Origin of the sequence: Mycobacterium persicum, from assembly GCF_002086675.1 — a bacterium.
In the GTDB taxonomy this organism is placed as follows: Bacteria; Actinomycetota; Actinomycetes; order Mycobacteriales; family Mycobacteriaceae; genus Mycobacterium; species Mycobacterium persicum.
In genome coordinates, this window is sequence record NZ_MVIF01000047.1 from 1 (window position 1) to 41,028 (window position 41,028).

At 66.2% G+C, this 41,028-nt stretch carries 38 protein-coding genes and 1 pseudogene; 18 read left to right on the top strand and 21 right to left on the bottom strand.

What is annotated here, in order from left to right; all coding sequences use genetic code 11:
- Positions 1 to 219 precede the first annotated feature (219 nt).
- The gene (fadD1, locus tag BST40_RS15380) at positions 220 to 1,812 is read right to left on the bottom strand and encodes a fatty-acid--CoA ligase FadD1 (protein ID WP_075547494.1); all 1,593 of its coding nucleotides are present in this window, start codon (positions 1,810 to 1,812) and stop codon (positions 220 to 222) included.
- A 1,227-nt stretch (positions 1,813 to 3,039) separates the two neighbouring features.
- Here fadD1 and BST40_RS15385 point away from each other — a divergent pair.
- Positions 3,040 to 4,275, top strand: coding sequence for an FAD-dependent oxidoreductase (locus BST40_RS15385; protein ID WP_082275449.1), 1,236 nt, complete (start codon positions 3,040 to 3,042; stop codon positions 4,273 to 4,275).
- 148 nt (positions 4,276 to 4,423) lie between these two features.
- Positions 4,424 to 4,666 carry a hypothetical protein gene (locus BST40_RS15390; protein ID WP_083154646.1) on the top strand — a complete coding sequence of 81 codons (243 nt, stop codon included), beginning with the start codon at positions 4,424 to 4,426 and terminating at the stop codon, positions 4,664 to 4,666.
- Between the two features lie 2 nt (positions 4,667 to 4,668).
- Here BST40_RS15390 and BST40_RS15395 read toward each other — a convergent pair whose 3' ends face one another.
- The gene (locus BST40_RS15395; protein ID WP_075547498.1) at positions 4,669 to 5,853 is read right to left on the bottom strand and encodes a glycosyltransferase; all 1,185 of its coding nucleotides are present in this window, start codon (positions 5,851 to 5,853) and stop codon (positions 4,669 to 4,671) included.
- A gap of 112 nt (positions 5,854 to 5,965) precedes the next feature.
- The gene (locus BST40_RS15400) at positions 5,966 to 6,832 is read right to left on the bottom strand and encodes a DUF4344 domain-containing metallopeptidase (protein ID WP_083154650.1); all 867 of its coding nucleotides are present in this window, start codon (positions 6,830 to 6,832) and stop codon (positions 5,966 to 5,968) included.
- 261 nt (positions 6,833 to 7,093) lie between these two features.
- Between BST40_RS15400 and BST40_RS15405 the strand changes: the two genes are divergently transcribed.
- Positions 7,094 to 8,200 (top strand): sulfite oxidase, encoded by a 1,107-nt coding sequence (locus BST40_RS15405; RefSeq protein ID WP_083154652.1) that lies wholly within the window; start codon positions 7,094 to 7,096, stop codon positions 8,198 to 8,200.
- A 45-nt stretch (positions 8,201 to 8,245) separates the two neighbouring features.
- Here BST40_RS15405 and BST40_RS30125 read toward each other — a convergent pair whose 3' ends face one another.
- From BST40_RS30125 to BST40_RS15435, 7 genes are all read right to left on the bottom strand, one after another.
- Positions 8,246 to 8,407, bottom strand: a complete 162-nt coding sequence (locus tag BST40_RS30125) for a hypothetical protein (protein ID WP_158006348.1) — start codon at positions 8,405 to 8,407, stop codon at positions 8,246 to 8,248.
- Positions 8,408 to 8,424: 17 nt separating this feature from the next.
- The gene (locus BST40_RS15410) at positions 8,425 to 9,501 is read right to left on the bottom strand and encodes a hypothetical protein (protein WP_075547501.1); all 1,077 of its coding nucleotides are present in this window, start codon (positions 9,499 to 9,501) and stop codon (positions 8,425 to 8,427) included.
- Positions 9,502 to 9,557: 56 nt separating this feature from the next.
- The gene (locus BST40_RS15415) at positions 9,558 to 9,941 is read right to left on the bottom strand and encodes a DUF5073 family protein (protein ID WP_083154654.1); all 384 of its coding nucleotides are present in this window, start codon (positions 9,939 to 9,941) and stop codon (positions 9,558 to 9,560) included.
- Positions 9,941 to 10,729 (bottom strand): heavy metal-binding domain-containing protein, encoded by a 789-nt coding sequence (locus BST40_RS15420; protein WP_075547503.1) that lies wholly within the window; start codon positions 10,727 to 10,729, stop codon positions 9,941 to 9,943. Before BST40_RS15420 ends, BST40_RS15415 begins: the two co-directional genes overlap by 1 nt.
- A 162-nt stretch (positions 10,730 to 10,891) precedes the next feature.
- Entirely contained in the window at positions 10,892 to 11,086 is a 195-nt protein-coding gene (locus BST40_RS15425) for a ferredoxin (protein ID WP_075547504.1), read from the bottom strand.
- Complete coding sequence (locus BST40_RS15430) at positions 11,083 to 12,273, bottom strand: cytochrome P450 (RefSeq protein WP_083154656.1); 1,191 nt, start codon at positions 12,271 to 12,273, stop codon at positions 11,083 to 11,085. Before BST40_RS15430 ends, BST40_RS15425 begins: the two co-directional genes overlap by 4 nt.
- Positions 12,274 to 12,378: 105 nt before the next feature.
- On the bottom strand, positions 12,379 to 12,801 hold the full coding sequence (locus BST40_RS15435) for a hypothetical protein (RefSeq protein ID WP_176357717.1): 423 nt from the start codon (positions 12,799 to 12,801) through the stop codon (positions 12,379 to 12,381).
- Between the two features lie 245 nt (positions 12,802 to 13,046).
- Between BST40_RS15435 and BST40_RS30130 the strand changes: the two genes are divergently transcribed.
- From BST40_RS30130 to BST40_RS15455, 5 genes are all read left to right on the top strand, one after another.
- Positions 13,047 to 13,217 carry a hypothetical protein gene (locus BST40_RS30130; RefSeq protein WP_158006349.1) on the top strand — a complete coding sequence of 57 codons (171 nt, stop codon included), beginning with the start codon at positions 13,047 to 13,049 and terminating at the stop codon, positions 13,215 to 13,217.
- A 47-nt stretch (positions 13,218 to 13,264) separates the two neighbouring features.
- Positions 13,265 to 13,894, top strand: a complete 630-nt coding sequence (locus tag BST40_RS15440) for a TetR/AcrR family transcriptional regulator (protein ID WP_183154999.1) — start codon at positions 13,265 to 13,267, stop codon at positions 13,892 to 13,894.
- 122 nt (positions 13,895 to 14,016) lie between these two features.
- Positions 14,017 to 14,562, top strand: a complete 546-nt coding sequence (locus BST40_RS15445) for a class I SAM-dependent methyltransferase (protein ID WP_083154658.1) — start codon at positions 14,017 to 14,019, stop codon at positions 14,560 to 14,562.
- Positions 14,563 to 14,816: 254 nt separating this feature from the next.
- Entirely contained in the window at positions 14,817 to 15,980 is a 1,164-nt protein-coding gene (locus tag BST40_RS15450) for an acyl-CoA dehydrogenase family protein (protein ID WP_075547542.1), read from the top strand.
- A gap of 31 nt (positions 15,981 to 16,011) precedes the next feature.
- A complete protein-coding gene (locus tag BST40_RS15455) occupies positions 16,012 to 16,854 on the top strand; it encodes an enoyl-CoA hydratase-related protein (RefSeq protein ID WP_083154659.1) in 843 nt (280 codons plus the stop codon).
- 38 nt (positions 16,855 to 16,892) lie between these two features.
- On the opposite strand, the gene BST40_RS15460 is transcribed toward BST40_RS15455, so the two are convergent.
- The 8 genes and pseudogenes from BST40_RS15460 to BST40_RS15495 all read right to left on the bottom strand — a co-directional run bounded on the left by BST40_RS15460 (position 16,893) and on the right by BST40_RS15495 (position 25,277).
- Positions 16,893 to 18,563, bottom strand: a complete 1,671-nt coding sequence (locus tag BST40_RS15460; RefSeq protein ID WP_083154661.1) for an FAD-binding protein — start codon at positions 18,561 to 18,563, stop codon at positions 16,893 to 16,895.
- The gene (locus BST40_RS15465; protein WP_371687229.1) at positions 18,560 to 19,912 is read right to left on the bottom strand and encodes an aromatic ring-hydroxylating oxygenase subunit alpha; all 1,353 of its coding nucleotides are present in this window, start codon (positions 19,910 to 19,912) and stop codon (positions 18,560 to 18,562) included. Before BST40_RS15465 ends, BST40_RS15460 begins: the two co-directional genes overlap by 4 nt.
- 28 nt (positions 19,913 to 19,940) lie before the next feature.
- Positions 19,941 to 21,210: pseudogene (locus tag BST40_RS15470) on the bottom strand (AMP-binding protein).
- A gap of 28 nt (positions 21,211 to 21,238) precedes the next feature.
- A complete protein-coding gene (locus BST40_RS15475) occupies positions 21,239 to 22,111 on the bottom strand; it encodes an enoyl-CoA hydratase-related protein (RefSeq protein ID WP_075547511.1) in 873 nt (290 codons plus the stop codon).
- Positions 22,112 to 22,124: 13 nt separating this feature from the next.
- Positions 22,125 to 22,361 carry a lipoyl domain-containing protein gene (locus BST40_RS15480; protein ID WP_083154663.1) on the bottom strand — a complete coding sequence of 79 codons (237 nt, stop codon included), beginning with the start codon at positions 22,359 to 22,361 and terminating at the stop codon, positions 22,125 to 22,127.
- Positions 22,354 to 23,352 (bottom strand): alpha-ketoacid dehydrogenase subunit beta, encoded by a 999-nt coding sequence (locus BST40_RS15485; RefSeq protein WP_083154665.1) that lies wholly within the window; start codon positions 23,350 to 23,352, stop codon positions 22,354 to 22,356. The genes BST40_RS15480 and BST40_RS15485 overlap by 8 nt, the downstream gene beginning before the upstream one ends.
- The gene (locus BST40_RS15490) at positions 23,349 to 24,302 is read right to left on the bottom strand and encodes a thiamine pyrophosphate-dependent dehydrogenase E1 component subunit alpha (RefSeq protein WP_082275450.1); all 954 of its coding nucleotides are present in this window, start codon (positions 24,300 to 24,302) and stop codon (positions 23,349 to 23,351) included. The genes BST40_RS15485 and BST40_RS15490 overlap by 4 nt, the downstream gene beginning before the upstream one ends.
- Before the next feature lie 99 nt (positions 24,303 to 24,401).
- Positions 24,402 to 25,277: a mycofactocin-coupled SDR family oxidoreductase gene (locus tag BST40_RS15495; RefSeq protein ID WP_083154667.1), complete on the bottom strand. Its 876-nt coding sequence runs from the start codon at positions 25,275 to 25,277 to the stop codon at positions 24,402 to 24,404.
- A 256-nt stretch (positions 25,278 to 25,533) separates the two neighbouring features.
- On the opposite strand from BST40_RS15495, the gene BST40_RS15500 reads away from it, so the two are divergent.
- The gene (locus BST40_RS15500; protein WP_075547516.1) at positions 25,534 to 26,754 is read left to right on the top strand and encodes a CaiB/BaiF CoA transferase family protein; all 1,221 of its coding nucleotides are present in this window, start codon (positions 25,534 to 25,536) and stop codon (positions 26,752 to 26,754) included.
- 9 nt (positions 26,755 to 26,763) lie between these two features.
- Here the strand turns inward: BST40_RS15500 and BST40_RS15505 are convergent, their stop codons facing one another.
- Positions 26,764 to 27,138 carry a thioredoxin family protein gene (locus BST40_RS15505; protein WP_083154669.1) on the bottom strand — a complete coding sequence of 125 codons (375 nt, stop codon included), beginning with the start codon at positions 27,136 to 27,138 and terminating at the stop codon, positions 26,764 to 26,766.
- 137 nt (positions 27,139 to 27,275) lie between these two features.
- Here BST40_RS15505 and BST40_RS15510 point away from each other — a divergent pair, with 137 nt between their 5' ends.
- The 8 genes from BST40_RS15510 to BST40_RS15545 all read left to right on the top strand — a co-directional run bounded on the left by BST40_RS15510 (position 27,276) and on the right by BST40_RS15545 (position 35,896).
- Complete coding sequence (locus BST40_RS15510) at positions 27,276 to 27,545, top strand: metal-sensitive transcriptional regulator (RefSeq protein WP_075547543.1); 270 nt, start codon at positions 27,276 to 27,278, stop codon at positions 27,543 to 27,545.
- A gap of 60 nt (positions 27,546 to 27,605) precedes the next feature.
- On the top strand, positions 27,606 to 28,034 hold the full coding sequence (locus BST40_RS15515; RefSeq protein ID WP_083154671.1) for a DUF302 domain-containing protein: 429 nt from the start codon (positions 27,606 to 27,608) through the stop codon (positions 28,032 to 28,034).
- A 55-nt stretch (positions 28,035 to 28,089) separates the two neighbouring features.
- On the top strand, positions 28,090 to 28,446 hold the full coding sequence (locus BST40_RS15520; RefSeq protein WP_075547519.1) for a carboxymuconolactone decarboxylase family protein: 357 nt from the start codon (positions 28,090 to 28,092) through the stop codon (positions 28,444 to 28,446).
- A gap of 198 nt (positions 28,447 to 28,644) precedes the next feature.
- On the top strand, positions 28,645 to 30,531 hold the full coding sequence (locus BST40_RS15525; protein WP_083154673.1) for a PE family protein: 1,887 nt from the start codon (positions 28,645 to 28,647) through the stop codon (positions 30,529 to 30,531).
- Between the two features lie 125 nt (positions 30,532 to 30,656).
- On the top strand, positions 30,657 to 31,898 hold the full coding sequence (locus BST40_RS15530; RefSeq protein WP_083154674.1) for an amino acid deaminase/aldolase: 1,242 nt from the start codon (positions 30,657 to 30,659) through the stop codon (positions 31,896 to 31,898).
- A 43-nt stretch (positions 31,899 to 31,941) separates the two neighbouring features.
- A complete protein-coding gene (locus BST40_RS15535; RefSeq protein WP_083154676.1) occupies positions 31,942 to 33,147 on the top strand; it encodes a M28 family metallopeptidase in 1,206 nt (401 codons plus the stop codon).
- On the top strand, positions 33,144 to 34,430 hold the full coding sequence (locus BST40_RS15540; protein ID WP_083154678.1) for a D-arabinono-1,4-lactone oxidase: 1,287 nt from the start codon (positions 33,144 to 33,146) through the stop codon (positions 34,428 to 34,430). The genes BST40_RS15535 and BST40_RS15540 overlap by 4 nt, the downstream gene beginning before the upstream one ends.
- A gap of 101 nt (positions 34,431 to 34,531) precedes the next feature.
- Positions 34,532 to 35,896, top strand: coding sequence for a wax ester/triacylglycerol synthase domain-containing protein (locus BST40_RS15545; protein WP_075547524.1), 1,365 nt, complete (start codon positions 34,532 to 34,534; stop codon positions 35,894 to 35,896).
- Here BST40_RS15545 and BST40_RS15550 read toward each other — a convergent pair.
- Positions 35,893 to 37,008: a patatin-like phospholipase family protein gene (locus tag BST40_RS15550; protein ID WP_083154680.1), complete on the bottom strand. Its 1,116-nt coding sequence runs from the start codon at positions 37,006 to 37,008 to the stop codon at positions 35,893 to 35,895. The two genes, BST40_RS15545 and BST40_RS15550, sit on opposite strands and share 4 nt — an antisense overlap.
- Before the next feature lie 281 nt (positions 37,009 to 37,289).
- Here BST40_RS15550 and BST40_RS15555 point away from each other — a divergent pair, with 281 nt between their 5' ends.
- Complete coding sequence (locus BST40_RS15555) at positions 37,290 to 37,592, top strand: ANTAR domain-containing protein (protein WP_075547526.1); 303 nt, start codon at positions 37,290 to 37,292, stop codon at positions 37,590 to 37,592.
- A 10-nt stretch (positions 37,593 to 37,602) separates the two neighbouring features.
- Here the strand turns inward: BST40_RS15555 and BST40_RS15560 are convergent.
- Positions 37,603 to 41,028: PPE family protein (locus BST40_RS15560; RefSeq protein ID WP_083154682.1), on the bottom strand; the 3,426-nt coding region annotated here is incomplete at its 5' end.

The window sequence follows — 41,028 nt, forward strand, 5'->3', positions numbered from 1 at the left end:
AACCGCCACGCCCGCTCATCGAGATGCGGGCGGATCAACGACAAACGGGCGGCGACCCGATCGGAGTCCACAGCAAGTAGCGTCATACCACAAGTGTGAACAAACCAAACAGAAAAACCTAAGCAATTACTGCGCGAGCCCTGACGGCAGCTTCATTCCCCTGCCGATTGCGTGCCCGTAGCCTCGATCCGCGGATGGGATGGTGCGGCGTGTGACTGTCTAGGCGTCGCCGTGAGACGCGATCCGGTATGCGGTGCCGCGTGGCTCGCGCACCCACAATGTCTCGCCCGCGCCGACGGTTGTTCCGTCGCGGATCAGCTGGCGCTTGAGCACCTTGTGCGTGGCGGTGCTGGGCAGGTCGGCGGCGATGCGGACGTACCGTGGGCGGGCCTTGGGGGACAGGTCGGGCTGTGCGTCGAGGAATGCTTCGAACGAGTCGGTCTCGAAGGCGCGGCCCCGCTGCAGCACGACCGCGGCCATCACCTGGTCACCGACCTGCTCGTCCGGCACCGCATAGACCGCTACGCGGTTGATAGCGTTGTGGCGCAACAGGATTCGTTCGATCGGCGCGGCCGCCAGATTTTCGCCGTCCACCCTCATCCAGTCGCCGGTGCGGCCGGCCAGATAGATCCAGCCTTGAGCGTCGCGGTAGCCGAGGTCACCGGACCAATACATGCCGTGGCGCATCCGTTCGGCGTTGGCGTCGGGGTCGTTGTAATAGCCGCTGAAGAAACCCGATCCGGTGGTGTTGACCAATTCGCCCACGGCCTCATCGGCGTTGAGCAGCGCACCGTGCTCGTCGAAGTGCGCGACGGGGCACTCGGTGACGGTCTGGCTGTTGTACACCGCGACTCCGGGGGCACCTTTGCCGATCGAGCCGGGCGGAGTTCCGGGTTCGCGAATTACGATGACCGCGTTTTCGGTCGAGCCGAAGCCGTCTTCGACCTGCACCGCGAAGCGGCGCGCGAACTCCTCGATGTCCTTCTCGTTGGCCTCGTTGCCGAACGCCACCCGCAGCGGATTGTCGGCGTCGTCCTCACGCTGCGGCGTGGCCAGGATGTACGCCAGCGGCTTGCCGACATAGTTCATGTACGTGGCGTGGTAGCGGCGGACGTCGGCCAGAAAGTTAGTGGCCGAGAACTTTGCCGGCGCAATGGCCGCGCCGGACACCACCGCGGGCGCCCATCCGGCGACCACCGCATTGGAGTGAAACAGCGGCATGGACACGTAGCAGGTGTCCTGCTCGGTGAGCGCGAAGCGCTCGGTGAGGCTGCGCCCGGCGAATATCGGCATCGGCTGCGACACCTGCACCGCCTTGGGGCTTCCGCTGGTGCCGGAGGTGAAGATCATCATGAACGGGTCCGTCATGTCGACCTTGCGATGCGGGACCAACGGATCGGCGGCGGCGACCAATTCGGCCCACTGCGGTGTCGCGGTGTCGAGAATCCGGGTGCCGGCCAGGTCCAAACCGTGCAGCAGGTCGCGGTGTTCGGCATCGGTCACCACGATCTGACAGTCCGCCTTTCTGATGTCGGCGGCCAGCGCCTCGCCCCGGCGGGTGGTGTTCAGACCGCACAGCACGTAGCCACCCAGTCCGGCCGCCGCCATCTGGGCCAGCATCTCGGGTGTGTTGCCCAGCAGAGCACCGATGTGCATCGGCCGGTCCGGGTCGGCGGCGGCGATCAAAACCGCTGCGCGCGCCGCTGACTCCGCGAGATACTGTTGCCAAGTCCATTGCAGATCATGGTATTTCACCGCGACCGAGGAATCGGATGCGCGCTGTTGCAGGAGCGTCTGGATGGTGTCGGTCATGGCCTGTGGTCCATCTGCTCCTCGGATTGCCCTGGCGCATCACGAGTTGGTTGGCGGTCTAGCCTTGCAACGTTGTTCGATGGCGGTGCTTCGTATCGCCTCAAGCTCCGGGTCGATCGGCGCGCCCAGCGCGCTGAACATCTTACCCACCGGTCACCAGATGCCGATATGTCGTGGCAGGGGTACTGCGCGAGGTCACGCGTAAGGTTTCCGGCAGCCGCAGACTTTCCAACAGACGCCGACAGAATAGGCGCGCTTATTCACAAGCCGAGTCAATTTCCGTCCAGTGAGTGCAGCTCCGATCGGCGTGTCAGAAAACGCATTGGCGCGCGGCCGATCCGCAAATACGGAACCCCTTCTTCGGGCCGCGCGAAAATTGGAAACTTAGTACCAGCCAGGTGGTAGACCGCCCGGGAAGCATTCACCGCCCGTTCCGCACGGCGGCCATGCAGGCGGTGCGGGAGGCGGCGATGGATAAGGTTCTCCTGGTGGTGGCGGCGGCGGCGCGGGGCACGGCTCGAACCTGGTGCCGCCCAATCCGAACGGCGGCCATGGGTTGGGGAAGGTAGGCGTCGGTTCCCCCGGCGCCGGCGGCGGTTCCCATGGCGGCCAACATCTCGGAGAGCATTGACCACCCATTCCGCACGGAGGCCACGAGTGCGGTTGCGGTGGCGGTGGCGAATCCGATGGGGACGGAGGCGCCGGTGTCTCGGAATCTGCTGGTGGGTTCGGGGGCGGCGAGGTTGGGTCCGCTTGTGCCGAACCCGACCCAATACCCAGCGCGGCCAAGCCGAGCGCACCGGCGAGCAGGAATCTGGCCAATGTGTGCTTGGTGCTCATCTCGCTGTCCTTTTTGCGATGATGCCATCGCAAGTGCAATATCGGTGAATTCTCCCGATGGGCAGGCCATTACGAGCTGGCTCCGTCTGCGCGCTTTCTGTTAGCCAGATTCCTGGTTCGCCGGTAAGGCGCTCAGGGCGCAGAATATCGTCATTGAATATCTACCAAAGGGATGACGTGAAGCCACCATACAACAGTATGGTCAGCGCGTCAATAATTGTTCTGATAAATTGCAATTATGACACCATAGACAATATCGATAAATTCTCATTGCCGCGTTGATCGGCCACCGTCAGTTCGGGGTTGGTCAGCGCGGCCGGCGTTGACCGTACGGCGGGCCCCTGCGGCATACTTCGCGCAGACGGTGCGCGCCCTATGCTTGCGCTGATGTCTGAGACAACCACATGCGCGATTATCGGCGGCGGCCCTGCCGGCATGGTCCTCGGGCTGCTGCTGGCCCGGGCGGGTGTCGAGGTCACCCTGCTGGAGAAGCACGGTGACTTCCTACGGGATTTCCGCGGTGACACCGTGCATCCGACTACCCTGCGGCTGCTCGACGAGCTGGGACTTTGGGAGCGTTTTGCGGCGCTGCCCTTCAGCGAGGTCCGCAAGGCGACCTTCGATACCGCCGGGCGGTCGGTGACCTACCTCGACTTCGAGCGGCTGCGACTACCCCGCCCCTACATTGCGATGGTGCCGCAATGGGATCTGCTGAACCTGCTCGCGGAGGCGGCCCAGGCCGAGCCGACCTTCACGTTGCGCATGAAGACCGAAGCCACTGGGCTGCTGCGCGACGGCGATCGGGTGGTCGGAGTGCGCTACCAGGGACCCGACGGCCCCGGTGAGCTGAGGGCGGAGCTGACCGTTGCGTGCGACGGGCGCTGGTCGATGGCACGTCAGGAGGCCGGGCTGAGAGCACACGACTACCCGGTCAAGTTCGATGTGTGGTGGTTCAAACTGCCGTACGAGAACAGCACGGAGTTCTCGTTGCTGCCGCGATTCGGACCGGGTAAGGCCCTGGTGGTAATTCCCCGCCAAGGGTATTTCCAGATCGCCTACCTCGGACCCAAGGGCGCCGACGCCGCGTTGCGGGAGCGCGGCATCGAGGCGTTCGGCCGCGACGTCGCCGCGCTGGTTCCCGAGGCGGCCGAGTCGGCGGCAGCGCTGACGTCCATGGACGATGTCAAGCATCTCGACGTGAAGGTGAACCGGCTGCGGCGCTGGCACACCGATGGACTGCTGTGCATCGGTGACGCCGCACACGCGATGTCGCCGCTGGGCGGTGTCGGGATCAACCTGGCCGTGCAGGATGCCGTCGCGGCGGCGACCATCTTGGCCGAACCCCTGCTGCGACACCGGATCACCGATCGCGACCTGGCCGCCGTGCGCCGTCGCCGCCTCCTTCCCACCGTGGTGACTCAAACGGTGCAACGGGTACTGCACCGGATGCTGGTCGGCCCACTGCTTGGCGGCAAGGACCCGACCCCGCCGGCGGCCTTACTCGCGGTGGTGGACAAATTGCCGTGGCTGTCGATGCTGCCCGCCTACTTTGTCGGCGTTGGGGTGCGGCCCGAGCATGCCCCCGCATTCGCCCGCCGCGGACCCGGCAACACCAGCGGTTGACCCTGGATCATGGCCGCAGACCGTGAGGTTGGCGAAGCGCCCGCATGCGGGGGTGAGGTTTGACAACGCCGTCTCTGGGATACTTGTTGGATAGACGTCACCGTAGTGGCTGACGCAGTGCCCACGGCGGCTGAAGGAGGGCGACACGATGATCGCGAAGAAGTTCGCCGGCAAAGCCGTCATCGCTGCGGCGTTGGGAGCATCCGCGCTCGGATTCGCCGGCGCTGTCGCACAGGCCGACCCGGGGCAGCCGCGGATTCCGCCAGGGCCCCATCTCAACGATCGGGGCATTGCGAACCCGTTCCCGCCGGGGCAGGTTCAGCAAGTCTGCCCCTGGCAGGCGCCGCCCGGCCATTGGATCGGGGGCCCGCACGGGTTACAGTGCACCTGATTTCATGCGGTGAAGGGGGAGCCTGCGTCCGTCAGCCGGCTCGCCTCGTCCACACAACGGGCACCATCGTCTCGTTGACCGTCGCGAGCACTGAGTGCAATCAACATGCCGGTCGCGGCTTGCTGCCAGGTGAAGGCTTCGGCGCGCCGTCTTGCGCAGGCACGGCGGTCGTCCTCGGGACGGCTGACGACGCTGCGGACCGCCGCTGCGATGGCGACCGGGCTGTTATCGGCCGATGAGCCGCTGTCTGTGGTGATGATCTCGGCCAGCGCCGACGTGCGCGATACCACGACCGGTGTCCCGCACGCCAGTGATTCCAGTGCGGCCAGTCCGAAGGTCTCGTGCGGTCCGGGCGCCAGGGTCACGTCGGCGCAGGCCAGGATGGTGGCGACGGCGCGCCGATCGGAGATGAAACCGGTGAACTCAACCGGTAGACCCGCGGCCTGACGTTGCAGTCTGGAGCGCATCGGGCCCTCGCCGACGACGACCAGGCGGGCGTCGACACCGGCGTCACACAATGCGGCGACCGCATCGATGCTGCGATCGGCACGCTTCTCGACCGACAGCCGGCCGCAGTGGACCAGCAGGATCTGTGTGGATGCGGCGAAACGTCGGCGCACCAGAGAACTGCGCCGGCGTGGGTGGAAGGTCTGCAGATCGACACCCAGTGGGACCGTGGCGATATTGGTCGCTCCGATACGGTCGAATTCCGCGCGCGCGAACGCGGTGGTGCACACCACGGTGTCGTAGTCGGCGGCGGTTCGCCGGTTCGCCACGTCTGCGAATGCCCGGGCGGCGCGCCGCGGAAGCAGCTGGCCGGCGAAGCGATCGAGGCGTTCGTGGGAGATCATCACCGTTGTCACGCCGCGGTCGCGCCCCCAGCGGCCCAGTGATCGCAGGGTGAGCCGGTCGGAGACCTCGAGGGCGTCGGGCCGTAGCGTTTCCAGCAACGTCCGCACGGGCCCGGGCAGCACCGCGCGGTAGCCTCCGGTGAAGGGAATCAGCTTGGCCGGCAGGGTGATTCGCACGACACCGGTGCCCAACCGAGTATGTGTGGCCCGGGCGCCGGGAACGATCAGATATACCTGATGGCCGCGTGCGCAGTATTCCGATCCCAACCGGTCGACGGCGGTCCGGAGCCCGCCGGAACGAGGTCCGTAGAAGTTGGCGACCTGAACGACACGCATACCGTGAGACAAACGGTCTCTCGTGTGCGGTCCATGAGGTCTGCTCGACCGATGCCTGAACGGTCCATGAACTCCATGAACCCCTGCTCGCGGCGGGCTGTTCGGATCAGGATCAGCTGGGCTTCTTGAGATGCGGCCCCAGCATCTGCTGCCATGCCTTGGACATGTTCTGGAACTCCTCCTCGCAATTGCCGGCCCGGTCCTCCGGGAGATCGCCGGAGGCGACCATGTTGGCGTTGGCCGCCGGGTCGGACCCGTAGATCCAGCACTCCCAGTTGTACATGCGGGTGATGTCCATGGAGTGCCCGTCCCAGAACGGCAGATCGTTGGCGTCGCCGGACTCCTTGGCGCTCAGCTTCCAGTCCTGGGCGGTGTTGGTCGCAATCCGGACACCGTTGGGATAGGGCTTTCCGTCGGCGCCAGGAGCCAGCAGCATGAACGCCGAGAGCTGGTCGGCCACATCCTCTTCGCGCCCGGTGAAAGCGAGCTCGTAGATGGACAGGGTGGCGTGACCGAGCTCGTGATAGAACCCCGAGGTCGTTGCGTCAACCGCGGTGACCACCGGATCGGGGTTGCCGCTGTCGGCGAACCGGTGCTCGCTTTGCTGGATGTCCTCGTAGCACAGTGTTATCTCGTTGGTGTTGGGGTCCCAGTAGTCGTTGGGCTCGCCACATTGTTTGCCCAGAACCGCCACGTCGTGCGGCAGATTCAGGGTGTCGTTGACCTGCTGAGCCAGCGCCTCCAGCAGTTTCGCGTCCGTCATGAGCTGGCGGCCTTGTTGGGCCTCCGGTGTTTCGGCGTCTTCGTAGCGGGGGTTCATCCGTCCCGAGGAGGCGGGCTCGGTGGTGGTGGCGGTATTCGAGCTCGATGGGTTTCCCGACGGCGAATTTTCGGCGGCCTGGCTGTTGGTGGACCGGCCACACCCGGCAGTCACGAGGAGCACGGCAAGTGTCGCCAATGCGGTCGTCGGTTTATTCATCGTGTTGAACCCCTTCCCTCGGTGCTGCGTTCGGCTCACGGTGCGTGACCTCATATCCGGCTTTTCGCTGAACCGCGTGAGACCTGTGTGAACGGTACGACACCGCCGGCGTCCCGATGCGGATTTGCGATGCTGATCCGAAACGCCGGGACGAGCGTTGGCAGTCAACCGAAGTGCCCATGGCGCCGCCCCGATAACCGTCTTGTGCCAGCCGAGCACCGCCGCTAGACCCGTGTCCGGTGATGGCGGACGATCTCTACTATGGCCGCCGACGCCACAGCGACATGGGGCAAGCGAGACGACATGATCGTGCATGCGGAGCTGCCCTACAACGCTGAGCCGCCGGTCGCGGCGCTGGCCGGCAGCGACATCACCCCGATCATTGCGTTCTATGCGCGCAATCACGGCCCCATTCCCGCTATTGCGCCCCCTCAGTGGCGTCTGACGGTTAGCGGCTGCGTGGACAAACCGCTGACGCTGACCTATGACCGGCTGGTCAACGATTTCCCGCGCCACAGTGTGGTGGCGACGTTGGCCTGTGCGGGTAACCGTCGCGCCGAGTTGCTCCGTGTGCGAGCGATCCCGGGTAAGGAGCCCTGGCAGCACGGTGCGATCTCGACGGCACAGTGGTGTGGCGCGCGTCTGGCCGACGTCCTCGGCGCGGCCCAGACCCACGTCGAAGACGGGCTGCATGTCGCCTTCGATGCTCCCGACGTGGCCCCGGAGGCCCGGCCCGTACAGACCTACGGCGGTTCCATCCCGTTGCGCAAGGCGATGTCGCAGGAAGTGCTGCTGGCGTGGCAGATGAACTCCGAACCGCTGCCACCTGCCCACGGCGGCCCGGTCCGGGTGGTGGTGCCGGGGTACATCGGCGCCCGCAGTGTCAAATGGGTCAGTGCGATCACCGTGCAACCCGGTCCGTCGGAGAACTACTTCCAGGCGCATGACTACCGGATCCTGCCCCCCGACGCCGATCCCGCCACAGCTGCTGCGGGAGAAGGCATTTCGCTTTCGACGCTGGCGCTCAACTGCGACATTCTGCACCCCGTCGACGGTGCCGTCGTCGCCGCCGGCGCACTGACAATCCGCGGCTACGGCATTGCCGGCGACGGTCACCGCGTCGCCCGCATCGACATATCGCTCGACCACGGGCGCACCTGGCGGCAAGCCGAGTTGCACCCGTCGCCCGGCACATGGTCCTGGCAGCCGTGGTCATCGACCGTCGACGTCGAGCCCGGCAGGCTGCACATCACCGCCCGCGCGTGGGACGACACCGGGACTCTGCAGCCGCAATCGCCGGCGTCCCTGTGGAATCCGGGCGGCTACGGCAACAACGCCTGGGCCAGCTTCGCATGCGCGGTGCGGTAACCCCGCGCCGGCGCGGCAACTCGGCACTGGCGTGCCCTCGGCGACTCAGCCGGCGCCCCTTCTTGATGGCCGCGTCTTGTCTACGCCCGACGTCGACGCCGAACTGCGGCCGACGGTGCTCGACGTGGCGTCGGCCGACTTCGAATGGCCGCCACAACCGGCCAGCGCCACCAGCCCCAGCGCGGCCGCTGCCCTGACGATTCTCATTCCAAGCCTCCTTCGGCTCAGGGCTCCGACAACAGCAACATGACCCGCCCGCCGGCCGACGGTGCGGGAAAGGCGTTTTCGTTGAATCCGTAGTACTTCCGCTGGGTCGCGGTCACGGCGTCGATCACCTTGCCGGTTGCGCTGACTTCGCCGTGGTGGACGTGGGCCATCATGCCCTTGAAATCCGGCACCGCCATCGAGTCGGCGAGCAGCAGCGCCTCACCGCCGGTCGGCAGCGTCACCAGGATTCCCGCTCCCGCGTAGTTGTTGCCGCCGCGGCCGGTCCCTTGCGGCGCCCAGTAGACGGGCTCCGACGCCACTTTGCCTGTCACGCGCCGATATTGGCCGGGATACTGCGTGTCGGCAACGGTGACGACGGGCAAGGCCGCGATGGTGCGCTGCTCCTTCAGCCACATGGCACCGAGCGGGATGCACACGATCGCATACATCAGCACCACCAGAACCAGCACGGGTTTCCAGGCGATTTCCCAGCCGAGGCGACGTTGGGAGATCGGCAGGCCCCGCAGTTGCTCGTCGAGCCGGCGGCGGCCGATGCGGAATACGTACCAGGCCAACGTGCGTGCCACCGCCATGCAGGCCAGGATGATCAGCCCGACGATCCCGCAGACCCGGAAGTAGAAGGTGCTGTCGCCCTGGTTGACGGTCGCCGCGACCATCATGGCGGGAATGGGTGCGGTCAGCAGCAGCAGCAGTGCATAAGACGGGTGGCTGGTCAGGTAGGGATAGGTCACCGTCCAGGCCCGGTTTCCGCGGTAGACGGTAAATCCTCCGACGTCGGCGTGCACCGTGGGCGTCCACGAACCCTGGGCGATGCGCGGCTTCACCAGGGAGCGTACGAACAAGAACCCGAAGACGAGCGCGACGACGAGGGCTCCCCAGAATGTGGCGTCGAGGCGCTCGCCGGTGCCGGGCACGCCGAAGGCGCCATGGATGTCGATGACCTTGCCGATGAAGAAGGCCAACGGCATGGCGAAGAACAGTTCCAGCAGCCAGACCTGGATCAGCTGCGGAATGCGGGAGCCGATTCGGTCGAAGGCCAGCACGCGTTGCCAAAGGAACCGCACGACGCCCATGACGGGGCACCCTATCCACTCCGCGATACGGCTGAGCGGGATTTGGCTGAGAGGGCTCAGTACCGATAGCCGGTACTGGTGCCCAGAATCTCCACCGCCGCGTTGATGTTCGGGATGATCGTGGGCCCGTACCGGCTGACGATTTGTCCCAGAGCACGGGCGACGTGCGGACCGACGGCGCCGGCGGCCAGGAGGTCCTCGGCGATGACGATGCCGTTCACCAGGTGTGCGGCGACCAGCCGACCGTCGTGGGCAACTTCATAGCGCCAATCACCGATCTGGATCCGCTCCGGGTTCGACCGGAACAGGCCGCGTCGTGCGGGTGTGTGAATCACTCCCGGAAGATTGGCGAAAACGTTGACCACCAAGGCGACTCCGCCGGGGCCGGCGAGCGCGGCCCCGATGGTCCGGCTCACCTGCTCGGCGTCGAAATGGGTCATCAGTTATCCATGGGCAAGACGAACGACGGCGTGATGGTTTCCCCGCTGCCGGTGCGGCGTACCGCGGTTCCGGCCGTGTAGTACTCCACCGTGTGCAGGCCCCACGCGTAGTTGGAGATGGCGAAATGCACGCCCACCACGCCGGTGGCACCGTCGCGCTCCGCCTCGCTCTGCATGCGCGACATCGCCAGTTCCCGCGCCTGGTAGTTGCCCTGAGTCCACTGCGGCATCTCCATATTGCGGCCGATCTGCTTCAGCGTCTGCATGAACCCCTGCACGGCGATGTGGAACACGCAATTGCCCATCACGAAGGCCACCGGCGCGTACCCCGATCGCAGCAGCGTCACCATGTCCTGCCCGGACAGGTGGCTGGAGAAGGCTTGCCCGTTGGGACGCCGAAATGCCCCGGGCTTGGCGGTGTAGCGCACCGCCGTGCCGACCGCCATGAACTCCAGATGCTCGCCGCCTTCACCGTGATGACGCCAGTTGAGCCGGACCCCGACGATCCCGTCCGCCTTGAGCGCATCGGCTTCGGCCTGCATGCGCGCCATCGCATTCCAGCGTGCCCGATAGGTCGCCTCGGTCAGCACGCCCAGTTCCTGTTGCTGCCGCATGCCGCTGAACTGGAAGCCGACGTGATAGACCGAGACACCCATGACCAGCTCGATCGGTTCGAACCCGGCCCCGTGCAGCAGCGCGAACTCGTTGATCGACAAGTCGGAGGTGAATGACTTTTCGGCGTGCGACAAACGATCGCTGGCCACCGGATCGAGCGAACCTGGTTGCATGTGCAGGCGTTCCCTTCTGTGGTTTGCGTCAGCGTACGACGAGTCCAGCGCCGGCGTCGGTGATATCCCGCCTCCGGCGCTTCCGCGTCGGTTACCGACGTCCTCAGGTGTCGCGGCGTCGCGCCACGAGGGCGTTGTGCGGCAAGCGATCTGGCCGGCCGCTCACCGGGACAGGGTGATCGCCTGCTCCGGGCAGTTTTCCGCTCCCGTCACGGCCTGCCGCTCCAGCTCGCCCGAGACGTCCGCGACCCGCACGACGGAGTGTCCGACTTCGTCGGCGTCGAAGACGTCCGGCGCCAGGGTGTAGCAGCGGCCATGCCCGACGCAGCGATCGGCGTCGACCCAGACGTGCGTCATCGCGCGACCGGGAACGTCAGCGGCAACGATTCCACCGACCGCAGGGCGGCGGTGTAAACCAGCTGGGTGCCGGGTTTGATGTCGTAAGCCGGGATGCGGCGGTGGAATTCGCGCAACGCCACCCGCAGCTCCATGCGCGCCAGGTGGGAACCGAGGCACCGATGCGGACCGCCACCGAACGCGCGGTGCCGGTTCGGGTTGCGGGTGAAGTCCACTCGTTCCGGATCGGGGAACTCCGCCGGGTCGGTGTTGGCCGCGCCGAGTAGCGGGCTGACGCGTTCACCCTTGCGGATCGGGCATCCCCCCACTTCGACGTCTTGCATGGCCACCCGGGCAACGCCGGGCACCGGCGTCTCCCAGCGCAATAGCTCCTCAACCGCATGCGGCAGGACGTCGGGCTGCTCGATGAGTTGTCGACGATGGTCGGGGTGTCGCGCCAGGTAGACGAAGAAGCAGTCGAGCGAGTCGGTGACCGTGTCCAGGCCCGCGATCAGGAACAGGAAGCAGATGTCGAGCAGCTCCTCGCGGGATAGCGGTTGGCCGGCCGGCCCCTCTAGTCCTTTGACGTTGGCCGCGATCATCGCTGACAGCACGTCGTCTCGCGGGTTGGCGATGTGGTCGTCGATCGCGCGGTCGAAGTAGTCGTAGATCTGTTGCGCCACGGCTGCCGACGCCTCGTGGCGGTCGTCGTAGCCGGTGGAGCCCGCGGGACGGATGACGCCGTCCTTCCACTCCAGGAATCTGTCGAGGTCGTCCAGGGGAAGGCCCAGCAGTTGCAGGAAGACGGTGCACGGCAGCGGCACCGCGAACTCGGCATGGAAGTCGCATTCACCGCGGCCGGCGAACCGGTCGATCATCTCGTTCACCAGCGCGGTGACGTGGGGTTCGCGCCGAGCCATCTCCCGCGGGGTGAACAGCGGATCGAGGATACGGCGGTACTTGGCGTGTTCGGGCGGGTCGATTTGGAGCGGGATCAGCGGCCGCAGGTTACCGAGATCGACGGCATCCATGTTGGAGGAGAACAGGTCAGTGCGTTTGAGCGCCATCTCGATGTCGGCAAGCCGGCTCAGAACCACCGCCTGCGGCGCCCGGAACACCGGCGTCGACTCCCGCAGCGCCTTGTACATCGGTTGTGGTTCGGCGATGCCGGTGACCGCCTGATCGACATACCCCTCGGTTTCTGTCATGCAGATAGCGTGGCACCGGCGCGCGGAGGGGGGCAATGCCTGCGGGGTCCTTTATATTGCAAAAATACGTAACTTACCGACGTTGAGGTATCGTCGCTGCCGCGCTCACCCGGAAGTCGGTTCGTGTCGCTGGCCGCCGCGCCGTTTGCGGGCCAGGGAGGTGACGCTGCGCAGCGCGCCGCGAAGCGCGTAACCGGCTGCCACCACCGACAACACGATCAGCACGATGAACGTCGGCAGCCAGTTGCTGCGGCTGTGGTTGACCTCCCACCAGATGACGGTGAACAGCACCGCGCACAGCAACAGCACGATGTCGCGCCAGTTGCCCTGGTAGGACATTGCGGCTTTGCGCAGTGCGCGACTTCGGTCGGCGGCGTCCACCAGGTCGCCGATGCGCTCGTTGATCGTGCGCTCCAGATCGGCGCGTTGCGGGGCGTCGGCGGGAAGCCGGTCGAGCAGGTCCATGTCCTGCTTGAGCTGGCCGCGAAAGTCGGTGCCCTTGAATTGCCCGGCCGCGACGGCCAGCATGACACCACCGAAGACGGGCGCACTGCCCAATGCGAGCTCTCGCAGACCCGACACCTGTTTCCTCCTCCGGACCCAGACCGCCACCGTCGGCCGAATGCGGATTGCCGAGCCCGAAGAGGTGCGGCAACCGTGGCACTGTTGACCGGTCGAGAGCCCTTTACGTGATCCGAGCAGGACTATAGGCGCTGAGCGGTCGGTTCACTGGTCTCGGGTGGTGGCCGATAACCCGGGCCCCGGCATCGCCGGTGGCGTCGACGACGGAGGTCGCGGATCCCGGTGCACGACCCAACTTTCCGCGGCCCGGTGGCTTGGAGCCGTCTAAAGTCCAAATCGCGCTGTCGGCAATGGGTTTGAATTACCGCGGCGCCGAAGCCCGGATCGCCACCGTGGCGGTCGAGGTGGGCGGACTTCGCTGACATGCGGTGCTAGCCGCGCGACGAGCGTTGCCACTAACATCGCATGAATGGCTGAGGCGGGCATAGCGGGGCGGCGTGCCAACAAGCGCGGCCTCGCAACGCGCGAAAGCATGCTCGAGGCTGCGATACGGTCGTTGGCCACCGGCGAACCCGGGGCCGCGTCGGCCAATCGCATCGCCAAGGACAGCGGCGCCACCTGGGGCGCGGTCAAGTACCAATTCGGCGACATCGACGGGTTGTGGGCCGCAGTTCTGCACCGCACGGCGGCGCGGCGGGGCACGTTTGGGTCGAATGCAGTCTCCAGCGGTCCGCTTCACGAACGGGTTTCGGGCATTATCAACACTTTGTACGAGGGGCTGACCTCGACCGATTCCCGTGCGATCGAGACGCTTCGTCGCGCCCTGCCCAACAACCGTGCCGAACTCGAGCGGCACTATCCCCGAACCGCTGCCGAGCTGGCGTCGTGGCAGCGGAGCTGGGCCACGACCTGCCAGAAAGCATTCGCGGATATGGATGTCGATCCCGGCCGGGTACGCGAGGTCGCCGCGTTCATCCCGGGAGCGATGCGCGGCATCACCTCCGAAAGACAGTTGGGTACCTACTCCGACCTCGATCAGGCCCGCCGCGGGTTGACCAACGCGATCGTCGCCTATCTGCAAAACTCTGGGGCACAGTGACTTTCGCGAGAGAGCCCGGAATCGTGCGCTCGGCGTGCTGCCGACGGTCAGAACCGACGGCCGGACGAGTGGGCTCGGCTGGTACACCAGGCTATCTGCATACCGGTCCGGCGTAACAGGTTGTGGCCGAGCAGGATCGCCGCAGCTGGGACGAGCGGTACAGCAGTCAGGGACCGCCGGCACTCGACGCTGTCGGTCCGCCCAGCGCCTTTGGATGTCACGCGGACGTATTCCCAACCGCGGGAAAGGCTCTCGATCTGGCCTGCGGTCCGGGGCTGGGCGCGGTCTGGTTAGCACGCCGAGGCTTGCAGGTGTGGGGAGTGGACATCTCTACGGTGGCGATTGGCCAGGCACGGGATTTGGCCGAGCGTTGCGGGCTTGCCGATCGCTGTCGATTCGACGTGGTCGACCTGGACGCAGGTTTGCCGCCCGGGCCACCCGTCGACGTGGTCGTGTGCCATAAGTTCCTCGATCCTCGCCTGGACCGGCCGATAGTCGCGCGATTGGCACCGGGCGGGTTGCTGGCCATCGCCGTGCTCAGTGAGGTCGGCGCAGCCGCGGGGCCCTTCCGCGCCGGGCGAGGCCAGCTCCGGGCGTCGTTTGCCGGACTGGATGTGATTGCCGCCGGGGAAGGCCGGGGGCAGGCCTGGCTGTTGGCGCGGGCCTAGCTGTCAGCCTCGGTGCGCCGGGACTGTGAAAACCCTTGTGTACTGCAATGATAGTCCGCGCCATCGTGGTAACTGTGGACGCCAGGTGGTGCGGTGCCGACGGTATCGGCAGCGCCGGTCGGGATGTCGTCGGCGACACCGGTGCCGCGGCGCGTTCGGGGAGCATGCCGGGCTTTTTGCCGAATCCACCGCCAACGATCGGAAACTATGCGAACCTGAACCGATATTGCGCGGAGCAACATCAGGGGGCAGTCATGTCCGAGCTTTTCCCGGCCTACCGGGCCAGCTGGGAAACCGATCAACATCGCGAGCTGCGTAAGTATGCTGCCGAGTTCCTGCTGAAGGAGTCCACTCCCAACCAAGAACGCTGGGCCCGCGACCATCAGGTCGATCGTGAGTATTGGAACAAGCTGGGCGACGCGGGGTTGCTCGGGCTGGATCTGCCCGAGCAGTTCGGCGGCGCCGGTGGCGATTTCGGTTATTCCGCGGTCTTCGCCGAAGAGCAGGCACTGGCGCACGACACCTCCTCGGGGTGGGCGGTGCACTCACCGATCGCCGCGCACTACCTCAACGCCTACGGCAACGAGGAACAGAAGCAACGCTGGTTGCCCAGGGTAATCAGCGGCGACGCCGTGCTGGCGATCGCGATGACCGAACCCGGTGCCGGCTCCGACCTGCAGGGGATCCGTACCACCGCCGTCCGCGACGGCTCACACTATGTGATCAACGGTTCGAAGACCTTCATTTCCAACGGAACTCACTGTGATCTGCTGATCATTGTCACCAAGACGGATCCGACAGCCGGTGCGGCAGGGATTTCCCTGATCGTCGCCGAAACCGACGCGAGTCTGCACGGTTTCGAGCGCGGGCGAGTCCTGGAAAAGATCGGCCAGCACGGCCAGGACACCCGGGAGTTGTTCTTCTCGGACATGCGGGTGCCGGTGGCGAATTTGCTCGGTGAAAACGAGGGGCTGGGTTTTTACCAGCTGATGGAGCAGCTGGCCCGGGAGCGACTGGTCATCGCCTCGCAGTGCGCCGGTTTGGCCGAATGCGCGGTGCTCGAGGCGATCCGCTACACCCGGCAGCGGGAGGCGTTCGGGCGGCCGTTGATCCAGTTCCAGCACAGCAGGTTTGAGTTGGCACAGCTCAAGGCCGAGACGCTGTCGATCAAGACCACCGTCGACCACTGCGTGCAGCAGTACATCGACGGCAACAACGACCCGGCCACGGCGTCGATGGCCAAGCTGATCGCCGCGGACAAGGCGGTCGACATCGTGGATCGGTGCCTGCAGTTCTTCGGCGGCTACGGCTACATGATGGAATACCCCATCGCGCGCGCGTATGCGGCGGCGCGGGTGACCAAGATCTACGGCGGCACAAGCGAAATCATGAAGGAGATCATCAGCCGGTCGCTGTAGGCGCACGCCTGCGTCGGGTACTGTCACCAGCATGCAACGGCGCGTCCTCGAAGCGACCATTTATGAGCGCGAACCACCGATCGCGCGAATCATCCTGAACCGGGTCGACAAGGCCAACACCAAGGATGCGGTCCTGGTCACCGAAGTCGATGCGTGCCTGCACGAGGCCGACCGCGATAAAGAGGTCAAGGTCGTCATCCTCAAGGCCAACGGAAAAGGGTTCTGTGGCGGGCACGTGGCACGCTGGGGTCCGGACGAAAACCCTTACCCGGATTTCGGCAACACCTTCGAGGAGCTGTACAGGGGCACCGCCGACCTGTTCCTGTGGCCCACGCTGTATCTGTGGGAATTCCCCAAGCCGACGATCTCCCAGATCCACGGCTACTGCGTGGGCGGCGGCATCTATCTTGGCCTGTTGACCGACTTCTGCGTCGCGTCCGAGGACGCGTACTTCCAGATGCCGCTTGCCCAAAGCCTCGGCGAGCCCGGCGGGCACACCATGATCGAGCCGTGGTTGCTGATGAATTGGCACCGCACCATGGACTGGCTGCTGCTGGCGCCGACGTTGTCGGCGCAGCAAGCCCTCGACTGGGGTCTGCTCAACCGGGTGGTGCCCCGCCAAGACCTGGAAGCCACGGTCGAGGAGATGGCACGCAAGATCGCGCGGATCCCGCTCACCACGCTGATGGCGGTGAAGAACAACGTCAAGCGAGCCTGGGAACTGATGGGTATGCGGGTGCACCTGCAGGTCAGCCATATTCTGACCAACATGGTCGGCGCCGCCTCCGATGTTCAGGCCCGCCGCGCCGAGCTGATGCGGTCAGGGCTGACGCCGCGCGATTTCGTCGATGATTCCGGCCTGCCGCCAACGTGACGCTGCAGTCACATTCGCAGCCGAGCGTGACTGCAGCGTCACACTGGGGGCAAGTGCCGGGCGGCGACGTAGCCGAACACCATCGAGTTGGCGATGCTCGCGCCGGCTCCCGGATACGTTCGTCCCATCACCGTCGCGGTGGTATTGCCGGTGGCGTAGAGGCCCTCGATCACCCGGCCATCCTCGTCGATCACCTGCGCGTGCTCGTTGGTGACCACGCCTCCACAGGTGCCGACATCGGCCGGGAACACTCTGGTTGCGTAATAGGGACCCCGGCGCAGCGGGCCGAGGGCGGCGTTGGGCCGGTAGCCCGGGTCGCCCAGGCAGGTGTTGTAGGCCGACTGACCGCGCCCGAAGTCGGGATCAAGGCCCTGGGCGGCAAAGTGGTTGAACCGCTGGATCGTTCGCGTCAGCGCGTCGACGGGCACACCGATCTGGTGGGCGAGGTCGCCGACGGTGTCGCCGCGCTTGACGGTGCCGCTTGTGATGAACTCGGGCGGCAGGCGCCGGTTGAGCGGGTTGGTACCCGTGACGTATCGGCGGACGTAGCCGTGGTCGAAGATCATCCAGCACGGCACCGCCTTGGCGGCGTACATCGCCTTGCCGACTTCGACGTAGGAGTTCGACTCGTTGCAGAACCGGCGGCCGGCCGTGTCGACGTAGATGGCTCCCGGTCGTTGTCGCCCCGAGCCCAGTGACGCCGCGGCGGCGCCGCCGTTGGGGATGAATACCGAAGGCAGCCACCATGCTTCGTCGAGCAGGTCGGTTTTCGCGCCCAGCCGCATGGCGGCGCGCAGCACTTCGCCGGTGTCGCCGGCATTGGCGATCGACCATGCCCCGTCGTTGGGCTGATCGCCGCCGTATTCCCGTCGCATCTCGGCATTGTGGCCAAAGCCGCCGGCGGCCAACAGAACTCCCTTGCGCGCTTCGACGCTCACCGGACTGCCGTCGCGGATGACGCGTGTCCCAACCACCCGGCCGTCGTCGACAATGAGATCGTCCATGGCGGTGTCAGTCCACAACGGCGGCCGGCCGTCGCTGACGTCGATGAGCACCTTGAGCATTTGGCCGATCAATGATGCCCCGTTGGTGAGGATTTGGCGGCCGCGGATCCGGGCGGTGCGGGTGCGCAGGAATACTCGGGCCGCTACCGCGAAGGCGCGTGGCGATCGGTTGAAGTATTGCACCGAGCGCAATTCGTTGGTCAGCACCACGTACCCGTAGTTCTTGGCCAGCGGCGGCTGCAGCCGGTCGCTCCAGGACCCCAGCGCGGCGGCGTCGAAAGGAACTCCCTCGACGGCGCGGCCGGCGGCGTTGCCGCCCCGGTGATTCGGGTAGTAGTCGCTCCAGCCGGCACAGCGGATCAGCCGAACCCCTTTGCGGATAAGGAAATCGATCATCTCGTAGCCCGCGGTGAGGAACATTTCCCGGCGGGCAGCCGAAGATGCCGCGCCAACGTCGCCGACCGCGTCGGCCAGGTAGCCAAACCCGTCTTCGTACGTGTCGGCGATGCCGTCGGCCCGCATCAACGGGTTGTTCGGCAGCCAGACGATGCCGCCGGAGAGACCGGTCGAACCGCCGACCAGGGATTGCTTTTCGACGATGAGCGGCTCGAGCCCACGGTCGAGTGCGGCCAGCCCCGCTACCATGCCGCCCCCGCCGCTGCCCACGACGAGTAGGTCGACCGAGCGGTCCCACCGAGCGCTCACTGTGGCGCCGAAACGTCTGAAGTGAATCCCAGGTCGGCGATCGGCACGTCGATGGTGGTGTTGGTCTGCTGGATCGCGGGCACCAGCGTGTCGTAGGGCAGCCCGGCCAGGAACCCGTCGATGACCCGCTCGAAATTCGAGATCAGTCCCTCGATCTGCTTCGATAATCGCATGTATTCAAATCCCTTGGAGCGCAGACCTTTTTGCTGCCGCGGCAGATTGGAGAAGTCCTGCGCGGGAATCGGCGGCCAGCTCGGGTCGTCGGGCGCCTTGGGTTCCGGCGGGGCGGGCTTGGTGACCTGATCCGGTGGAATCCGGGTGAGCGACCAGATCTCGAACAACGTCTCCTCCGGCCCCAGGGGACGGATCCGGTACGAGGAAGCGCTGCTGTATTGCGGCAACAGGAAGTAATGCGGGAAGCCGAACCCGATCGCGTCGACGATGCCGCGGCGCGCCAACGCGTTGAGGTCGGGAACATCGCATCCCCGCGCGCGATGCCAGGCGACGACGGCGTCGTTGAGCGTGGCGCGCCAGGCGGTCGTCGCCTCGGCCGGATCGTCCGGCAACTCGATGTGCTGCAGGCCTTCGGCGATGCGAATGTCGTTGGCGTGGGTCATGCCGCCCATGCCGGCGCCGAGCGTCCGCATGAAATACAGGCTGCTCTGGATGACCGGGTGGGTGCCCGGCGCGGTCGCGCCCGGCGCCGACGGCAACAGCTGCGGGTGGGTCTGCGGCACGTGATAGCCCTCCATGAACGCCGCCGTGGCAAGCTTCCAGTTCACCGGCAATCGGCACGACTGCCACCACTCGGTGCGCAGCGATTCGACCTTCCAGGCGTCGTAGATCGAGGCGAACGGCTCCAGGCAGGCGCGCAACGCGGGCGCGGCGTCGTCGAGGTTGATCCACGCGCACCCGCCCCACAGTTCGCACCGTACCGACACGAGCGCAAGATCCTGCGGGCACAGGTTGTGCTCGTCGAACACCTCCGGCCGCGCGACATAGGTGTTGCGCCCGTCGATACCCCAGCACCAGCCGTGGAAGGGGCAGACGAAAGTGCGACGAGATCCATTGCCCTCCACCAGCTTCACCCCGCGATGCCGGCACGCGTTGTGGTAGGCGCGTACGTTGTCACCGGCTACCCGCACCACGATGATCGACTCGTCGAGGATCTGGTACTCCACGTAGTCACCCGGCTTGGGGATCTCCTCGAGCCGGCAGGCCATCTGCCAGACGCGCGGCCACAGCATCGCCGTCTCCAGCGCGTAGAACTCCGCGTCGTAGTAACGCTGCTTGGGAATCCGGTCGGCGGCGCGGACTGCCCACGGCACTGGCAGCGGTGTCCAGTTCACCTCATTGCTCACCATCTGGTTCCCTCGCTCACACGATTCGCGACGCGCGGCCTTGCCAATAGCGTTCGCGGATACGCCTCTTGTAGAGCTTTCCGTTGGGGTCCCGCGGCAGCTCCGCGGTGAAGTCGACTGTGCGCGGGCACTTGTAGGAGGCCAGATGGGCGCGGCAGTGGTCGATGAGTTCCGCCTCCAGGTCGGGTCCGGCGATAACGCCGTCCACCGGTTGCACCACGGCCTCGACCTCCTCACCGAATTCGTCGTTGGGTACACCGAATACCGCCGCGTCGACCAGCTTGGGGTGCATGACCAACAGGTTCTCCGCCTCCTGCGGATAGATGTTGACCCCGCCGGAGACAATCATGAACGTCGAGCGGTCGGTCGGGTAGAGGTATCCGTCCTCGTCCACGTAGCCCATGTCGCCCAAGGTGCGCCACCCGCGGTCGTTGCACACCGACGCGGTCTTGACAGGATCTTTGAAGTACTCGAACGGCGGGGCCCTCGAAGTAGAGCTCGCCGCACTGCCCGACGGGCAGCTCACTTCCGTCGTCGCCGACGACATGCACCGGGCTCACCGGTTTGCCGACCGAGCCCGGTTGAGCCAGCCACTCCCGCGGGCCGATCGTGGTGCCGGCGAATCCCTCAGTCCCCCCGTAGTATTCGTGAATGACGGGACCGAACCAGTCCATCATCCGGTACTTGACGTCCACCGGGCACGGGGCGGCCGCGTGCAGCACACACCGCAGGCTGGAGATGTCATAGGCGCGCCGCACCTCTTCGGGCAACTTGAGCATCCGCACGAACATCGTCGGCACGACCTGGGCGTGGGTAACCCGGTGCGTCTCGATGAGCCGCAGTACGGTCTGGGCGTCGAATTTGCCCATGATGACCACGGTGGCCCCGACGCGGTGAACCGCCATGGCGTAGTTCACCCCGGCGGCATGGTAGAGCGGCGCGGGGGACAGGTACACGCTGGCCGGGCTCATCCCGTAGCGCTGAGTCAGCGCCAGCTCCAGAACGGCCTGAGCCCAGGAGCCGTTGGCGGAGGGCAGCGGGACGGTTAGGTGAGTGTTCACCGGCGTATAGTAGAGCCCGGAAAGCTGGCAGCCCCAAGGGATTTCGAGAAACTCCGGGCGGTTGGCCAGCAGCAGAGCCACCCCGTCGCCGCGCCTGAGCCCCGCCTCGTGCAGCAGCGCGGCGACCCGTCGGCTCCGGGCATGCAACTGCGCATACGAGAGGGCCGGCCCGTCACCCACCATGAGTGCCGGGGCGGCGCTGTCGGCGTGGTCGGTCAGGTTCATCAGCGTAATATTCTGCGCCCCAACTGCATCAGGTCGCCGACGCACCGTCGGGAGACTCGGCCGCCGCCGCCTGGCGGCGCGCCATCTCGGCGGGCTTGATCTTGCCCTTCAGCACCTGTTGCACCAGGGCCTGCACGTCGGCACTGATCGACGCCAACGCCACCAGGTCGTTGGAGCTTTGCCAGTGCACCCGCATGCCCATCAACTCCCAGGCGCGTTTGATGTTGGCCTTGGTCGCCAACAGCGTGGTCAGCGGAGCCTGCGCGATGTGCCGGGCGATCGCGTCCACCCGCGCGTCGAGTTGATCGCGCGGCACCACCTCGTTGACTAGACCCACCGCCAGGGCCTTCTGCGCGTCGATGACTTCGTTCAGATACAGGTAATACGACGCCCGCCGCCAATTCATGAACACCCACGGCTCGATGGAGCATTCGCCGGACGGCATGCCGAACCCCTGCAGCGGCGGGTACTGAAAGTAGGCGTCCTCGGCGGCGATGACGATATCGGTGGTCAGCCCGTAGTGCGTGCCCCCGCCCACACAGTAGCCGTGGACCTGGGCAATCGTCGGTTTGGCGAACTCCCACAGGTTGAGTACCGGCTTGACGAACAGGTCGGATTGCGGCTTCCACGGCGTGCCCATGACCTTGGCGCCCTCGACGAAAGCCGGATAGTCGACCGCGTTGTTGCCGATCGCGTGTCCCGAGCAGAAGCCCTTGCCGTTGGCCTTGAGGATCAGCACCTTGATGTCGTAGTCGCGGTCCGCGTCGGCCAGTGCGGCGTCGACTTCCTCGGCGAGTTTCTGGTCCTGGGCATTGGCCTTCTCCGGCCAATTCAGCGTGACCCGAGCTATCGCGCCGGTCTTCTCGTAGATGATGCGTTCGCGAGTTTCCTTGAGGTCCATGCCTTCTCCTGAGTTATGCGGTGATGACGCCGATCGGCACGCCGATGTCGTAGGTCCCACCGGCTGTTGCGGTCCACTGCACGACGCCGGACGCGCCGGCCTCGATCTCCTGTTCGGCCTTCTCGGTTGCGATGACGTAGATCGGGGTGCCCTGCTCGACATGCCGGCCGCTGTCGACGAGAAATTCGACGAGCTCGGCTTCGGATACCGCGACCGAGACCCGCGGGATGCGAATGACGAAGTCAGCCATGCACTCTCGCCCTGTCCAGGGTTCGCTGTGCGGCTGCGACGATGCGGGCCGGCGAGGGGTACACTTGCGCCTCCAGCGCGGCGGCGGCCGGGCTGGGGACGAACCGGGCGCCGACCCGCTCAACGGGTGCGACGAGTTCGCCGAACAATTCCGATTGCAGGATCGCGGCGATCTCCGCCCCGGGTCCACCGAATTGCACCGCGTCGTGCACCACGACGGCTCTTGTTGTGCGACGGGCGGATTCGACGACGGTCTCGACATCGAGAGGCACCAGGGTGCGCAGGTCGACGACCTCGGCGCTGATGCCCTGTTCCTGCAGGGTGGCCGCGGCCGCGAGCGCGTCGTACACGCTGCGCCCGTAGCCGATCAGGCTGACGTCGGTGCCCGGCCGCTTGATATCGGCCTGGCCCAACGGGATCGAGAAACCGGGGTCGACGGGGACGGGTCCGCGTTTGCTTTGCAGGCGGATGGTTTCGACGAACAGACACGGGTCTTCGTCGAAGATGGCGGTGGTCAGTAGGCCCTTGCCGTCGCCCGGGGTGGACGGCACGATCACTTTCATCCCGGGGATGTGCATGAACCACGCCTCCAACGTCTGCGAATGCGTGGCGCCAGTGCCCAATCCGGCGTACACCTGGGTGCGCACGGTGATCGGCGCCGTGGTGCGTCCGCCCGTCATGAAGCGCAGCTTGGCGGCATGGTTGATCAACTGGTCGGCGGCGATGCCGATGAAATCCATGATCATGATCTCGGCCACCGGCAGCATTCCGTCCATCGCCGCGCCGATCGCGGCGCCCAAGATCGCGGCTTCCGAGATCGGGGTGTCCACCACCCGGTCGTGGCCGTACTTGGTCGACAGGCCCGCGGTGGGCCCGGACGCGCCGGGATCGGCGATGTCCTCTCCGAGCAGCAACACCCTGTCGTCGGCCTGTAGCGCCTGATCGAGTGCGAGGTTGAGCGCCTCGCGCATCGTCAGCTCTTGTTCGGTCATCCGCCACGTCCCCACACCGGGAACCCGAGCGGCGTTGCGTAAACGTCACGGTCGAGTTCGTCGACGGACGGTGACTCGCCGGTCATCACCGTGTTCAGCGCCGTCTCCACGGTTTGCAGGGCGTCGTCGTCGATGCGGCTAAGCTCGTCCGCGCCGCAGATTCCGGCTTCGAGGAGGTGGTTGCGGAACCGCGGCACCGGGTCGGCCGCCATCGCCGCCGCCAGCTGATCTGGTGGTATGTAGGGCATCCGGTCACCGAAGTAGTGGCCGCGGAAGCGGAACGTCACGCACTCGATGAACGTGGGACCGCCACCGCCGCGGGCGGCGTCCACCGCTTGGTCGAGAGCCGACGCGACCGCCAGCGGGTCGTTGCCATCGACCGCGACACCGGGCATGCCATAACCGGCGGCCCGATCCGCGACATGCTCGAGCTTCATGGTGGCGGACGTGGGTGTCATCTCCGCGTACTGGTTGTTCTGGCACACGAACACCACGGGCAGGTCCCAGAGCGCGGCCATGTTGGCGGCCTCGTGGAAGGAGCCGGTGTTGGTGGCGCCGTCGCCGAAGCTGACCACCGTGACCCGATCCAGGCCCTTGCGTTTGCCGGCCAGTGCCAGCCCGACGGCCACCGGCGGGCCGGCGCCGACGATGCCGGTCGAAAGCATCACGCCCACCGCGGGATTGGCGATGTGCATGGTGCCGCCCTTGCCGCGGCTGGCGCCGACGGTGCGTCCCATCATCTCCCCGAAGATCTCCCGCAGCGGAACCCCCTTGCCGATCAGATCGTGCAGCCCGCGGTAGGTGGTCACCAGCTGATCGTCGGTCCGTAGCACCACACCCATCGCCGCGCCGATGGCTTCCTGGCCGCGCGACGGCCAGTACACACAGATGAACTCCCCGGTGCTGATGCCCTTGGCCAGCCGGTCGTCGGCCGTTTTCATCAGCGTCATCAGCTCATAGAGGCGGCGGCGGAAGTCGCCGAAACGGTCGAGAGTCACCGCGTGCCTCCACGTCCGCTGTGCCGCAACTGAATTGACCACATCGCGAGATCACCCGCCGGACCATGGCTTGACTTTGAGAAAGCCGCCGCCGTCCACCCGGAGCTGCTGTCCGGTGACGTAGCGGGCCGCGTCGGAGGCGAGGAACAACACGGCCTCGCTGATGTCTTCGGGTTCGACATAGGGGATCGGCATCGCTTGCATCACCGGGAAAACCGGCTCGGCCTCCTCGCGGGTGGGGTTCGGCAGGTCCGGCCGGACGGCCCGGTACATGGGAGCGCTGTGCAACATGTCGGTGTTGACGTTGGTCGGGTGTATCGCGTTCATCCGGATGGAGAAGGGGGCCAGCGCGAGGGCGAAGTCGTTGACGTAATGCGCGGCAGCGATTTTCGCGAAGGCATAGCCCGCCCCGCCGGGGCCCCCATCGATGCCGGTGGTGTTCATCGACGACATGAATGCCGCGTTGGAACCGATCACGATGATCGACGCGCCTGCGCGTAGGTGTTTGAGGCTGGCGTGCACCAGGTTGAGCACCCCCACTAGGTCCACGTCCACGGCGTCGGCGAACGCCTGCGGCGGCAGTCCGGCGGTGAGCGGGCAGATGCCGGCGTTGGCCACCACGATGTCGAGACGGCCCAAATCGGACACCGCGTTGTCGATCGTTGTCGACATCGCGGCACGGTCGCGCACGTCGGCGATCGCGGTGATGACCCGCCGGCCTTCCTTTTCCACCAGACGCGCGGTCTCGTCCAGGTCCTCCGGCCGGGCCAGCGGATACTCGTTCGTGTCGATATCGGCGCACAAGTCGACCGCGATGATGTCGGCGCCCTCTGCGGCAAGCAATCGTGCATGCGAGCGGCCCTGCCCGCGCGCGGCGCCACTGATCACCGCCACCTTACCGGCCGCCCGGCCCGCTATCCGGCTCATCGCCGCCCCTTGTCCGAGTTGTCCGAGTCCAGATACCGACGATTCACATTGAGAGTCAAAGCCTTTCGCTGCCCACATGGTGGGGGCGCCGAACTGTGCCGGGCAGTGACCATCCGCACCGGCATCGAACCGTTGGTGGGTCCCATCGCATCTCTTCCGAAGAACCGCGTGCCTGCAGCCGGAATATCGCCATCCGCTACGCTAGCTAGAATATCTAAAATAGCAAGGAATAGCTGCGGCGGCCGAGGGGATTGCGATGGCAGGGGTACTCAGCGGTGTCCGGGTTGTCGAGCTGGCGTCGTGGACCTACGTACCGTCGGCCGGTGCCGCCCTGTCGGATTGGGGTGCCGACGTGATCAAGGTGGAGGGCGTCGCGGCGGGCGATCCCGGCCGGGCATTGGTGGTGGGTGGTTTCACCCGCGAAGCAGCCCGGGTCGACGCCGACTTCATCCTCGAGTTGGGTAATCGTGGCAAGCGCAGCATCGCGATCGACATCAAAACCGAGACCGGGCGTGAGCTGTTCGGCCGCCTGCTGGCCAGTGCCGATGTGTTCCTGACCAACTGGCTGCCCGGAGCCCTCGAGCGGGCCCGGTTGACCGTCGAGGACATCCGCTCCTTCAATCCCACGATCATCATCGCCAGAGGAACGGGACTGGGCGTGCGCGGCCCGGATCGCGATCGCGGCGGCTTTGATGCCGCCACCTACCTGGCACGTGGCGGGGTGGCGTACACCCTTACCCCCTTCGGCAGCGAGACGCCGGCTGTGCAGGGGCCGGCGTTCGGCGACCTGCAGGGCGGGGCGACACTCGCCGGCGGGGTGTGTGCGGCGTTGTTTCACCGGGAACGCACCGGCGAGCCGTGCATCGTCGACTCGTCACTGCTGGCCCAGGCGATGTGGGCCATCGCGCCGTCGATTTCGGCGGCCGACTTCTTCGATATCGACGGCATTCCCGGGGCACCTCCCGGGGTGGCCATCAATCCGCTGGTGAACCGGTACAAAACCAGGGACGGCAGGTGGATTCAGCTGGTGTTCTTACAACCCGACAAATACTGGGCCGGCTTTTGCCGGCGGATGGGACTTGCCGAGCTGGCCGCCGACGAGCGGTTCGTGCCGTCGCGCAACCTCATTGCCAATGCGGCCGAGGCCACCGAGATCTTCGCCACCGCGTTTGCCGGCCACGACCTCGCACATTGGCAGCAGGTGCTCGCGGACGAACCGGGCGTGTGGGCGGCCCTGGCGACGCCACGGGAGACGCTCAACGATCCTCAGGTCGAACCCAACGGGTACGTGGTGACCAACCGCGATGACAACGGCGAGCCGTACCGGATCGTGGCCGCGCCGGTTCAATTCAACGAAACGCCGCCGGGGCCCGCGCGCGCCCCGGAGCACGGGCAGCACACGGAGGAGATTCTGCTCGAACTCGAGGTGGACTGGGACGACATCGCGCGGGCCAAGGATCTCAACGCGATCCTGTGAGAGCGGCGGCTACCGAGCGGCGGCTGCCCGGCGGGCGGCGATCTTGGCGCGCACGGTATCCATGTCCAGCGATTGCACCTGGGTGATCAGATTCTCCAGCACCGCCGGTGGCATCGCCCCGGCCTGGCTGTAGACCAGCACCCCGTCGCGAAATGCCATGATGGTCGGAATTGAGCGGATACCCGCCGCGGCGGCCAGTTCGGGCTCGGCCTGGGTGTCGACCTTGGCGTGCACCACGTCGGGATGGATCCGCGCCGACCGCTCATAGATCGGGGCAAACGTTTGGCACGGGCGGCAGTAGGCGGCCCAAAAGTCAACCAGCACAAGCGGATTGTCGGTAACCGTGGACTCGAACGTGTCGTGGGTAAGATTGACGGTGGCCATGTCGGTCCTTCCATCGGGGGATACTGACCTAAGAAACAAATACCCGCGGGGGTATGTTCCCAGTCGTGTCGGCGGTAGCTATTCATACCCCCAGGGGTACTATGGTCGATAAGACCGATGAGACGGGAGGATCCACCGTGATTGGTGATCAAGACAGCATGGCTGCGGTACTGAACCGGCTGCGGCGCGCCCAAGGGCAGCTGGCCGGGGTAATTTCGATGATCGAGCAGGGCCGCGACTGCAAAGAGGTGGTTACCCAGCTGGCGGCGGTGTCCCGGGCGCTCGACCGTGCCGGGTTCAAGATTGTCGCCACCGGATTGCGGGAATGCATCACCGGAGCCCAGTCCCAGGGTGCCGCGCCGTTGAGCGAAGCCGAGTTGGAGAAGCTTTTCCTGGCGCTGGCCTGAACAGAAGTTCCCACAAGAATCCGAAGAGAACATCGGAAAAAGTTAGAGGAGATATTGGTGATGGACATTGCATTGTCGGCCACCTTGCACACCGGCTTCGACGAAGCGGTCAAGCGCACCCGCGAAGCGCTGGCGCAGCAGGGCTTTGGCGTCTTGACCGAGATCGACGTGAAGGCAACCCTGAAAGCCAAACTCGACGAAGACATGGAGGACTACCTGATCCTGGGCGCCTGCAATCCGCCGCTGGCGCACCGCGCAATCGAGGCGACCCGCCAGATCGGCACTCTGCTGCCCTGCAATGTGGTGGTGCGATCGGACCCCGAGCAAGCCGGCACCATCGTCATCGAAGCGATGAACCCGCGGCTGTTGGCCGACGTCACCGGTGAACCCCAGCTTGCCCCGATCGCCGACGAAGTCACCGGCCGGATCCAAGCCGTCATCGACGAGCTGCAACGCTCGGACAAGGCGGCCGAACGGTCGCCGGCGTAATCGGTACTCTTGCGACCCTGAGGTTCCCACAACTAGCCGAAGGGTAACGAGGCTGATGTCAGACCAACACCATCACGAGGTCCTCGAGGAGCTGCGGCCGCAACACCGGGCGCTTCGCAGCCAGATTCCCGACGTCTACAAGGGATTTGCGGCCCTGAGCGGCGCCGCGCTCACCGACGGCGCCCTCAGCCGTAAGGTCAAGGAACTCCTGGCGATGGCGATCGGGGTGGTACAGGGGTGCGACGGCTGCATCGCCTCCCACGCTCAGGCCGCGGCCCGCGCCGGTGCCACCGCCGAGGAAGCCGCCGAGGCGATCGGTGTCACCATCCTCATGAACGGGGGACCGGCCACCATCTACGGCGCTCGGGCCTACACGGCATTCTGCGAATTCGCGGAGAACAAGCCTTCTTAGGGCCGTCCTAATGTCGGACGGCGGTGCTGGGCCGCCGACAGCCGCGAGATCGCTGAAACATTCCGGGCCCGTCCGGCGAAACGATCGGTAGGTCTACCGGAAATACGGGGTGTGCTGACCCGATGGCGATACCCTTTGCCGAGGGTTGATGGCGACCGGGCGACCGCCAGGTTTCCGTGAGGTGGTGGGAGGTCCCTGATGTCGTATCTCATCGCGGCCCCAGAGCTGGTGGCGGCGGCCGCAACGGATCTGGCGAGCGTCGGTTCGTCGATCAGCGCGGCCAATGTTGCCGCCGCGGCGCCGACGATGTCAGTGCTGGCCGCCGGCGCGGACGAGGTGTCGGCCGCGATCGCTGCCCTGTTCGGGGCGCATGCCCAGGCCTATCAGCTGCTCAGCGCTCAGGCCGCGGCATTTCATGAACAGTTTGTGCAGCTGCTCACCGCGGGAGCGGGCTCGTATTCACTCGCTGAGGCTGCCAATGCCTCGGCGGCGCAATCCCTGCAGCAGGACGTGCTTGACCTGATCAACGCGCCCACCCAGGCACTGTTCGGGCGTCCACTGATCGGCAACGGCGCCGATGGGATAAACGGGACCGGACAGAGCGGCGGTGACGGCGGGATCTTGATCGGCAACGGCGGCAACGGCGGGTCCGGCGGCGCCAACCAGGGCGGTGGCAACGGCGGCAACGCCGGCCTGTGGGGCAACGGCGGCGCCGGCGGAGCCGCGGGGAATTCCACCACCGCCGGCCTCAACGGGTTCAACGGCGGTGCCGGGGGCAACGGCGGCCTGTTGTGGGGCAACGGCGGCATCGGCGGTGCCGGCGGCAACGGCGGCCCGGCGCCCCTGGCCGGTGGCGTCGGCACCACCGGCGGCAACGGCGGCAACGGTGGTGGCGCCGGACTGATCTACGGCCTGGGTGGCGCGGGCGGAAACGGCGGAATCGGGGGAGCCGCGCCGGCCATCGGTCCCTCGCCGACCATCATCCCCGCGGGCGGCGTCGGCGGGTCCGGTGGAGCCGGCGGCGGGGCAGCGGCGTTGTTCGGCGTCGGCGGCGCGGGTGGGACTGGCGGGGCCGGAGGCCTCAGCAACAATACGGTCCAGAGCGTGGGTGGCTACGGCGGCATGGGTGGTCTCGGCGGGCAGAGCGGACTGCTGTACGGCGCACCGGGCGCTGGGGGAGGCGGCGGAGCCGGCGGAGCCGGCGACGGAGCCTTCGCCAGCTTCGGCGGCCACGGCGGGTCCGGTGGAAACGGGGGCGCCACCGGGCTGTTCGGCAACGGCGCGGTCGGCGGTGACGGCGGGCTGGGAGGTGACGGCGGCACCGGGGGCGCCGAAGGCGGCCAGGGTGGCATCGGTGGTCTCGGCGGCACCGGAAGCCCCGGTGGACTGCTGTTGGGCAATGGCGGAGCCGGTGGTAGCGGTGCCCTCGGTGGCGACGGCGGCGCCGGCGTGACCACCGGCTTTGCCGGCTCGGGCGGCTTCGGCGGCGCCGGCGGCGACGCCCAGCTGCTCGGGGTCGGCGGTGTCGGCGGCAACGGCGGCGGTATCGGCACCGGGACCACGGCCGCGTTGCCGGTCACGACGCAGCCGGTGGGCGGCATCGGCGGCAATGGCGGTCGCTCCGGATATCTGTTCGGGACGGGCGGCAACGGCGGCAACGGCGGGGCCACCAGCACCAACGGCACGCTGTATGCCAGTGGCGGCAACGGCGGCGACGGCGGCCTGATCTTCGGCAACGGCGGCACCGGTGGCAACGGCGGCACCGGCGGCGGCACCAGTGTCGGCAGCGGCGGTCAGGGCGGCAACGGCTCATTCTTCTTCGGCAACGGCGGTGCCGGGGGCACCGGCGGCGCGGGCGGTCAGGGTGCTGGCGGCGCCGGCGGGTCGGGTGCGGTGTTCTTCGGCAACGGCGGCGCCGGCGGTAACGGCGCCCCCGGCGGCGCCGGCGCGGGCGGTAACGGCGGCAGCGCGGTGATCATCGGCAACGGCGGCAATGGCGGAAACGGCACCGGCTTGGCAGCCGGGGGCGCCGGCGGCGCCGGCGGATTGCTCTTCGGCCAAAACGGGACGAACGGGACGGCCTAATCCGGCGGGAGCACCGCGGCCGCCAATCGCAACGGCGCAGCCGGCATGGCATTCGGCATGCCCACCACGTGCCGCAACATCATCGATCCGCTGCCAGAGTCCGTCACGTTCAGTAAGGTGACGGCGTGCCTGAGGTGGGTCGCGAGCAGCGTGCCGACGAGCCGGTCAGGCTCGACGCGCACGGTCGGCTGCACCGGTACGAAAAGGCATTCGCCGCCCTGGACGCGCCGTTGGCCTTCGTCGACCTCGACGCGATGTGGGCCAATGCCGGTCAGCTGCTTTCCCGCGCGGCTGACAAGCCGATCCGGGTGGCGTCGAAGTCGTTGCGGTGCAGGCCTTTACAGCGCGAAATCCTCGACTCGAACGCTCGGTTCGACGGGCTGATGACGTTCACGCTGGCCGAGACTCTCTGGCTGGCCGACCACGGCTTCGACAACCTGCTACTCGCCTATCCGACGACCGATAGGGCGGCGCTGCCCAAACTCGGCGAGCTGACCGCCGAGGACCCCGAACGAGCGCCGATCCTGATGGTCGACAGCGTCGAGCATCTCGACCTGATCGAAAACGCGACAACCAAGCCGCTGCGGCTGTGCCTGGACCTTGACGCCGGCTACTGGCGAGCCGGCGGGCGGGTGAAGATCGGGCCCAAGCGCTCACCGTTGCATACGCCGGAACAGGCACGAGCGCTCGCGGTGGAGATCGCGCGCCGGCCGTCGCTGACGCTGGTGGCGTTGATGTCCTACGAGGGCCATATCGCCGGGTTCGGCGACAACGTGGCCGGCAAGTCCGCCCAGAACGCGGCCGTTCGGTGGATGCAGCGGCGGTCCTTCGCGGAGTTGCGGGAACGTCGCGCGCGCGCCGTCGAGCTGGTGCGCGAGGTCGCCGACATCAAGATCGTCAACGCCGGCGGCACCGGTGACCTTCAGCTGGTTGCCCAGGAGCCGGCGATCACCGAGGCCACCGCCGGCTCGGGGTTCTACGCGCCGACGCTTTTCGACTCTTACTCGACGTTCGCCTTGCGGCCGGCGGCGATGTTCGCGCTGCCGGTATGCCGCCGCCCCGACGCCGATACCGTGACCGCGCTCGGAGGCGGCTATTTGGCCAGCGGCGTCGGCGCGAAAGACCGCATGCCCACCCCGTACCTACCGAGCGGGCTCAAACTGGACCCGATGGAAGGCACCGGTGAGGTCCAGACGCCATTGTCCGGTGCGGTGGCGCGGCAACTGCAGATCGGCGACAAGGTGTATTTCCGTCACACCAAGGCCGGCGAGCTGTGTGAGAGGTTCGATCGGTTGTATTTGGTTCGGGGCGCGCAGATCATCGACGCCGTCCCGACCTACCGGGGTGAGGGTCGCACGTTTCTTTAATGATGGAATGGTTCGCCGACGGACCGCGCGACAAGGAGCTGCCATGACTGCGATCACCGCATTGCCGACCGAATTGGCCACGATGCGTGAGGTCATCGAGACACTCGCACCGATCGAACGCGGTGCCGGGGACCCCGGCGAGCAGGAGGCTGCGGTCAAGATCGTCGAGTACCTGCGCGCCGCCGGTGCACAGAATGCGCGGATCGAAGAGGAACAGTTCTACGACGGCTACCCGCAGCTGCACGCCAAGCTGTCGGCGGTCGGGGTCGGCGCCGCGATCGCCGGTCTGATCAGCCGTCGGTTGCGGGTGCTTGCCGGGCTGGCGGGGCTGGGTGCGGGGCTGGCGATCGCCGACGACTGTTCCAACGGGATACGCGTCGTGCGCAAGAAACTCCAAAAGCCCCGAACGACATGGAATGTCGTGGCCGAAGCCGGCGACCCCACCGGCAAGCGGACGGTCGTGGTGTGCGCTCATCACGACGCCGCGCACAGCGGCAAGTTCTTCGAACCCGGCTATCAGCGGTTCTTCGTCGAGCGATTCCCGGGGATCGTCGAGCGCATCGACACCTCACTGCCGAACTGGTGGCCGTCGATCCTGGCGCCGATGGTGGCCGGTGCCGGCGCGCTGCGGGGCAGCCGCAAGATGATGCTCGCCGGGGCCGCGATGAGCGCGATCGGGGTGGCGGCGTTCACCGACATCGCCCGCAGCCCGATCGTGCCGGGTGCCAACGACAACCTTTCCGCCGTGGCGCTGATCGTCGCGTTGGCCGAGCGGCTACGTGACCGCCCGGTGCAGGGTGTGCGGGTGCTGCTGGTGTCGCTGGGCGCCGAGGAGCAATTGCAGGGTGGCATCTACGGTTTCATCGCCCGCCACAAGCCTCAGCTGGACCGTGACCACACCTACTTCCTCAACTTCGACACCGTCGGCTCGCCCGAACTGATCATGCTCGAGGGCGAGGGCACCACGATCATGGAGGACTACTACCACCGGCCGTTCCGTGACCTGGTGGCTCGAGCGGCCGAACGCGCTGACGCACCGCTGCGGCGGGGGCTGCGATCACGCAACAGCACCGACGCCGTGCTCATGAGTCGGGCGGGCTATCCGACGGCCTGCTTTTCTTCCTTCGACCGCCACAAGGCGCTGTCGAACTACCACCAGATGTCCGATACCCCGGAAAATGTCGTCTACGAGACGGTGATGCACGCGGCAACGGTGGCCGAATCCGTGGTGCGGGAGCTGGCCCGGTGAGCACCGTCTGGCGCAACTGGGCCGGCGAGCAGTTGTGCGCGCCGTCGCAGATTGTCCGCCCCACTTCCGAAACCGAGTTGGCGGAGGTCGTCGTCAAGGCGGCGCAGCGCGGCGAACGCGTACGCGCCGTCGGCACCGGGCATTCGTTCACCGACTGCGCCTGCACCGACGGCGTGATGGTCGACATGACCGGCATGCAGCGGGTCCTCGACGTGGATGTCGCGGCGGGTCTGGCTACGGTGCAAGGCGGGGCGAGGCTGCACCCGCTGTTCGCGCAGCTGGCCGAGCGCGGGCTGGGCCTGGAGAATCAGGGCGACATCGACAAGCAGTCGATCACCGGGGCGACCGCGACCGCCACGCACGGCACCGGGGCGCGCTTCACCAACGTGTCGGCGCAGGTCGTTTCGCTGCGACTGGTCACCGCCGGTGGCGACATCCTGACCCTGTCGGAGGGTGACGACTACCTGGCAGCACGGGTGTCGATCGGCGCGTTGGGCGTGATCTCTCAGGTGACCCTGCGGGTGGTGCCGCTGTTCACGCTGCACCGCGACGACGAGCTGCGCCCGCTGGCCGATACGCTGGAGCGACTCGACGAGCAGGTGGATGGCAACGACCACTTCGAGTTCTTCGTGTTTCCCTACGGCGAGACGGCGCTGACCCGCACCACGCGCCGCAGCGACGAGGAGCCCATGCCGCTGCCGGTGTGGAAACGCCGGATCAACGACTACGCCGAAAACGCGGCGCTGAGCCTGATCTGCCGCACCGGTCGTCAATTCCCCAGTGCCGCACCGGCATTGAACCGTCTCATGACGAACTTGATGTCGCCGGCCACCGTCCAGGATCACGGCTGGAAGGTCTACGCGAGCGCACGCAACGTCAAGTTCACCGAGATGGAATACGCGATCCCACGCGAACACGTGCGCGAGGGTGTACAGCGGGTCATCGACCTTGTCCGCCGCCGCAACCTGCCGATCATGTTCCCGCTCGAGGTCCGCTTCGGCGCCCCCGACGACGCGTTCCTGTCGACCGCCCACGACCGCGACACCTGCTACATCGCCGTTCACCAGTACACCGGCATGGAGTTCGAAACCTACTTCCGTGCCGTCGAAGAGATCATGGACGAGTATGCGGGCCGTCCGCATTGGGGTAAGCGCCACTATCAGAGCGCCGGCACGCTTCGTGATCGGTATCCCGCTTGGGATCGCTTCGCGGCGGTCCGCGATCGCCTCGACCCCAACCGGGTCTTCCTCAACGACTACACCCGGCGGGTCCTCGGCTCCTGACGGGCGACCAATGGCACCACTTGTAGGGACCAAAGTCCTTGGCTGCCAACATGCTAGTGACCGAGGCCGGAAGGCATCGTAGCTTTGTCCGTGGAGCCACTATGACTGAATTCATGCGCAACAGCGATGCCTTTACCTGGGCGATGGAAACTGACCCACGGCTGCGGTCCACAGTGGTCACGGTCGTGCTGCTGGATCGATCCCCGGACTGGGACCAGATACGCCAACGTTTCGATCTGATCAGCCGCGAACTTCCGATGTTTCGCCAGCGGGTGGTGGAATCTCCGCCGCCCGCCCCGCCGCGGTGGGAGTACGACGCGGACTTCGACTTGGACTATCACATGCGGCGGGTGGCCGTTTCGGGAGCCGGCACCTTCGACGATGTGCTTGAGATGGCCCGAGTGGCCGCGATGCAGGATTTCGACCGGGCCCGGGCCCTCTGGGAGGCGACGCTGGTCGAGGGCCTGCACGACGGCGCCGCGGCGGTGATCTGCAAGTTCCACCATGCCCTCACCGACGGTGTCGGAGGCATCCAGATCGCGATGCGGCTATTCGATCTTTCCGAAGAGCACTACGAGCTGGAATCACTGCCCGCCGCACCGGAGGTACCCCAGCCGTCTCGTCTGGAGGGGTACCGCGATTCGTGGCGCTATAGCGCCTCGTTGCTTGTCAACGTGGTGACCGGCACGGCACGGCAGGTACCGCAACTGGTGTACGGCGGTATCCGGCGGCCCATCTCGACGCTCCGGTCGGCAGCGGCCAACGCCGCGTCCGTCTACCGGACGGTCCGGCCGCTCAACCGCACCGGTTCACCACTGATCAGGGAGCGCGGCCTGATCCGGCGCCTCGGGGTGCACGAGGTGCCACGGCTGCAATTGCGCGATGCCGCGCACCGGTGTGGCGGCGCGCTCAACGATGCGTTTGTCGCCGGGGTGGCCGGCGGGTTACGCATCTATCACGAAAAACACGGCGTCGCGGTCGGCGATTTGCACCTGACCATGCCGATCAGCTTGCGGACGAACACCGATGACATGGGTGGAAACCGAATCACGTTGATGCGGTTCGACATTCCCGTCGGTGAGGCCGACCCGGCGAAACGGATCAAGGCCATCCACGAGCGCGTCGGCGCGGTGCGGCAGGAAAAGTCGCTGCCCTACACCCAGATGATTGCCGGCGTTCTCAACCTGATGCCGCGTTGGTACATCGGCTCGGTGCTGCGCCACGTTGATTTCCTGACCAGCGACGTACCCGGAATCCCGGTGCCGGTGTTCCTCGGAGGTGCGGCAGTGCGCACGCAATACGCGTTCGGCCCGACGATCGGCTCGGCCGTCAACGTCACGCTGCTGTCCTATGTCGACACCTGCGCACTGGGCATCGACGTCGACACCGCCGCGATCCCCGACTACGACGTCTTCCATGACGCTCTGGTCGCCGGCTTCGACGAAGTATTGGCGCTCGCAGGCTAATTGGCGCTCACGGACCTGGCAGCGGGTAGGGCGGTCGACCCGCCTGCCGCCAGCGCCTTTCTCGTCTCTGCACGCCCGGCTCGCATGAAGCCGGCCCAGTCGCGGGTGCTGAGGAATTGGCGGTAAAAGCCGAGTCCCCGCACCGTCTGGTAGGGCACGGGCTCGATCATGATCAACCTCGACGCCGCACGTAACCGGGCCAGGTTCTCGCGGGCGAGCTCGATCTGCTGGCAGGTGCGCACCTGGCTCGCGACGTACAAGATGCTGGCGCGGCGATACTCCCAACCGGTGGCGTCTTCGCCGGCAAAGCCCGGGGGATAGAACCCGTTGATCGCCAGCGTGACCTCGCAGGGCTGCTCGATGTCGAGCAGGGGGCGAACCGGGAAGATGTCGACGATGCCGCCGTCGCACCAGTGGAACCCGTCGAACTCGACCGGCTGGATGAACAACGGTAACGCGATGGCCATATGTACGGCACGCGCCACCGTGAGCTCCGGATGCGTACGCGGACCGATGAATTCGATTCGATTCTGTTCGATATTCCAGATCGGCGCGTAGGCCGGAATGGGCAGTTCGCCCAGGGTCAGGTCGCCGAGCAGACGCCGGTACGTCTGCTCGATCACATCGCCCGCAATGATGCCGGCAAACCCCCGCCCGGCAGTGAGCGCCAGCCGCAGCAGCCGGCCCCAGTCCAGGTCGACATAGTCGCGGGGAAGCAGCCCCAGAGTGAAGGCCGCCACCTCGTCCGCGCTGATCCCGGCCGCCAGCGGAAAACCGAACAGCGCCGAACCCGAGCACAGCGAGTAGACGGACGGGCGCATACCCGCTTCCTCCAATGCTCGCGCGGCCCCGACCAGCGAGGCCATCGCGCCGCTTCCCCCCGTCGCGGCCAGCGCAATCCGTTGCCCTTCAGCGATATTCGCGATGTAGGGCGCTGTGGACGGGAACGGCTGGGGGTGCTGGGTACCTGCGGAGGGCAAGCGCAGCGCGGCCCAGGCGGCATCCGCCAGAAATCCGGCGTCCTGGCGCAATCCCGCCGAGAATTCGCGTGCGCGCGCCAGCACGTCGAAGTATTGGCGGAGCCGAAAGACATCCAGGATCGTGCTTAGCATGCCGCTGACTATGCACGGCGGCCGGCGCCGGGCACAGAGTCCTCGGTCATCAATGCGGAGGGCCATCGTCGTCAAAGACGATTCGGTGCCGGCCCGTGCCGGCGGGGGCCGGTATCGAGGTGATCACGGGCGAATACCAATGTGGGCGGCAGCCTGGCACAACGGGGCCGATACCCAAATCATGGCACGGTGGCCGGTGCGGCTTCCCCGGGGCGACCTGCCCCGGGCCGAGGCACCCTTGTGGTGGGTATCGGTAGGACTCGACAGGAGGTTGACAGCGCATGACGGCGAACTGGGCGCCGACCCAGGTCTCGGGTGGCCCGGACGCTGGTCGCATTCTCGACACCGCGCGGGGCATTCTCATCGGGCTGCGCCGGTGCCGTCCCGAGAACGCAGTCGATGAGCTGCACACCGCGGCCCAACGTCACCAGGTGTCGGTGTTCGCGATGGCGTGGGCGTTGGTCCATTTCGCGGGTGACGGCGCGACATCTCACGTTTTCGCCGATGCCCAATCGGCGGTTCGACGCGAGTGGGGTCAATTGTTTGCCCACCCGGCTGGTTCGCCCGCCGGGTCGACCTGCTGAGGGCGTGCACTCAGAATCTGAACAGGTCCGCGCCGGTGTTTCCGAAGCCGAGAATTCCGGCGAGCAGGTTGGGCAGGGTCAGTGGAAGCGTTCCGGTGTTCGCGAGGCCCGATACCGCGCTACCGAAGTTGAACAACCCTGAGGTGCTGGTGCCGACATTCTGGTAACCCGAGCCGCCGAAAAGTCCGGCCGGATTCACGTTGAACAGACCCGACAGGCCCAACCCACGATTGCCGAACCCTGAGCTGCCCCCGGCGCCGGTGTTGAAGAATCCCGACGAGGGTGTGGTGCTGGTGTTGCCGAAGCCCGGCGGCGGCGGGACGTCGAAACTTGCGATCGTGGTGCTGGGCAGCGTCATGCTGGGAATCGTGAAGCCTGGGACCGCGAAGCCGTCGAGGTGCACGGGCGGGATCGTCAGGCCCGGAATGGTGAAGGGATCGAGCCTGATGGGATTGACGGCGAGTTCGGGGATGGTGAAGGCGCCCAGTTTGATCGGCGGGACGTTGATGTCTGGCAGGGTGATTGGCGGCAGGCCGAAGGAGTCCACGCCGATCGGGTTGATGGTGAACGCCGCCGTGGTGGCGCCGGGAATGCTGAAGCCGTCCAGATGGATGGGATCGATGTCGAGCCCTGGGATGGTGAACGCGCCCAGCTCGATGGGTGGGACGTTGATGTCGGGAAGCGTAATGGGCGGCAGGCCGAAGGAGTCGACGCCGATGGGGTTGATGGTGAACTGCCCGGTGGTGAACCCCGGAATGGTGAAGGCGCCCAAGTTGATCTTTGGAATCCTGATGTCCGGCAACGTGATCGGAGGAAGGCCGAACGCGTCGATTCCGATCGGGTTGATGGTGAATCCACCTATGGTCAAGCTGGGAAGATCGAAGCCGGGGGAGCTAATCGAGCTCAGGTTGAAGAACGCCCTGCCGTTGAAAGGATCTACAATCGCGGTGTTTCCGACAAAATTGACTCCCTTCAGCGCAAATACATTTGTATCCCAATCTATCCTCAGCTGCGGAGTGATCGTGAACTCATTTACACGTATCGCCGGCGCATTCAATTGCGGCACCACTATTTTCGGTAATGAGAAACCACCCAGCGCAGCGCTGTCGATCTTGAAGCCGGGTATTAATACCTCCGGCAAGTCAAAACCTGGGGCGTTGATCGTGGGCATGGTCAGTGCTGGGATGACCAGTTTGGGTGTGGTGAAGCCGCCCAACAGCGCGCTGTCGAGTTTGAAGCCGGGAATGGTCGCCGCGGGCAGGTCTAGTCCCGGTACGCCGATTGGGGGTGTGGTGATGTTGGGCAGGTCGAGGCCGGGCACGGTGATGGTGGGTATGGTCAGCGCGGGAATGGCGAGTTTGGGTGTGGTGAAGCCGCCCAATAGTGCGCTGTCGAGTTTGAAGCCGGGAATGGTCGCCGCGGGCAGGTCTAGTCCCGGTACGCCGATTGGGGGTGTGGTGATGTTGGGCAGGTCGAGGCCGGGCACGGTGATGGTGGGTATGGTCAGCGCGGGAATGGCGAGTTTGGGTGTGGTGAAGCCGCCCAATAGTGCGCTGTCGAGTTTGAAGCCGGGAATGGTCGCCGCGGGCAGGTCTAGTCCCGGTACGCCGATTGGGGGTGTGGTGATGTTGGGCAGGTCGAGGCCGGGCACGGTGATGGTGGGTGTGGTCAGCGCCGGAATGCCCAACTTCGGTGTGGTGAAGCCGCCCAACAGCGCGCTGTCGAGCTTGAAGCCGGGAATGGTCACGGCCGGCAGGTCCAGCCCCGGCACGGCGACGGTGGGTGTGGTCAGCGCCGGAATGCCCAACTTCGGTGTGGTGAAGCCGCCCAACAGCGCGCTGTCGAGCTTGAAGCCGGGAATGGTCACGGCCGGCAGGTCCAGCCCCGGCACGGCGACGGTGGGTGTGGTCAGCGCCGGAATGCCCAACTTCGGTGTGGTGAAGCCGCCCAACAGCGCGCTGTCGAGCTTGAAGCCGGGAATGGTCACGGCCGGCAGGTCCAGCCCCGGCACGGCGACGGTGGGTGTGGTCAGCGCCGGAATGCCCAACTTCGGTGTGGTGAAGCCGCCCAACAGCGCACTGTCCAACGTGAATCCCGGCAGGGTCACAGCTGGCAGGTCCAGCCCGGGCACATCTATTGCGGGTATGGTCATCCTCGGCAAGTCGATAGCAGGTATCGTCATGTTCGAAGTAATAATCGTCGGTAAATCCAGAGCCGGTATTGCTAGTCCGGGAACATTTAGTGGCGGCAAGGTCAGATCCGGCGTGCCCAGATTGAATCGGAGACCGCCCTGCCCGGTTCCTCTGAAGGCGAAGCCGTTGTTCATGTCACCCGTGTTGAGGACGCCGGTGTTCAAATTACCCGAATTAAAAAACCCGGTATTCGCATTGCCCGTATTATAACTACCGGTGTTGGCCGATCCTGAGTTGAAGCTGCCGGAGTTGTAGTTTCCGAGGTTCGAATCACCGGTGTTGGCATCGCCCACATTGAAGCTGCCGGTATTGAAATCCCCAGGGTTGAATAGTCCGGTGTTGGAGTTGCCGGAATTTCCGCTGCCAAAGTTTGCCAGACCGGCGTTGAAGAACCCCAGATTTCCCGATCCGGAGTTTCCTATTCCGACATTGCCGGTGCCGGAGTTGAAGAAACCGACATTTCCGGTGCCGGAGTTGAACAAGCCGATATTTCCGGTGCCGGAGTTCAACCAGCCGAAGCCCACCCCCCCCGTGCCGGTGAGTCCGATACCGATATTGTTGCTGCCGGTATTGCCGAACCCGAAATTGTTGCTACCGGTGTTCGCCAGACCCACGTTGAAGCTGCCGGCGTTGCCGAAGCCGGTGTTGTAGCTGCCCAGGTTTGCGGGGCCGACGTTGTTGCTGCCGAGATTCCCGACGCCGAGGTTGTAATTGCCGAGGTTTCCATGGCCGACGTTGCCGGCGCCGGCGTTTCCGTTGCCCACATTGCCGCCGCCGAGGTTGCCGAAGCCCAGGTTGAGGGGCGCTCCCGCCGCAGCGGCAGTCACCGCGCCGGCCAGCGCAGCGGGCAACCCCGGCAGATTCTGCAGCGGCGCGGTGAACGGCTCCAGCGCCGACACCACGGCCGAAGCCCCCGTGTGATAGGCGGCCATTGCCGACACATCTTGGGCCCACATCGCCTCGTATGCGGCTTCCACCGCGGCGATCGCCGGAGCGTTTTGCCCGAACAGGTTCGACATGACCAGGGACACCAAATCGAAACGATTGGCCGCCACCATGATTGGTCGCACCATCGCCGATCGGACTGCCTCGAACTCGATCCCCAGCGTCTCGGCCTGCATTGCCGCTTGCCGCGCCTGGGCCGCCGTGGCCGAAAGCCAATCGGCATACGGGGCTGCCATTGCCGCCATAGCGGCCGACGACGGCCCCAGCCATGATCCGCCGACCAGCCCCGCGGTTATCGC

Coding starts and splice junctions, on each gene's coding strand:
- fadD1 (WP_075547494.1), bottom strand. CDS start 1,812: ATGACCGACACCATCCAGACGCTCCTGCAACAGCGCGCATCCGATTCC.
- BST40_RS15385 (WP_082275449.1), top strand. CDS start 3,040: ATGTCTGAGACAACCACATGCGCGATTATCGGCGGCGGCCCTGCCGGC.
- BST40_RS15390 (WP_083154646.1), top strand. CDS start 4,424: ATGATCGCGAAGAAGTTCGCCGGCAAAGCCGTCATCGCTGCGGCGTTG.
- BST40_RS15395 (WP_075547498.1), bottom strand. CDS start 5,853: ATGCGTGTCGTTCAGGTCGCCAACTTCTACGGACCTCGTTCCGGCGGG.
- BST40_RS15400 (WP_083154650.1), bottom strand. CDS start 6,832: ATGAATAAACCGACGACCGCATTGGCGACACTTGCCGTGCTCCTCGTG.
- BST40_RS15405 (WP_083154652.1), top strand. CDS start 7,094: ATGGCCGCCGACGCCACAGCGACATGGGGCAAGCGAGACGACATGATC.
- BST40_RS30125 (WP_158006348.1), bottom strand. CDS start 8,407: ATGAGAATCGTCAGGGCAGCGGCCGCGCTGGGGCTGGTGGCGCTGGCC.
- BST40_RS15410 (WP_075547501.1), bottom strand. CDS start 9,501: ATGGGCGTCGTGCGGTTCCTTTGGCAACGCGTGCTGGCCTTCGACCGA.
- BST40_RS15415 (WP_083154654.1), bottom strand. CDS start 9,941: ATGACCCATTTCGACGCCGAGCAGGTGAGCCGGACCATCGGGGCCGCG.
- BST40_RS15420 (WP_075547503.1), bottom strand. CDS start 10,729: ATGCAACCAGGTTCGCTCGATCCGGTGGCCAGCGATCGTTTGTCGCAC.
- BST40_RS15425 (WP_075547504.1), bottom strand. CDS start 11,086: ATGACGCACGTCTGGGTCGACGCCGATCGCTGCGTCGGGCATGGCCGC.
- BST40_RS15430 (WP_083154656.1), bottom strand. CDS start 12,273: ATGACAGAAACCGAGGGGTATGTCGATCAGGCGGTCACCGGCATCGCC.
- BST40_RS15435 (WP_176357717.1), bottom strand. CDS start 12,801: ATGCTGGCCGTCGCGGCCGGGCAATTCAAGGGCACCGACTTTCGCGGC.
- BST40_RS15440 (WP_183154999.1), top strand. CDS start 13,265: ATGGCTGAGGCGGGCATAGCGGGGCGGCGTGCCAACAAGCGCGGCCTC.
- BST40_RS15450 (WP_075547542.1), top strand. CDS start 14,817: ATGTCCGAGCTTTTCCCGGCCTACCGGGCCAGCTGGGAAACCGATCAA.
- BST40_RS15455 (WP_083154659.1), top strand. CDS start 16,012: ATGCAACGGCGCGTCCTCGAAGCGACCATTTATGAGCGCGAACCACCG.
- BST40_RS15475 (WP_075547511.1), bottom strand. CDS start 22,111: ATGGACCTCAAGGAAACTCGCGAACGCATCATCTACGAGAAGACCGGC.
- BST40_RS15480 (WP_083154663.1), bottom strand. CDS start 22,361: ATGGCTGACTTCGTCATTCGCATCCCGCGGGTCTCGGTCGCGGTATCC.
- BST40_RS15485 (WP_083154665.1), bottom strand. CDS start 23,352: ATGACCGAACAAGAGCTGACGATGCGCGAGGCGCTCAACCTCGCACTC.
- BST40_RS15490 (WP_082275450.1), bottom strand. CDS start 24,302: ATGACGCTGATGAAAACGGCCGACGACCGGCTGGCCAAGGGCATCAGC.
- BST40_RS15495 (WP_083154667.1), bottom strand. CDS start 25,277: ATGAGCCGGATAGCGGGCCGGGCGGCCGGTAAGGTGGCGGTGATCAGT.
- BST40_RS15500 (WP_075547516.1), top strand. CDS start 25,534: ATGGCAGGGGTACTCAGCGGTGTCCGGGTTGTCGAGCTGGCGTCGTGG.
- BST40_RS15505 (WP_083154669.1), bottom strand. CDS start 27,138: ATGGCCACCGTCAATCTTACCCACGACACGTTCGAGTCCACGGTTACC.
- BST40_RS15515 (WP_083154671.1), top strand. CDS start 27,606: ATGGACATTGCATTGTCGGCCACCTTGCACACCGGCTTCGACGAAGCG.
- BST40_RS15520 (WP_075547519.1), top strand. CDS start 28,090: ATGTCAGACCAACACCATCACGAGGTCCTCGAGGAGCTGCGGCCGCAA.
- BST40_RS15525 (WP_083154673.1), top strand. CDS start 28,645: ATGTCGTATCTCATCGCGGCCCCAGAGCTGGTGGCGGCGGCCGCAACG.
- BST40_RS15535 (WP_083154676.1), top strand. CDS start 31,942: ATGACTGCGATCACCGCATTGCCGACCGAATTGGCCACGATGCGTGAG.
- BST40_RS15545 (WP_075547524.1), top strand. CDS start 34,532: ATGACTGAATTCATGCGCAACAGCGATGCCTTTACCTGGGCGATGGAA.
- BST40_RS15550 (WP_083154680.1), bottom strand. CDS start 37,008: ATGCTAAGCACGATCCTGGATGTCTTTCGGCTCCGCCAATACTTCGAC.
- BST40_RS15555 (WP_075547526.1), top strand. CDS start 37,290: ATGACGGCGAACTGGGCGCCGACCCAGGTCTCGGGTGGCCCGGACGCT.